Consider the following 45,635-nt stretch of genomic DNA (forward strand, 5'->3'; position numbering starts at 1 on the left):
ATGGTCCCTCACTGAAAATAAAGATTTATATGGTAACATCATGCTGAACGTTCGCTGTTTCTTTTCCCGCCTGCCTTCTCAATTTGAATTTGGCGACAAGCAGATACAGCGAAGGCACGACAAACATGGTGAGCAGAGTGGAGTACATTAAACCAAAAATGATAGTAAAAGCCAACGGCCTGAACAGCAGCTCACCAATGGTTGCAATCGGAATCATGCCTACAATGGCCGTTACAGAGGTGAGCAGAATGGGACGGAATCGGGCATGGGTGGCCCCAATCACCGCTTCTTCCAGTCCGGCGCCTTCCTGGCGCGCGTCCTCAATGAACTCCAGCAGCACAATTCCGTTACGCACAACAATGCCCGCAAGTGCCGTCAATCCCAGTATGCCCATGAAGCTGATCGGCATGTCCAAAATGAACAGTCCCAGGAATCCGCCGGCCGCCGCCATATAAACCGTCGTCATGATGATGACTGGAGCGGAGAAAGAATAGAACTGCAGGAAGATCAGCAGGAAAATCAGGAAGATCACGACCACATATAGCTTTGCTATTTCGGACAACACATCATTCTGTCCATCCACCTCACCGCCAATGTCCCAGCTGTATCCGGGCGGGAATGTAGTATTTTGCAAATTGTTGCGTATTTCCCGCATCACTTCGTTGGCAGTGCGGCCGTATAAATCAGCATCGACGGTAACTGTTCGCTTTAGATTATAATGATTTATTTGCTGGGTTTCAAAAGACGGCTTCATCTCTGCCAGCTGTGTGAGCGGAATTTGTGTTCCAGCCGCATTGGTCACATGTAGCTGCTGAAACAGAACCTCAGGGTCTTCATCAGGCTTGCCAAGCGTCATCTTCATTTGAATGAGATCGCTGCCTGTATCAAATTCGCTGAACTGCAGTCCGTTGCCCAGCAGCAGCAGGGTATTGCTCAGGCTGTTGTAGCTGACTTTATAATGATCCATAGCCTGTTTATCCACCTGAAAATCCAGGGTATAGCTTTCATTCTCCATAGTGTGGTGTACGTTCTGAGCACCGGGCGTGCCCATCACTTCCTGTTTGACGGAATCTGCCAGGCTCTGCAGCTGAGGCAGAGCATTGCCGGAGATCCGGATGGAGACCGGCTTGCCGAGCGGAAGCCCCATCTCGGGAATTTTGAGTGTGATGGACTGACCCGGAAAACGATCCTCCAGCTCGGCCGACCATTCCGCTACGGCTTCAACTGCCTTAAACTTTCCTTCGACACCGACCACTGCAACCTGTCCGACTGTAGGACCGGTCCGGTCATCGGCGGTCATGTCCTGAAACAGCATGGGAGCGCTGCCGCCTGCCGCATAAGTCACGGTCCGGATATTCGGCTGCTGCTGTATCCAACCGGCGATGTCGGCTGTAATGTCCCGGGTCTCTGCAATGGAAGTGCCCACAGGTGTCCGCACATTGATGCTTATCTGCGGATCCTCCGTTTCCGGGAAAAGATCCAGCGGAATCAAAGCAAGCAGGCCATATAACAGGGTGCTGATCAGCAGTCCGCCTGCCGCATAGATGGCAGGACGTTGAATCACCTTCGGAATAAGCTTGCCGGAATAGAAGTTGCGCAGGCCATCAATTTGTCTGCCCAGCAGTCCCGATGGACGGGGAGCTTGCTCTGTTTTCGTATTGTGCTGGCGCTTTGTTCCGTACCATTCCCTGAAAATGGGGATGATGGTCAGCGACATCAGCATGGAAGCCAACAGGGTAAAGATAACCGCGTAAGGCAGCGGTTTGGCAAACGAACCGGCATCCCCTGTTAAAAAGAGCAGCGGGCCAAAAGAGGCTGCAGTAGCCAGTGTAGCTGTTAAAATAGAGATGGCAACTTCCTTGGTCCCGCGCAGAGCTGCTTCTGCAGGAGATTCTCCAAGCGTCTGCAGTCTTCGTTCAATATTGTCATTGACAACCACCGCGTCATCCACCAGAATGCCCATGACAATAATTAAGCCGATGACAGTAACCTGATTGAGCGTAACACCAAGCAGCGGCAAAATAATGAGCCCGATGGCGATGGAAATGGGGATGGCCAGCGCCACAAACGAAGAAGTCACAAGGTTCAGTCCCAGCGTACATATGAGAATCACGGAAGCTATAGCAAACATCATTTCCCGTGACAGATGATGGAAAATATCCGCTACGCGATCCGTCTGTGAAAATAGGGTTTGCAGCTGAACATGCTGAGGCAGGGTTTCTTTTAAAATGATCACCTCTTCATTGACCTTTTCAAAAATCTTCTCCACATCAGCCCCTGTATTCCCCATAATCGTCAGAATGACCGCAGGCTTGCCGTTATAATAAGCCAGATAATCGGATTGGCTGTGGGAGAGTAATACAGTGCCGACATCCTCCAGATATACCGGGGTCCCATCAGCGGTTTGCTTGATCATAATTCGGTTCAAGTCTTCCGCACTTTGCGACTGGTCCACATTCAATTGATAGGTCAGTTCATTGTAATCCAGGTCTCCAAGCGGACTGCGTTCATTTTCATTTTGCACCGCCTGCATGAATTGTTCCCAGCTAATCTGATACTGCTGCAGCCTGGCCGCGTCAATTTGGATTCGCACTTCCTGATCCGGAAGCCCCTGAACGATAATTTGGGAGACACCGTCAACCGTACTGAGCTGGTCTTTCCATTTCTGCACCAGATCATGCAGCTTATACAGCTGCTCAGCTGAACCGGCTGTGATGGCGTACGAATGAATGAATGTTTTATTCAGGTTTTCATGGATGACCGGCTTCTGTGCATCTTCGGGGAGTGCAGAGTCGATATCATTGATTTTTTGCCTGATTTCCTCCCAGACAGCTTTGGCATCCGCCGTGCCTTCCGTTTCAATACGGATGGTGGACATCCCATATGCGGAGGTGGATTCCAGCGTCTTAATGTTTTCCGCTTCTCTGAATTCCTGTTCCAGCGGAGTGGTAATCTCCCGCTCAACCTTTTCCGGGGACGCTCCTGGATACATTGTTGTGACCACGGCCGTTTTTTGGATAATATTAGGCATTTCCTGTCTGGAAAGCTGAGTAAGCTCGAAGATCCCAAAACCGATAGCCATAACAAAGATGAAGACAGTCAGCTTCCGCTTGCGGATAAAATATTCAATCATGGGCTTGTTCCTCCACAGGCTGAACGGTTAAACCGTCATAAATGGAGCTGGCGCCTGTCGTGACAATAACGTCTCCAACGGAAAGGCCGTCCGTAACTTCCAGCTTATTGCCGGTCAACTCGCCGATTTTCACTACCGTTTTTACAGCCTTATTGTTTACAACTTTAAATACATAAGTCTCATTACCGCTGTTAAGGACAGCTTTGGCAGGGATCAGGAGCTTCTCGCTTTGCTGAGTGCCGAGACCCGCTTGAACCACCTGGCCCGGCGCCCAGTCATGCTTGGGATTCGAAACTATAACCTCCACATTGATGGAGCCTGTATCGGAATTGGTAGCCGGGTATATTCTGCCGACCGTTCCTTCCCGTTCCTGACCGTACAGGGTCAGGCTCACTTTATCCCCTTTTTTCCATTGATTAATCTCATGATCCGGCACGGGCAGCAGCACCTTTAATTTGTCGATTTGTCCGATCCGGTAAGCGGTTTGTCCAGAAGGGGCCAGTTCACCGACAGTCACGTTTTTTTCCAAAATCACCCCTGATATTGGAGACTTCAAAGAGGTTTTGGACAGGGAAAGCTCAGCTTCCTTTTTAGCCACGATTGCTTGCTCATACTGAGCGGAAGCCTGGTCGTGCGCTGCTTCAGCCTGCTGCAGTGTAGCGGCAGCAGATGCTTTTGCGGCCTGGGCCTGCTGAACTCCGGATTTTGCCGTTTCCAGGTCCTCCTTGGTAGCTCCTTCTTCCAGCAGGGACAGGGCATTTCGCGCATCTTCCACATCCTTGGAAGCATTCGTGAGCGCAAGCTGTGCTCGTTCCTGTTCGTCCTTAGTGGCGACTCCTTGTTCATAGAGCGATTGTACACGGGCTGCATCCGTCCTGGATTTAGTCAGTGCCGCCTGCGCTCGTTCCACCTTGGTACGGGCCTGGTCAAGCTCCTGTTGCCTTGCTCCTTTAACAGTTTTGTTTAATGAAGCACTGGCAGAAGAAATCTGAGCCTCGGCAGAGGATATGGAGGCTTTGGCGCCAGCCATCGCGGCAACGGCATTTTTGATGCCTGACTGGGCCTCGGCAATGGAATTGTTTGCTTGTTCCAGCTGAAGCACATAATTTACGCTGTCCAGTTTGGATAACACCTGATTTTGAGTGATCGCATCTCCAACCTCAAAGGAAGCTTTCTCAACTAAGCCCGATAACTCGAAAGCGACGGATACTTCTTTATAAGCTTCGAGCGTACCGGAAAGATTTTTGACGGCGGATACCGATTGTTTCTGGACCGTTGTGGTTGCAACATTCGCTCCGGTCGCATCATCGGTGCTGGTTTCTGTGGAACCTGACGACGAGCATGCAGAGCTGGTTAGCAGCATTGCGCCAATCACTAAAAGGTGAAGGTTGCGTTTTAACAAAATGATCTTCCTCCCGAAAAATAAACTTATAAGTATAATAATAAACTATACAGTTTAATTAAAGGGATTATAGATTTTTGAAGGCAGGATTGTCAACTGGAGGAGGAGTAACGGGATGATCTAAAATGCCCAAAACGTCTGCGACGCAAAAGTTATCTTATAAAAGAATTCACTTGAAAAAGACCGTCCAGACGGTTTATAATCATAAGGGGGTGATAAATAATGAGCTTAACAAAAAAAGAATTAAAAAGAGAACTAATTCTTAAAACTGTTTCACAGATTGTGCATGAAGAGGGGGTGGAAAAATTAACCTTGGAGGCTGTTGCTAAAAGAGCGGGCATAAGCAAGGGCGGATTATTATATCATTTTCCCAGTAAAGATGCTTTGATTTTAGGTATGATTGAACAGTTGTCCAATCAGTTTGTTGAAGAATTTAACAGGAGAGCTGAAGCTGATCCACATCCCAAAGGAAAATGGACGCGATCTTACATTGAAACATCACTTTTTGGAAATAACGATGAGAACAATCTATACACTGCTCTCTCAGCTGCCCACTTCACGAATCCTGAAATGCTCGAACAGCTGCGGGCAGAATATTCCACAATTCAGAACAAGATTGAAAATGATGAATTTGACCCTGTGCGCGCTACGATGGTCCGTTTAGCAATTGATGGTCTGTGGTTAGCGGAAATGTTTGGTCTGGCACCTCCCAAAGCAGAGCTAAGACAAAAAGTTGTTAAAGCGTTACAGGCAAGTGTAGAGGAGGATGAATAATGGCATATCTTTTCTTGGCAATCTCTATTATTGGTGAATTGATTGGAACATCGATGCTTAAAGCGTCGGAAGGTTTTAGTAAGTTATATCCAACAATATTTACTATCGCTGCGTTCGCTGTCTCTTTCTTTTGTCTTTCTTTAACTCTCAAAACGCTGCCCTTAAATATGACTTATGCTATCTGGTCAGGTGTAGGCGCGGTTGCCACGGTGCTGATTTCGGTACTGATCTGGAAAGAAAAAATCAATACAGGCAGCATTGCAGGCATTGCTTTAATCGTGATTGGGGTTGTCATTTTGAACTTATTCGGTGCAGGCCATGGTGAGGCAAACGATACAAAAAAAGCAACAAGTTCAGTTATTCAAAATAAAGAATAGAAAGATCCTCCAAAGAAGGCTTCTACATGATTATACTTTCCTGCTGTGTCCGCTATAATGGAGGGAGTGATTGAGGAAAGGAATGTCATTATGAAAAAAGTCATCGTCATTGGAGCAGGAATTCTCGGGGCATCGACAGCGTACCAGCTGGCCAAAATGGGGGCGGACGTGCTGATAGTGGACCGTCAAGATATAGGACAGGCTACGGATGCCGCCGCAGGCATCATTTGCCCATGGCTGTCCCAGCGGCGCAATCAGGCATGGTACCGGTTGGCCAAGGCAGGCGCGCGTTTTTACCCCGGGCTGATCCAAGAGCTGCAAAGTGAGGGGGAAACCGAGACTGGTTATGCTCAAGTGGGTGCACTCAGCATTCATGACGATTTGGAGAAAATCAGCAGGATGGTGGAGAGGGCGCAGCTCCGCAAACCGGATGCACCGGAAATCGGTGACATCACCCGGCTTGATGAACAAGCAACTCTTGAATCGTTCCCTCTGCTAGCGGAGGGTTATTCCTCTGTACATATCAGCGGCGCCGCCCGTATCGATGGCCGTGCACTGCGTAACGCGCTGCTGCGGTCTGCCCAAAGAAACGGAGCCGTCCTGCTCCACGGGGATGCCAAGCTTGAATATGAGTCAAACCGTGTCACAGGAGTTGCTGTTGGTGCAGACAGCTTCCCGGCAGACGAAGTCATCGTTTGTGCGGGCGCATGGGCTAATCCATTGCTGCAACCGCTGGGCATTGATTTTAAGGTTCGTTTTCAAAAAGCGCAAATCATGCATCTGCAGGTGCCTGATCGTCCGGACACCGGCAGCTGGCCTGTGGTCATGCCGCCTTCCGATCAATATTTGCTGGCATTTGACCAGCAGAAGATTGTGATCGGGGCAACTCACGAGAACGAAGTGGAAGGCTACGATACAAGAGCAACCGCAGGCGGTATTCAGGAGGTCGTGAATAAAGGGCTGGAAGTGGCGCCTGGCTTGGCAAATTGCACTTTTCAGGAGGTAAGAGTGGGCTTTCGGCCATTTACGCCCGATTTTCTGCCGGTGATCGGCGCTGTTCCAGGTTGGGATGGTCTTATAACAGCAAACGGGCTTGGAGCGTCCGGCTTGACGATGGGTCCCTTTATCGGTAGCCAACTGGCCAAGCTGGCGTTAGGAATGGAGCTGGATATCGACATGGAGGATTATGATCTCCGCAAAGCCATGGATGAAGGCTAAATGGTTTCATCAAGTCTGCAGCTGAAAGGAATGTCTTTTAATGAAAGACCTGATTAACTTCTCGCACATGGATCATCAAGGCGGTAATCCATTGCCATATACCATTGCCAATCATATTTTGAGGAAAATATTCCTTGAGGAGTTAGCCCAAGGTGCTCGCCTGACCGAAAGCGAAATCGCTAAAGAATTGCAGGTAAGCCACATTCCCGTTCGGGAAGCTTTCTATATTTTACAGAATTACGAGATTCTTGAGAGAGCACCCCGGAAGGGCGTGAGAGTTAAAGCAATTTCCCGACAGGAGCTTGCGGATTATGCAAATGCCTTAATTGAACTGTATATGATTGTCTTGCGTCATTCCAAGGAAAAATGGAACTCCGACAAGCATGACAGGCTTCGCAGCTATCTGGAAGAGGCAAATAAGCAGCTTAAAGAGGGCAACCTTATTGATTATCTCGTCAAGTGTGATCAACTTTGCCGGTATTTGTTTGTAGTGGGGGAGAATAAGGCGTTTCTTCGTTTTTATTCGGAAATTACATATATCACTACTGCCTTTTGTCAGTCACGGTGGAGAAGCCTGGAGACGGCTGAAAAATGCCAGCATCATCTGCAAGCGGCGGTCGACGCCTTGATTGAGGGCAATATGGATCTGGCAGCAGCAGAATTGGAGAACGTCACAAGATACTCGATAAATACTTGAAATGTCTGGAGAGTGCAAAAAAGCGCAGGGACCAGGTTTTACCTGGTTTGGCTGCGCTTTTTTGCGTTCACGGGTTATCTGTCGATTTTGGCGGTGGAGCCGCTGGCTTGCACATTGAAGCCGCCGTCAATCAGCTGGGAGGTTCCTGTGGTGAAATAGGCCTCATCGCTGGCCAAATAAACCACCAGGTATGCGACATCAACAGGTCTTCCCATTCGGCCCAGCGGTTGGGAGGCCACGGCTGCATCCATGGATTCCTGATCAGGGAATGCATCCTCAACCATGGAAGTATAGATAGTGCCAGGCAGTACTGAATTAACCCGAATATTGAAGGGAGCCAATTCAATGGCTGCTGCTCTCGAGAAAGCATCTACTGCACCCTTACTGGCTGTATATGCCGTAAATGCGCCGCTTGAATTGACAACAGCCATCGAAGCGATGTTGATGATCGAGCCGATGCCCGCCTTTTTCATATAAGGAATAACGGTTTGCATGCCGACGAACTGGCTCCATGCGTTGACATCCATTACTTTGGTCCAATGTTCATGGGTTAGTTTGTCATACGTTGTCGGGGCCAGGATGCCAGCGTTGTTAACCAGAACAGTAATAGGCCCGAATGCTTTAACACCTTCTTCAACGACTTGAATCCAATCCTCTTTGGAGGAGACATCATGCTTAAATGCGAGAGCGCTTCCAAGGTTCCCGGCATTAATTTCCTCAACGACTTTTGTGACATTTTCAAAATTGATATCTGTTGCGATGACCTTGGCTCCTTCTTTCGCCATCAGCTTTGCTTCGGCTGCCCCTTGACCATTGCCGGCTCCGGTTACAAGCGCCACTTTTCCTGTTAATCTTCCCATAATAAAGCCTCCAGTTTATAGAGAGATATAAGTTACAGTTCAAATTATATATAATATATAATATATAATTCAAGATGAAATTTTTTGAATGATCTCTAATTGAGCAAGCCGTTGCGGGACACTCTTGATAATAGGATGGAACTGCAGTAAGGTGCAGACTTGTTTGAAAATGCTTACATCTGGTTATTGGATTATGTATACTGAGAAAAGGGAGGTGGGAATGTTTGTCAGAAAAATACATACCAATGGATTTCTGATGTACTACATTTCAGTACAAGGAGGGAATTTATTTGGACAACAAGCGAATGACATACAGCGAAGCTGCCAGAACAGAAATTTTCCGAAACTTGATGGCGAAGAAAAAAAGGTTCATTATTCCGCTTTCCGTGTTTTTTCTGGCGTTTTACTTTACTCTTCCAATTTTGACGTCCTACTCCGATGTATTGAATCAACCCGCTTTCGGCTCGGTTACCTGGGCATGGGTTTTTGCATTCGCCCAGTTTATTATGACTTGGGTACTGTGTTATCTGTATTCCAGGCAGTCGGTCAAGTTCGACGCTATGTGCAATAAGCTTAGAGCGCAGGCAACTCCAGAGGAAAGGGGGGCGGGGCCGTCATGAATACGGCATTTATCCTGTTCCTCGTTATCGTTCTCGGCACCCTCGTGATCACCTACTATGCCTCCAAAAAAACAAAAACGGCCAGCGAGTTTTATACCGCTGGGGGCGGATTGACCGGCTGGCAGAACGGGCTGGCTATCGCTGGCGATTACATGTCTGCCGCTTCCTTCCTGGGCATTGCCGGTATGATTGCGCTGTTTGGATTTGACGGATTTTTCTACAGCATCGGTTTTCTCGTCGCATATCTGGTCGTCCTGTATATTATCGCGGAGCCCTTGCGCAATCTGGGCAAATATACGATGGCTGACATGATTGCCGCCCGCTTCAACACGAAGAAGATCCGCGGTGTCGCCGCCCTGAACTCCATTGTCATCTCTATTTTCTACATGATCGCCCAGTTGGTCGGTGCAGGCGCACTGATCCAGCTTTTGATCCCTGGCCTGGATTATACGATGTCAGTGTTCATTGTTGGTGTGCTGATGACCATTTATGTTGTCTTTGGCGGCATGACGGCAACAAGCTGGGTGCAAATCATCAAATGTGTGCTCCTCATGGCAGGTACCTTTATCATTTCGCTGATTGTCTTCGCCAAATTTGATTTTAATATCGGGCAAATGTTTCATGAGATGCGGACATCCACGCCGCTGAAGGAAGCCTTCTTGCATCCTGGCAATAAATTTGCCAACGGACTGGACACCCTATCGCTGAATCTGGCGCTGGTGCTGGGAACCGCAGGATTGCCGCATATTCTGATCCGCTTTTTTACCGTTAAAGATGCGCCTACTGCGAGGAAATCCGTCGTTGTCGCCACATGGATCATAGGGGCATTTTACGTGCTAACCCTGTTCCTCGGGTTCGGAGCTGCTGCCTTCGTAGGGGAAAGTGCCATCGTGGAAGCCAACGCCGCAGGCAATATGGCTGCACCGCTTCTGGCCAAAGCCCTCGGCGGGGAATTCCTGTTCGCTTTTGTATCTGCCGTTGCCTTCGCCACCATTTTGGCTGTCGTCGCCGGATTGGTATTATCCGGGGCGTCTGCCTTTGCTCATGATTTTTACGCTCATATTATACGGAAGGGCGCAGCAGAGGAAAAGGAGCAGGTGAAAGCTGCCAAGCTGGCTTCTGTTGGAGTTGCCGTAATCTCCATTCTATTGGCGCTGTTTGCGCAAAAGCTCAACGTTGCCTTTCTGGTTTCGCTTGCTTTTGCCGTCGCTGCCAGCGCGAACCTGCCTGTGCTTGTTTTCACCGTGTTCTGGAGACGATTCAACACCGCTGGAGCGGTTACAGGTATGCTGGTCGGTTTATTAAGCGCAATTGTCCTGGTCATGATCAGTCCCAACGTATGGGACCCGGTTGTGGGCAAAGCGATTCTAGTAGGCACGCCCCTGATCACGCTTACCAATCCGGGCATTATTTCGATCCCGCTGGGATTTTTGGGCGCATTCCTGGGAACGTATTTCTCCTCTGCGCGTGATGACGTGAAATTCGATGAGATTCTCGTAAAAGCGAACACCGGGATTCAGGATCTGCAATCATAAGCTTGGTGGATCAAAAAAACGGATTCGTCACTGAAAGCGTCGCCAAGATGGCGTCGCTTTCTCTTTTTTGGTGATTGGGAAGAAACTAATCCTAGATGTAAAACGTAGTACAAGAAATGATGCAAGCTTCTTTAGATAATCTTTAGATTCAATTTACACAATATTAAGAGTGAGGCCTTATACTATGCCCCGTAGGCTGACCAGCTCAAAAAGAAAGTGGGAAATTATGAAGTATCGTATCCTGATCGCCGATGATGAGCCGGAGATTGCAGAGCTGCTGCAATTGTATCTTGAAAAGGATTATGAGGTTACCTGCGCAGTGCATGGGCAAATGGCATGGGATATTATTCAGCGCGAGCGTATTGATTTAGCCATCCTTGACATCATGATGCCGGGTATTGACGGCCTGCAGCTGCTGAAGAAAATACGCAAGACCCACCTGATGCCGGTGCTTTTTTTATCAGCCAGAAACCAGGCGACTGACAAAATTCTCGGCCTTAATCTGGGCGCTGACGATTACATTGCCAAGCCCTTTAATCCTCTGGAAATTGTGGCGCGTGTGGAGGCATTGCTTCGGCGGGCTTACAGTTTTGAAACGGTATCCAATCCTGCAGGAGAAAATAGGCAGCTGGTACTGGGCGAGCTTGCCCTGGATCAAAACCAGTGCATTCTCTTTCAGCGGGGAGAACCTGTAGTTCTTACATATACAGAGTATAAAATAATGGAGCTGCTAATGTCTGCGCCTGGCCGTGTTTTCACCCGGAAACGTATATATGAAACCGTATGGGGAGACTATTATGCTTACGAAGATAGTACCATCATGGTACATATCAGCAATATCCGCGAGAAAATTGAACAGGATTCAAGAAAGCCGCAATATTTAAAAACAATCAGAGGTTTGGGGTATAAAATTGAAGCGCCTATGGAAATTTAGAAATAATCGGAAGCTGCAGTCCTCTCTGGTCATTGATTTTTTGTTGTTTATTCTGTTCTTTATAATGCTGATTATTGTTCTACGCTTCACAGTCCCCCTCGGCATTAATTACATGGTCTCGAAAGAGGGGGATACGGATCTCGGGCTTGATGTTGTTACTGCACATGACTATATAGCAGACTGGAAACAAGGGGGAGGCATCGAGTTGGACAGGCTTCAACAAAGCGGGGGCTGGCTTGAGCTTCTTGATGCGAACAGACAGGTAGAGCAAGTAGTGGGGGACAAAAAAGATTCCTTGTATACGTATTCGGAAGCTGAACTCTATGATCTGCTGGCAAATGATGCTGATCAGACCTACTACTATTCTATAACTGCCGTCGATGATCCTGCGGATACGGTCAAATATTTAATCGTTAAGATACCACGTGAACTGATTAGCATCTCCGTTGTGGATGACCCGTCTATAAGCCGGATCGTATCACTTCTCCTTTTTATTGCCATCAGTTCAATCTTGCTCCTGGTCTTCGTATACAGCTACTGGATTGCGCGCCGAATCAAGAAACCGTTGGCTCTGATTCTGGACGGACTTCATGAAATGATTGCCGGCAACTATAACACAAGGCTGTCGATTTCCGCTGAAAAAGAATTTAATCTTATCGGAGAAACGTTCAATTATATGGCGGATGTCATCGAGAGAGCCACTTATGAGAAGCGTATTGCCCAGGAGAGCAAGCAGCGGTTGATGATGGACTTGTCCCATGATCTCAAAACCCCGATTACAAGCATTCACGGATACGCCCAGGCTCTTGTTGAAGGCAGAGTGGAAGACAAGCTGCGGCAAAATAAATATTTGTTCTACATTTATAACAAGTCCACCCAGATGACACGACTGATACAGAATATGCTGGAGTTATTCAAGGTGGATGCGACTGATTTCACGCCTCATGTGGAGCGAACAGAAATCGGTGAGTTTTTGCGGGAACGTATTGCCGATGTCTATGATGATGTGGAGCGAAATGGTTTGCTGCTGAATTTTTCCGTTCCTGACCATGATGTGTATGCCCAATACGACCCGGAGCTGCTGGGTCGGGTGATCCAAAATCTGATCGCCAATGCTTTGCTGTATAATCCGGCAGGCACTCATTTGCGGGTTGAACTGGTTGATGATGATCAGGAAGTACGAATCGAAATTGCGGATACCGGTATCGGCATTCCGAAAGAACTGTGGGCCACGATTTTTGATCCGTTCGTTCGTGGTGACCAAGCCCGCACTCACACAGGCGGGACCGGATTAGGGCTGGCGATTGCACTCAAAAATACAGAGAAGATGGGCGGCACACTCACCTTGCGATCCGGAGATGAAGAATCATCCATCTTTACGATACATCTGAAGAAATAAGAAAAACATCTATCGATAACCATAAGAATGGGTTTATTGGAGGGAAGCCATTGTATATAAAGAACAAGGTTTTGCGTTTTGCCACTTTTATCATATTGGTGCTGCTGATCATCTATTTAGGCTCGAAGGTAAGCTTTGTTTATCAGCCGTTGCTTTCATTGATTCAGGTTGTAGCTATTCCATTGCTGCTCTCTATATTCTTCTACTACCTGATCAGGCCACTCGTCAGATATATGACAAAGTACAGGATCAACCGGACCGCTTCGATTTTGCTAATTTATTTGCTCTTTGTTCTTGCACTGGTTTGGTTCAGTGCCAGTCAGTGGCCGCGGCTTCAGGAGCAACTGGTCAGCTTTCTGAATAATATCCCGAACCTGTTCTATGAATTGGGGGAAAGAATCAACGAACTGGAGCAGAGCGGGTTTCTCTCTTCGCTGTTTCCGGCAGGTGCCAGCCCGCTGTCTTCGGTGACGGATTACTTGAACCAGGGTCTCGCTCTTTTGACGAACTCTGTAGGAGGAATGGTCTCGTTTGTATCCGACTTCACGGTTGTGCTGTTCACGTTCCCGATCCTGCTTTTCTTCATGCTTAAGGAAGAAGGAAAGTTAGGCAAGCGGATTGCAGGTGCGGCGCCAATCCGTTTCCAGGACGAAACCCGTTCCATCATTACAGAAATTGATCAAGTGCTGAGCGGGTTTATTATCGGGCGAGTGCTGATCAACCTGGCGTTAGGGGTGTTGATGTACTTTGGTTTTATTCTTATTGGTCTGCCGTATGCCTTTTTACTGACAGCGGTAGCCGTGATCGCGAATTTTGTGCCTTTTATAGGAGCCATTCTGTCCGCGATCCCGATCGTTATTGTCGGTCTGACGCAGTCGCCATCAACGGCTATATGGTCCCTTGTTATCATACTGGTCGCTCAACAGATTCAGGATAACCTGGTGGCTCCTTATGTGTTCGGCAAAAGCCTGGACATTCACCCGCTCACGACCATCATTCTGGTGCTGGCCGCAGGCGATATTTGGGGCATTATCGGTATGATCATTGTGATCCCCCTGTATATGATTGTGAAAATCATTGCGGTGCGTGTCTTTAACTTGTTCTTCAAGGACAAGTGGATGCAGCTATGAATCCAAATAAAAAAGAAGGACCAAAGCAAGCGGATTTATTGGTCTTTAAAGAACAGTTTTTTGATTTTTTTCTTTACGATTTACTTGAAAAGTCCTCGACCAAAGGTGAAGAATGGAGTGACATCAGCTCCACAGAAGTTGAAGAAAAGAAAAACGTGTAGGAAGCCGCATATTGCGGCTTATTTTCATTTGTACACAAATCAAAATACCTTCTACAAAGGTATTAAATGGAAAATTGTCTTTAGCCAACCTTTAGATCGAATTTAAGTAATTTTAAGAGTGATTTCCTATAATACGAATGGTTAGAAACCAAATCTATACATATAAAAATTACTGGGGAGTGAGTAGATGTCACAGTTTTCAATACGCCGTCCCGTAACCGTCTTTATGCTGGTTATGGCTTTATTGATCGGGGGCGGCTTCTTTGCGTTAAGGATTCCAGTTGAGCAGATGCCTGAAATGCAATCTCCTGTTGTAACTGTTGTAACCAGTGTGCCGGGAGCTACACCATCGGAGGTTGAGGAACTGGTATCCAAACCGATTGAAAGCAGCCTTGCTTCGGTAGAGAACGTGGATACGATCAGTTCTCAATCGCAGGAAGGATCATCCATGGTTACTGTTCTGTTCAATTGGGGGGTTGATCTGGATCAGGCAACGATAGATATCAGGGATAGCCTGGACAGCGTCAGGGACACTTTACCAGATTCGGCCAAGTCTCCAAGGATCATGAAGCTCAACGTAAATACAGAGCCCATCATTAACCTGTCTTTAACCGGGGATATCGATGTTAATACCTTAAAGCCTATTGCTGAGGATGTTGTCCAGCCGGGTCTTGAGAGAATAGCTGGCGTCGCCTCAGTAAGTGTAACAGGGGGGCAAGACCGTTTAATTCGTATCACGCTGGATCCATTGAAACTTGAAAGCTACGGAATCACACTGGACCAGGTGACCCAGGCGCTTTCAGATCATAACCTGTCGGGCTCCGCCGGGGCTGTGGCAAAGGGGAGCACTGAAGTACAGATTCGTATTCAGGGAGAATACAAGGCCGTGTCAGAAATGGGGGAAACTCCGATTCCCGTTGGCTCGGGAGCAATCAAATTGAAAGAAATTGCTACGATCGTAGATGATTTCACCGATGCCACTACCATTTCTACTTACAACGGACAATCGAGTATCAACATCGGGGTCACAAAAGCGTCTGGAGGCAATACGCTGCAGATTGCCAAGGCTGTAAAGGAAAACCTGGATTCCATCCGGCAGAAGCTGCCGGAAGGTACCGAGCTTGAGTTGGTTACAGATTCCTCTGAGTCGATTAACGATTCTATGTACCTGTTAATAGAGCATACATTCTTGGGAATTGTGATCGCAGCCATTGTCTTATTGTTGTTTCTGAACAGTGTGCATTCGACGATCATCGCGACCATTGTTATTCCGATTTCATTCGTGGCTACATTCATCATGATGTATTTCACAGGTCAGACGATTAATATCATTTCTCTTGCCGGTTTGCTGCTCGGGTTGGGTTCCTTTGTAGACTTTGCGGTCGTGATCATTGAGAATATCTTCAGACAGCGGCATGAGGGGAAAAGCATGCTGCAGGCAGCTCTCGAAGGTTCAAAGCAGGTCGGCAATGCCGTCATGGCGTCTGCTCTCGCACAGATTGTGGTTTTCCTCCCGGTTCTGTTTGTAGAGGGTCTTGCAGGGCAATTGTTCATACCATTAGCCTTGACGGTCATCTTCTCCCACATCGCGGCATTGGTAGTTTCCTTAATGCTTGTTCCGATGATGAGCTCCCGCTTCCTGCCCAAAGTTCCGGATGAGTCGCTATATACGTCAGGCACTTACCGCGGTGTGAACCCGATCATTTGGTTTAATATTGGATTCGAGAAGTTCAAACAAGGCTACAGCAAAGCGCTGAATTGGAGCATGAATCGCAGAAAAACCGTAATCGTGGCTACCCTTCTGATGTTTATAGGTGCTGGAGCACTGACAACTTTGGTCAAGATGGAATTTATCCCAAGTGGCGATCTAGGACAATTCAGCATATCCGTTAAAATGCCAAATGGAACAAAGCTGGAGGAAACCCAGAGGATCGTGCAGCAAATCGAAAATGAAATATTGAATATCCCTGAATTAGATAAGATGACGGCAAACGTAGGTTCAGCTGGCGGGTACAGTACCGTAAATCCAACGAATGCAGCTACACTCAGTGTAACTCTGGTCGAGGGGCACACTCGTTCTACAGACCAGGTTGTGTCGGAACTGCGTGGCAAGATTACCAGCATACCGGATGCAGAGGTTACCATCAGTGCGTCTGAAAGCTTCTCTTCCGGTGCTGCTGTGCAAGTCAACTTAAAAGGCGACGATATGGACGTATTAAGGGAGCTTTCCGATCAGCTCGTCGCGCAAGTTAAAAATATTGAAGGAACAGTAAACGTTGCCAGCACATTGGATTCTGTAAGGGAAGAGTATGAAGTAACCATTAACCGCCAGCTTGCAGCCCGGTACGGACTGTCGGCAGCGCAAATTTTGTCGGCTGTGCGTACTTCCTTCGATGGCTCTGTCGCTACAACGTACCGTACCGGAGATGACCAGATTGATGTTCGGATTTCACTGCCTGAACAATACAAGAAGGACTTCTCTTACCTGGAAAGGCTGCGGATTACAACAGCCCAAGGTCTTGATGTTCCGCTGTCTGCGGTTGCAGCTTTAAGCCAAGTGCAAGTACCGGACACGATTACACGTGCAGACCAGGTACGTCAGGTTAAAATTACGGGCGATATTGACGGCAGAGACATAACTGCTGTTAATCGGGATGTGGCCAGCCTGTTAAGCGATGTGCAGCTGCCTGAAGGCTACTCTACCGACACCAGCGGTGGCGAAGAGGAGCAGATGATCGAATCATTTATAAACCTCGGTATTGCGATGCTGCTGTCTATTGTACTGATTTATATGGTTATGGCCGGTCAGTTCGAATCTCTCTTTACACCATTTGTGATTATGTTCTCCATCCCGCCAACCTTTATAGGTGTTGTACTGGGATTGGTGTTGACAGGAACAACTCTGAGTGTATTGGCTATTATCGGATATATCATGCTCGTAGGACTTGTTGTTAACAATGCGATTGTCATGATTGATTTTATTATTCAGCTCCGCAAGGAGGGAATGGAGAGGGAAAAAGCGATCATGCTGGCGGCAACCGAAAGGCTGCGGCCGATTCTGATGACGATGCTTGCGACGGTTCTTGCCTTGTTGCCAGTGGCATTTTCCCAAGAACCAAGCAACCAGGAAATAGCGCCTATGGCAATGATCGTTGTATTTGGACTTTCTTTCTCATCGATCATTACATTAATACTGATACCTGTCGTCTATATTTTGCTGGATAACATGACGGTCAGATATAACAACCGCAAAATAAAACGCCAGCAGAACACAAGCAGAACATTGTGAGGTGGGAGAAAATGAATAAAACAAGCATGACCATGATATCGGCGTTTGCTTTAGCCGCAGCGTTGGCCGGATGCTCCGGGGGAGAATCCCCTGCAGCCGCACCCGCAGAACAAGCATCCTTGTCTGTCGAGGTTGGGCAGGTAACAAGAGGAAGCATTGAAGCAGAGGCAGGTATAGTCGGCTCGCTGACGCCGAATAAAACGGTTCAGGTTGCTCCAGAGATCAGCGGCATGATCGAAAGCATTCATCTGAAAATCGGCCAGACGGTAAACAAGGGAGATGTCCTGTTTACACTGGACCAGAAGAACATCCAGGATAGCATTACCCAGGCTCAAGAATCATATAACGTGGCGCTAGCCAGTCTGAAAGAGGCACAGAGCAGCGCAGAGCAATCTGTACAGCAGGCAGAATCCGGCGTAGATCAGGCGCAAAGCGCCCTCGTTCAGCAGCAAAGCTCTATTGAACAGGCGAACAGCTCCGTCGCTGATGCCGAGAGCTCGCTGCGTGACGCACAAAATACGCTGAATCGCAGTCAGCAGCTGTTTGCCGCCGGAGCCGTATCACAAACGGAGCTCGAACAGGCGCAGACTACGGTCAGACAGGCGCAAAGTACTCTGGATAATGCCAAACTTACGCTTAGAAATGCGCATTCTTCCCTGGAAAGCGCACAGACGACCTACAACAATGCTGTGAAGTCCCTCCAGCTTGCCCGTAACGGATCCGGGGTTGATGTATCTCGTGCGAGCGTCAATCAAGCCCGCTCCAATCTGGAGACCGCACGCAGCCAGCTGGCGGACGCGACAGTGAAAGCACCCATGTCAGGGACCATCTCGGCTGTTAACGGAACAGTAGGCCAGCTTGTCAGTTCACAGGCATCTGTGGTCACGATTGCCAATACGAATCCAGTCCTGGTGAAAGTGAATTTAGCTGAATCTGAAATGATGAATGTGAAACCGGGTTCCTCGGTAGCGGTAGAAATTCCTTCACTGGAGAAAAGAATCAATGCCAAGGTCACAGCGATCAGCTCTGTCATGGATGAAGAACTTCGTGCTTATCCTGTTGAAATTTCCGTAGCTAACCCGTCTAATACGCTTAAAGCAGGCATGGTAGCCAATGTATATACCCAATCCGGAGATGCGGAAGGGCTGCTTATTCCTCAGGCGGCTGTAACGGAAAAGGCGGGGACCAAATACGTCTATATTGTAGAAGCAAATGTGGCCAAACAGGCGGAAATCACAACAGGAGAAGAGAGTGCCAATCAGGTGGAAGTGACGGAAGGCCTCTCGGAAGGGCAGCAAATCGTTGTTAAAGGCGCCACTATGCTTACTGACGGTGCTCAGGTATCTATCGTGAATCAATGAAGACGCCCGAATTCTGGAGATGAATGAGCTATTGCCCGAACGTACACAAGAACTGCCCTTGTGTACGTTTTTTTTATGGCTGTTTTCCCGTATTATATAATAATGCTTGTATAGAAATGCCCATTTTTGTTGGCATAGGCATATAGAGGTGAAGGATGAATAATAAAAGAGCTGCCACTCCTAATGAAACGGAGAGAATCTTGACTTCCAGAGTTCCGGTTCTGATTTGGGTGGCTATCATATATAGCGAGGTTATGATATTTCAGCTTCTCAGTGAACCGATGCTTCTGAGGAGTATTCTGTTTACCGTGGCAATGGCAGTGCATTGCTGTTTATATTGGTTTGCGGACAGACTTGTAGGGTACGGGCCCTGGCTATATTGGTCTGCACACAGGCTTGTAAGGTATGGGCCCTGGTTATATTTTGTTCTGCAAGGAGCTATCATCTTTTTGAGCTCATATCTTCTGCCCGTCGGCTTTCCGATTGTCCTGGTTTGCCTGATTCCCGTTCTGATCGGCCAAGGAGTGGGTGTTTATTATCAACCGTTGAAAGTAACGATGCTGTTTCTGGCTCTCTATCTTGTGTTTTGTGCTGTGGTGATCTGGTTTCACAATGGTGAACAAATCGGCATTCTTATGCCTGTCCTTATTATGCTGATTGTCGTGGTTGTTGCGTATGCGCTGCTTTTTTATCAGCAGGTTCATGCCAGAGTACGGACCCAGACCTTTCTCCGTGAGCTGGAGACTGCCCATCAGAAGGTGGAGGAGCTTACGCTGGCCAATGAGCGGCAGCGTATGGCGCGTGACCTGCATGATACCCTTGCCCAGGGATTGGCGGGGCTTATTATGCAGTTGGAAGCCATTGATGCACACTTGACCAAGGGCGGGACGACAAGAGCGCATGAAATCGTGCAGCAGTCCATGTCTCAGGCCAGGCGGTCTCTGTCCGAAGCGAGAAGAGCCATTGATGACCTCAGATCCCAATCCGCTGTTGAAGTTGACTTTGCGGAGGCTGTTCGGGAAGAGGCACAGCGGTTCACCATGGCTACAGGCATCCCCGTTGACCTGGAGCTCGATGTGAATGCTTCATTATCTACACTCGTTACAGAGCATGCGAAGCACATCGTAAGAGAATGCTTAACTAACGTAGCCAAGCATGCCCATGCCAAGATTGTATACATTCGTATGATGAATATGGAACAGATGCTGCGTATGCAAGTAAGAGACAACGGAAAAGGATTCAACATCCAAACCATTGGAAGAAAAGCCGGGCATTACGGATTGATCGGGATCCAGGAGCGCGTGCGATTGCTTGGTGGAAGCATGAACATTCAAAGCTCTGCACGGGAAGGGACAGCTATCGAAATTGAGATGCCATTGGCAAAGGAGGCCCGTCATGAAATGTAAAGTGTTCATTGTTGATGATCATTGGGTCGTCAGGGAAGGATTAAAGCTTATTCTTGAAACCAACAGCCAATACGAAGTAGCCGGAGAAGCGGAAGAGGGACGCACAGCCCTCAGCCTGATCGAGGAGCTGGCTCCGGATGTCATCTTGATGGATTTGAACATGCCCGGAATGAGCGGACTGGAAACGATGGAGGCACTTAGAGACAGAAATAACAAGACACCTGTCATTATTCTCACGACATATAACGAAGATGATTTAATGATTAAAGGGCTGTCGCTGGGAGCAAAAGGATATTTACTCAAGGATACGAGCCGGGAAAATTTATTTCGGACCCTTGAATCCGCACTGCGTGGAGAAACGCTCCTTCAACCGGACATTACGGCAAAAGTGTTTGCGGACAGAATGAAAAAAGAGAAGCCCTCAGTTCCAGTCCGTGAACAAACCTTAATTAGCGAGAAAGAAATGTTCATACTGCAATCCATCGCCCGCGGCTGTAGAAGCAAGGAAATAGCCTTTGATCTGGGAATTTCCGAAAGGACCGTAAAGGCTCATCTTACAAATATCTACAATAAATTGGGTGTCGATTCCCGCTCGGAAGCCGTAGCTGTTTCCGTGGAACGGGGAATTCTCCATTTGTAATAGGCTGATATATTTTGCCCGGTCGTACATAAGGGTCCTGCCCCTTTGTACGATTTTTTTATTTGCTCTTTAATATAACATCTGAATAAGGAGATGTGTGAGCTCTCAAAGGGGGAGAGGAATGAATTTAAAGCAAAAGGAGAAACTAATGTACCCGCTTTTTAATGATCAATTCTTCGAAAAGTTTATTCAGTATTTGCCCGAGCTGACTGAGATAGCGGCACAAAGACGGACGAATGGGCTAGTAAAACCCAAGGAAGCTGCCGGAACAAAGAAATAGCAACGTTAAAAGGAAGGGAAGCCATGAATTCGATTCATAAAGAAGAAGTGGGGCATCTAGGCCTCAAAGGGCCGTTTTTTGATTTTTTTCTTTATTATTTACCTGAGTTTTCACAAAAGGAAGAAGATAGAAAAGAGAGCAAAAATTCCTCAAGAAAGAGGGAGAAGCAGGCTAATGACACTCCCATTCCGGAGAAAATTCAATAAATCACAACCTTGGCTGGTCGCAGCCTGATACGACCGCCAACGCTTTAAACCGGTGCCTGTTTGGGGCTCCGGTTTTTTGAATTTGTTTGTTATATGCCGGAAGCGTGGGGAAAGTGGTTTACAAATCGTAATTTTTACTATAACATGTTCTATTGTTAATGTGTAATAATTACGAATAAAGAAAGGGTTTATGAAAATGAAATTTTGGAATCATGGTTTAACTGCTTTATCTCTGTCCGTAATGCTGGTGGCAGCCGGATGCGGCTCGAGTACAGGTTCGGAGGGCAATAATAACGCTGGTTACAGCAGTTCATCCTCAACAGGAGCATCGGCAAACACAGAGGCAACGGAAAAGCTGGAGATCAAGACGAGCTTTTATCCCATGTACGAGTTTACGCGCCATGTAGCAGGCGATTTGGCTAATGTGGAAAATCTGGTTCCCGCAGGCATGGAGCCGCATGATTGGGAACCGACGGCACAGGATATGGCCGCCATTACGGATGCCGATGTACTCATATACAGCGGTGCGGGCATGGAAGGCTGGGCAGAACAGGTTCTAGACAGCGCCACTGGCTCCGGGCTTAAGGCCATTGAAGCCAGCCATGGGATCGAGCTGATGAAAGACGCAGAAGAAGGGCATGAACATGGTGAAGAGGCTCATGGAGAGGAGCATGAGCATGAAGACGGAGAACACGCCCATGAAGAACAAGCACATGAAGGCGAGGGGCACACTCATGATGAAGGTGGGCATGAAGCTGAGGGCCATGAAGAAAGCGGTCATCACCACGACCATGGGGGCTTGGACCCGCACGTATGGCTGTCGCCGGCACTGGCTGTTCAGGAGGTGCGCAATATCGAAAAGGGCCTGTCCGAAGCGGCTCCGCAATATAAAGACCAGTTCAAAACCAATGCTGATGCTTATGTAGCCGCGCTCGAAGCACTTGACAAGGATTTTACCGCAGCCTTGAAGGACAGCAAACGCAAGGATTTCATAACACAGCATGCCGCCTTTGGTTATCTTGCCAAACAGTACGGACTGACTCAAGTTCCGATCGCCGGGCTGTCGCCTGATCAGGAGCCGTCACCTTCCCGGATGGCTGACATCGTCAAGTTTGCGAAGGAGCATAACGTGAAGACGATTTTTTTCGAGACACTGGTTTCTTCCAAGGTGGCCGATACGATAGCTAACGAGATCGGAGCCCAATCTGCGGTTCTGAACCCGATTGAAGGTTTGACAGAAGAAGAGCTGGCTGACGGGCTTGATTATATTAAAGTCATGCGTCAGAATCTTGAAGCTTTAAAGGCGGCGTTAAACGAATAACGCTATGGGAAATTAAAGTATATGGCTATTACAGACAATATTTCTTAGATTAAAGGAGGACAAAGGCATGGCCAAGAAATCGAAGATTGTTAAAGAATTGAAAAGACAGACATTAGTTGCAAAGCATGCTGACAAGCGGAGGGAACTGAAAGAAAAAGGGGATTATGCGGCTTTGCAAAAGCTGCCCCGCGATTCATCACCTACTCGTCTGCATAACCGCTGTGCGGTTACGGGACGGCCGAGGGGATATATCAGTAAATTCAAGGTATCGCGAATCGTATTTCGCGAGCTGGCTCACAGCGGGCAGATCCCTGGCGTGAAAAAGGCAAGCTGGTAATTTTTTATCCCTTCTTATTGGCGATTTTGAGCAGGAAGGGCAACGCAGCTTTTTACAAAGTATAATCATTTTGGCCTGACGACTCGCTATGATCCATTGGCGATTAAGTCAAGGCCTTTTTGCGTACCTCTCATTTATGCTATAGGAGAGGGTTGAAGGCATCATTTGTCATGGTATACTATGGGCGTCGCCAAGGAATCCAAGTCAAGGCGTTCCTTTAAAGCTGACGAGGGAGTGACCCGTATGCTGTATTCGCTTAAAAGCCGCCTGATCACGGCGTTCGTGCTGCTGTTTGTGCTGTCTTTCTACGTCATGACACTGCTGTTGTTCAATGAATCGCGCTCTATTATCCGCTCCTATCTTGAGTCTTCGGCACTGGAGAAGATGGACGAATACGGCTCATTCATCGATATGGCCCAGGCGCAAATGTATGATTTCTCCTCGCTCGTCTTCAACAGCGAGCTGACGCACCAGTGGGAGCTGGCCATGGCCGATCCGACGTTGTTGGCAGGCGAGAAAAGTCTCGCGAACCTCAACTTCAGCCGCTTTTTGACACAGACGACAAACAATTATTCGATCATCTCCTCCGTATTTCTTTACCGGGATGATGGACTGCGAATCGGCATGAACAACGAGGTGATCAACGATTCCTCCTTCAAGGAGGAGGCGTGGTACCGGGATTTCAAGGAGCGCAGCATTCGCTGGGTGCCTGCCCATCTCGACCGGTATTCGCAGCAGTACAATAACAAGCCTGTCATCAGCCTGCTGATGCCGATCGGGCACTTCGAGCCGTCTCTTGCCAAAACCGTAATGAAGGTGAATATTAGCTCCTCCTATTTGCTGGACCCGCTGAACCGGATTCATCTGGGAGAGAACGGCACGATCTTTCTGGTGAATGAGCTTCTGCAGCCGATGCTGTCCCAGAAGCAATACAGCAAACATGCAGACATGCTGGACAAGGTGAGGGAGCTGCGCGCCGGAACGAACAAACAAGGCGTTGAATATACCCCAGGCCAGGAGGAGGGAGACGAGATTCTGGTATACAAAAAACTCGTGCGTACCGACTGGATGCTGGTAGGCTTTGTCTCGGAAGCGGATCTGTACGGCCAGCTCTTCAAGCTGCGGGACAGCATGATGACGTTCGCGGTTATTCTGCTGCTTGTGTCCGTCCTCATCGCTATCTGGCTGTCGCATGGGATTACGAGGCCACTGTCGCGCCTTGTGTCGGCTATGCACCACGTCCAGCACGGTGATTTCGCGGGCGCCGAAGCCAAGCTCCCCGCCCACAGCAGTGTGCGCAATGAGGTTGGTTTTGTCACCTCAACGTTCCGTAACATGGTCGGCCAGCTTCGTACCCACATCAAAACCGAGTTCGAGCTGAAGCTGCTGCGCCAGCAAGCGGAATACAAGACACTGCTGATGCAGATTAATCCGCATTTTCTGTTTAATACGCTGGAGCTGATGAGTTCCCTTGCCATGCAGAAGCGGACGGATGATACGGTGCAGGTGATCGAATCGCTTGGCAAAATGCTGCGCTTCTCACTGCGCATTAACGACGATGTAATCCGGCTCACAGAGGAGCTGAAATATGTGAGGGATTATATGTCCATCCTCGAAGTCCGCTTTGGGGATAAGCTGCACCTGACCATGGAGGTGGATGAAGGATTGGAAGATGCTATGATCATCAAATGTATTCTTCAACCTTTAATTGAAAACGCTGTCAAGTACAGCTTCCGGCAATCGCCTGAAGCCTATGTGAATATCCGGGTGCGGAGAGAGAATGACTGCGTCCGGCTGTCGGTCGCTGATCATGGACCGGGCATGCCTGCAGAGCTGCTGCGCAAGCTGACGGACCAGGCTGGCTACGCCCAGCTTGACCAAATCCTTGCCAGCCGCAGCCGGGAAATCGGACTTGGCAACGTGCTTGCCCGCTGCAGATTGTATTATGGAAAGCTGTTCGGATTGCGGATTGAATCGGTTGCCGGAGAAGGGACCGTCATTGAACTTATTTTGCCATTCCGGGAGGAGATTGTACATGTATCGAGTGTTGATCGTGGATGATGAACCGGAAATCCGCCAGGGCCTAAGGCTGAAAATAGATTGGGAGCAGCTTGGCCTGACGATCGCCGGAGAAGCGGGGAATGGTGTCGAAGCGATGGAGAAGCTTGCCGATGAAGGATTTGATATCGCCATCACGGATATGAATATGCCGCTCATGAACGGCGTTTCCCTGCTGAAGGCGTGCCATGAGCAGCACCCGGAGCTGCGGCTGCTTATCATTACAGGCTACGAGGATATTCATTATGCAAAGGCTGCCGTCCGGCACCAGGCCAAAGACTATTTACTCAAGCCCGTAGCCAGAACCGAGCTGACCGAGGCGTTGACTCGGCTGCGCCAAGAGCTTGACACCGAACGGGTTGAGCGGGGCCAGGCATCCATCATGCAATGGAGAATGTCACAATATTACATGGAGATGAAAGAGCATCTCATCGTGCATCTCGTTAAGGAGAAGTCCGTCCAGGAGCGCGATATGCTGGAGCAGGCCAGGCTGTTCCAGTTGCATGACTGGGATGCTTGCGCCGTCCGTTTCATGACTATCGGGCTGCGGGAGCGGTCATCCGATCTGGATGGACAAGAATCCGTGCGCACGCCGGAAAAGCTCCGTTTGCCGTTCGAGCTCGTCTGCCGCGAAAACGTGCATCCCTATGCCGAAGCGGCGTGCATATTCCATGATCCGAACTATCCGGGATTGATGCACATCGTATCAACGCTGGACGATAAACGACTCGCTCCCCTGACCGATACACTGAAAAGCAATGTGTTCGCTTACATCGGAATGGAGCCCTTTGTGGGCATCGGTCATTCCGTCACCGGATTTAAGCAGTGGGGTGAAGGCTATCTGTCTGCGCTGCTCACGTGGAAGGGCAAACCATCACTTATGGATGCGGTACAGCAATACATAGACGATAATTACATGTTCGATCTGAATTTAACGATGATCGCCGAACGGTTTAACTACAATCCGTCGTACTTTTCCGAGATGTTCAAAGCCAAAGCTGGCAAGACGTTCATTCAATACTTGACCGACATCCGTATGGTGCATGCTGCCCGCCTGCTGGAGGAGACGAAGCTGGGATTGTGGGAAATTGCGGAGCTGACAGGCTTCTCCAATGCGAGTTATTTCAGTACCAAGTTCAAGCGCATGTATGGCATGAGCCCATCGGAATACCGCCAGCGGCAACCCGAAAAATTTAAGAGCGAAGAGCCGAAGAAATAGAATTCCGGCGCATGCGTATCGCGGGTATGCTAAACCTATACCAACTATTATTCGCCCATAAGGAGGGTGTACACCGCATGCGCAAACTGCCAAGAGCACGGGACAATCTGACCGCGTATACGTTTTTGCTGCCATGGCTGATCGGCTTTTTCTGCCTGACACTTGGTCCCATGCTCGCTTCCTTGTACCTGTCGATGACCCGGTTCAATCTGTTCAGCCCGCCTGTCTGGATCGGGATGGATAACTATGTCACGATTTTCACCGAAGACAGCACGTTCGCTGCCTCACTTGCCGTCACCTTCAAATACGTATTCCTGTCGGTTCCACTGCGGCTGATCTTCGCGCTGCTTGTAGCGATGGCGCTGAACAAAGGGATCAGGGCGCTTGGCTTTTACCGTACGGTTTATTATCTGCCATCCCTGCTCGGAGGAAGCGTCGCCATTGCGATCGTATGGCGGCAATTGTTTGAAGGAACCGGGGTCGTCAACCGGCTGCTGGCCGGACTGGGCATCGAAGGGCCGTCCTGGATCTCCCATCCCGATTACGTCGTCTACACAATCGTGACACTGTCTGTCTGGCAGTTCGGCTCGGCGATGGTCATTTTCCTGGCTGGCTTAAAGCAAATCCCGGCCGATCTGTACGAGGCGTCACAGGTGGACGGGGCGGGCAAAATGCGGCAGTTTTTCCGGATTACGCTCCCGCTGCTGTCACCGGTCATTTTCTTCAATCTCATTATGAGCATTATCAACTCGTTTCAGGCGTTTACGCCTGCTTTCATGATCGGGGACGGACGCGGCGGCCCGCTGGATGCAACGATGTTTTACACGCTTTACCTGTATTTGAAGGGCTTCTCCTTCTTCGACATGGGTTACGCTTCCGCACTGGCCTGGATTATGCTCATTATTATCGGAATATTCACCGCTATCGTGTTCAGTACCTCGAAATATTGGGTGTTTTACGGCGATGGTAGAGAAGGGAGGTAACGTGTCATGACGAGCAGGCAAAATCTGACCCGGTTGGGCAGACATGTCGTGATCATCCTGATCGGCATCGGCATGCTGTATCCGGTCCTCTGGCTCATCGCCAGCTCCTTCAAGCCCAATACGATGATTTTCACAAATACAGGACTTTGGCCAGCACAGTTCACGCTCGACAATTACATCAATGGTTGGCGGGGACTTAATGGTGTGTCCTTCGGGCGTTTCTTCATGAACTCGGCACTGATCTCAGTTATGAGTGTGCTCGGCAATGTCATCACCTGTTCATTCGCGGCTTTCGCCTTCGGACGGCTCGAATTCCGGCTCAAGAAGCTGTGGTTCGCGCTCATGCTGGTAACGATTATGCTTCCGTACCACGTTACACTTGTACCGCAATACATGATCTACAATGAGCTTCAATGGATCAACACCTATTATCCGCTGATCCTGCCCAAATGGCTGGCGCATGATTCCTTTTTCATCCTGCTGATGGTACAGTTCATTCGCGGCATTCCACGCGAGCTGGATGAGAGCGCGACGATCGACGGCTGCAGCCAGCGGCAAATATATTTGCGGATTATGCTGCCGCTGCTTGTACCCGCGCTTATTACGACGGCGATTTTCACATTCATTTGGTCATGGGACGATTTCTTCAGTCAAATGATCTACCTTAGCGACATCCGGCTCTTCACTGTACAGCTTGGCATCCGCTCCTTGTTCGACCCTTCCGGCCAGTCCGACTGGGGCGCTCTGCTGGCGATGTCCGCGCTGTCACTGCTGCCGATCACGGCGGTCTTCCTCCTGTTCCAAAAGTACTTTCTGGAAGGGATTGCGACGACAGGCTTGAAATGAAAGTTGCTCAAAATGAGAAGTAAACGGTCTGGTAAAACGTAATTGTAAGCGCTTTATACCAATGCAAAAAACAGAGGTGAGCAGTTGTGTCAACAACTCATGACTCAAGTCACGAGCTTGTCTCTGCCTACTTTGTAGACAGTGCTTGCGCTTCGCACAAGCCTTTTAGACTTATTCCTAACCGGTAGTGCAAACGCACCTTATCGTGCTCCTACCTTAGCGTGTTGGAACATCAGGACGGCTGACTTCGCCCTTACAACAAGAGGTATACTCCTGTTGCACTGTACCCCATGTACTTGATTCCTTGGCGGTACAGGTATCGTGATTGTTAAAGCAATAGGGATAGATAGGGTTTGTTTCAACGAGTGCCTTGGTTACTTGGGGATGAACATCCAGCAACTAACGGTTTTCTCTTGAACTATCTTTTCACTTGAATTCAGTATAGCATGGATCAAGTGATCCATGGTTAAATTTTCATGACGGAGGGGAGGAAGCATGGAGATTTTGGCTTGCGAGCTACCGAGGGTAGCCCTTATGCCGAGCGCAATTCTAAAGCCGCGTGTCTCCATGCGCGTTTGATGAAAAAAACAATACTGGCATTCACATTGGCTCTTCTGATGACAGTACTGGCGGCATGCTCGGGAGGAACGAGCGGTGGCCCGCCCGGAGGAGCCGACGCTGACAGCGGAACGGCGAATACCGGATCAGCTCCCGCAGGTGATGGCGCAGCAGCCGGGCAGGTTGAACTGCGTGTGATGTGGTGGGGCGATCAAGCCCGTGCTGACCGCACGAATGAGGCACTCAAGCTGTTTATGGAGAAAAATCCCGACATTCAGGTAGTCGGCGAATTCGCGCCGAACTCCGGTTATTTCGATAAGCTGAATACGCAGCTTGCATCAGGTACGGCACCGGACGTTTTCTTTCTCGGCGGCAATGTTGTCGATTATGCGAAGAAGGGCGTGCTGCTGGATCTCGGCCCTTACGTCGGCAAGGAGCTCGACCTGAAGGATATGGATAAAGCCATGGTGGAATACGGCACATTTGACGGCAAGCTGCAGCATATCTCGGCAGGCGCGAACGCCAGAGGCATCATCATCAATACGTCGATGTTCGAGAAAGCAGGCATTCCCGTTCCGCAGGATGGCTGGACATGGGACGACTATGCTGCGGTCAGTAAGCAAATTTCCGATAAGCTTGGCAAAGGTTATTATGGCACATATAACTTCACCTTCGACGGCATGGATATTTACTTGAAGCAGCACGGAAAGCAGTTGTACGATATGCCGAATAACCAGCTCGGCTACACGGAAGCGGATATTCGTCCATGGTTTGATTTCTGGCAAAAGACTGCCGAAGCTGGCGGCGTTGCCACACCGGAGCTGCAGGTATCCAATCCGCCGACCGATACGGGCAAATCGCTGATCATTACAGGTAAGGTCGCGATGACGCTGGCCGCCTCCAACCAGCTTGCCGCGATGCAGGGCATGACACAGGATAAGCTGACGCTTGTGCAGGTGCCGCGGGGCCAGAAGGGAACCGGCGTTGTGTTCGAATCCAGCCAGGGCATGTCCGGTTATGCCAAAACCGGACATCCGGCTGAGGTCGCCCGGCTGATGAGCTTCTGGGTCAACGATCCGGATGCGGCGAAGATCCTAGGCAACGACCGCGGCGTGCCGGTAACGGCGGCCAACCGCAAGCTGCTTGAAAGCGATGCGAACGAGGTGGACAGCATCATTTACGACTATACGAGCAGAGTTTCCAAGCAGGCCGAGAGCGAACCGTTTGCGGTCAGTTACAATCTGCCGGGATTCTCCGAATTTTCCAAGCTGGCAGAGACGACTGTTCAGGAAATTGGCTTTGGCAAGAAAACGGTCGAGCAGGCAGTCGTTGATTTTTATAGCGGGACGGTCAAAATTTTCGAAAGCAATAAATAACAGGTGTTCTTGCGCCGGTGAACCGGTAACAAACAAGGAGGAAGCCGGATGAGAGAGAAGTTGCTGAAACGGCTGCGCAGTATAGACATGGCCCACAAGGTTGGCCAGTTGAAGAAGGAGTCAGATGCCGCCGTTCTGGCTGAATGGGAGCGGTCCGGCGGACGGTTTGCATCGACAGGACAGTTGGAGACGGTGTATTACCACGCGCTCGGAAAACTGCTGGATTGCATCGTTCCGACCGGCGGCCGGAAGCCGATACTGCATGAAGGCGGCGTTTACCTTGGCTGCTGGCTGGAAAGCACGGGCACAATTAACGCTGAACTGCTGGCGCGATTCATACCTTCGGTGTCGGAGTCAACATACCGCGCTTTTGCGGCTCACCAGCGTGGGGACGGGCTACTGCCCTACAAGGTGACGGCGGACGGCCCGGTGTTCCGCCAAATTCAGATGGTCACACCACTGGCCCGCAGTGTCTGGAATTATGATGCGCTGCATGGCCGGAATGACGATTTCCTGCGCACGATGTATTCCGCGATGAGCAGGCATGACCAGTGGCTGGCCGAATACCGCAATACCCGCAGAACAGGTGGTGTTGAGGCGTTCTGTACGTTCGATACCGGCCATGATCTGTCCCCACGCTTCTGGCATGTGCCGGATACGCCGCATCTCGGCGACCCGGCACGCTGTTACCCTGACTCGCCGCTTCTTCCGTTCATCGCGCCGGATTTAACGGCCAATGTGCACTGCCAGCGTACCTATTTGGCCCGGATCGCCGAAGCGCTTGGCGAGAACGGTGAAGAATGGCGAGTTAAAGCGGAGAAGAGCCTGCAAAGCTTGTTTACCCAGTGCTTCGACACTGAGGACTACTTCTTCTACGACCGGGATCGGCATGACCGGTTTGTCCGCGTACAGTCCGATGTACTGTTGCGTGTAATGGCATGTGAGGTCGGTGACCGGGCGTTTTTCGATACAATGCTGCAGCAGCATTTGCTGAACACACGCAAATTTTTTGCCAAATATCCGTTCACCTCGCTGGCAATGGACGACCCTCGCTTCGACCCGTTCTCCAGTTATAACAGTTGGAGCGGTCCGTCCAATTTTTTGAGCCTGATCCGTGCCCCGCACGCCTTCGAGCATCATGGCAGGCATGTGGAGCTGACGTGGGTCATGCTCCCGATTTTGGCTGCGATGGCCAGGATGAAGCGTTTTGCACAGTGCTTAAGCCCTTGGACCGGGGAGGAGGGCTTTACGGAAGTCTACTCGCCGGCGATCCTCTGTGTGCTGGACTACGTTGAACGGCTGTGCGGCATTATGCTGACACCTGACGGCGAGCTGTGGTTTACCGGCCTGGTGCCGTACGATTTCGATCACGGTGAAGAGGTTGCGCCGAATACGGCATATGGCCGCAGTGTGGACGGAACGATGTATGAGCTGATCAACCTGGCGGAGGGCAGCGAAATTGTGCGTGACGGGGAAAGTTATGTGCGGTTTCCGGCTGGAGTGCGGATCATTACCGACCGTAGCGGCAGATTGAAGGGAATTCTCGGCATGAGCACAAGAACGGTAGAGGGGAGCATTTGGTACCAGGGCGCAGAGCTTGAGTTCTCCGTCAATGGGAACGAATTGCTCGTGCTGCAGGGTAGAGCTCTTCAACGAAAACGTGATATCGGTCTGATTTATCCAACATACTGATCGGCAGGCAGACCGTATCGCATACGACATTTGTAAAATGGATACCTGCGGATAACGTGGGCTTTTCACTTGACGTTCAAATTGTATTTTCAAACTGCACTGATGACAGGTTCAGTCACCGTAATGGAATGATTGATCGAATTGAGATTCACCATTGCGCCAATCGGCAAAGCCGCTTTGTACACACCATGCCCTGTTGCGAGATTCGTGATCAGCGGCTTGCCGAGGGGGACAATGAATTGGTTAATCAAATCCTCATAGGATGTGCCGTATGCCGCCTGACAGCCTGTGCACTCCCCCATAATAATGCCAATACAATCATCAAATTTTCCGGCCAGCTTCAAATCATTCAGAAACCTGTAGATGGTATTGGTTGATTCATGGGTTTCTTCAATCACCAGAATTTTATCCCGTGTATCGATTTCGAAAGGTGTACCCAACGTATCGACAAAAGATGTCAGATTGCCTCCTACAAGCTGCCCCGTTGCGTTGCCCGGAACTCTGCTCATCAGTGGAATGCCGGGTGGATTCAGAATCCGCCGGGTCAATGAAAGTAAGGATGTCGCGGAAAAAAACTGCTCGAAATTATAAGCAGGCGTTTCGTTTTTAAAGTCTATAAGCAGCAGACTATGAAATGTGATTAAATCCGCATATTGACTGAGTACGTTTAACAGAACAGTTATATCGCTGTAGCCTGTAACGATTTTCGGATTATTCCGGATCACATGATAATCAAGGTACGGCAGAATGCCGGCCACTCCCGTACCGCCTCGTGTGGGCAGGATCATTTTCACCTGCGGATTTTGAAACATCATCATCAAATCGGATGCGCGCTGCTCGTCTGTGCCTGCCAGGAATCCGTTGTGTGCATATACGTGTTGTCCCAATACGACATTGAACTCCATGGCTCTCAACACTTCGATCCTTGCATTAATGGTGCTTGCATCCAAAGGGCTGCCCAAGGTCACAATTCCAATGGTATCGCCTCTCTGCAATATTGGTGGACGTACCGGCATTTCCTGATCCTCCTTCCCTGAATATAAGAAGAAGCTGTCGTGATTTCAAGTCATTAGATTATATTTATAAAGTCGGCTGCACAGTACAAAAACGGATCTCACTGGAGCTTAAAAACATGGGAAGTCGGGTTCCGTTCCATGACAGGAATAAAAAGAGGGGTCGCCCGAAGCCAGCGTTAGTGACTTTGGGACAACCCCATGGTTAAATGGTTCTTCTATATTCAGCTGCTTTTATAAACGCGCACGTAGTCGACCAGCATTTGTGACGGGAATGGAGTCGAGTTATTGGGAGGTCCCGGCCAGTTTCCGCCGACCGCCATGTTCAGGAGAACAAAGAACGGCCGCTGAAATTCTTCGGTATTTCCGGTTGCGTTCTCAATATAAAATTCATTAAATTGCTGTCCATCGACAAACCAGCGGATATACTTGGAGTCCCATTCGATGCTGTACACATGGTATTGGGAAAAATCCAGATTGCCCGACACCCGCCCGTACTGAGCGTAGCCTCCCGCATCCCAATGCACAGTGCCGTTTACATAAGGATTATTATTTACACGTTCCATAATGTCGATTTCTCCGCAATACGGCCAACCGACCGAGCTGATGTTGCTGCCAAGCATCCAGAAGGCAGGCCATAACCCTTGACCGGATGGCAGCTTGATCCGCGCTTCCACTTTTCCATAAGTAAAGGTTTGCAGGTTTTGGGTTTTGATCCGGGCTGAGGTGTAGTTCATTCCGCCGTAAGCCTCTTTTTGTGCCGTAATGACCAGATTGCCGCCGGTTACCTGCAAATTTTGCGAACGGTCGGTATAGTACTGCAGCTCATTGTTTCCCCAGCCGCCGCTTCCGGTGCCGATTTCAGGGGTCCAATAGGACCGGTTTAACGAATTACCATTAAATTCGTCGCTCCAAATCAGAGTCCAGTTCGCTGCGTTTGCTTGTTTTGCGGGAAACAGAGCGACCAGGAGACTGAGCAGCACAACCGCACATATTCCTTTTCTTAACATGTTGTTCCCTCCCTCAAATAATATGAAACCCAGATCTTGGACACTCCCGGACAGCATCCGCCTTATTGACCACTGAAAAGGGGATCACCTCTCTTTGGACTTTTCTCTTTCTGGACAGCACGTAAAGAAGAAGGTAGATAGGTTTATACCAATAAAGCGCTTACAATCATAGTATAATGGGAATATAATCCATATACAAGCTGTATTTTACAGAAAATTTGCAGGTAAGATACCATGCCTCTAAGGACATATGTGAAAAAAATGGTTTTCTTCCTCCATTCTCAGATTATATTGATGATAGTTTAAGTTTCGGAGTATTGAATTCAGATTTTTATAGATACGACACCGGGGGGAAGGAGGAATTAATGCAATCTTCGAGGGGTACAGCAAACAATATTAGGCGCTATAGAATAGCAAATGCCGTTTCAAGGAGGAACACTATTTAATAGTATAGAGCAGGCTTTGCGATTTTGGTCTTAAGAATGCAAAGCTGAATTTAAGATTAAGAGAGTGGTGAGACATCCTTGGCAATTTCTAATCGTATTGTAAATGGTGGTTTTGAGACGGGGCTTTTAACTCCTTGGGTCGCGTCCGGAACCGTTGCAATAACCGGTTCATTCAGTCATTCAGGAACTTTTAGTGCACAGTTAACCGGTGTTGCCTCCATCACACAGACGCAGTCGGCCACACCTGGGGAAAACTTTGAATTTTTCGTATCGTTAGCCGTACCTACCGTAGGTGGAAGTCCGGCTGTCGATTTAGTTGTCGATTATTTGAACTCGGGTGTACTTGTGCTCAATGGTTTGACAGCAAATATACCTGCGGGTCGGGTGCCATTAATTGATACGAATAATGCCTGGCTGGAAGTTTATTTGACAACTGCAGCAGCAGTACCGCTTGGAGCGAATGAAGTGCGGGTAACGATCTCTGTTCCTGTAGCCGCCGTTTCGGATCTGCTTGTTGATGATGTTGCCCTTCTGATAGACAGCGGCGTTACAGGTGCCACAGGTGCGACAGGAGCGACAGGTGACACCGGGGCAACAGGAGCAACCGGAGCGACAGGAGCAACCGGAGCGACGGGAGATACTGGAGCGACAGGAGCCACGGGAGGTACTGGAGCAACGGGAGATACTGGAGCAACCGGAGCCACGGGAGATACCGGGGCAACCGGAGCGACGGGTGATACCGGGGCAACAGGAGCGACGGGAGATACTGGAGCAACCGGAGCCACAGGTGCAACCGGAGCGACAGGAGAAACCGGAGTAGCAGGAGCCACAGGTGCAACCGGAGCGACGGGCGCGACAGGAGATACTGGAGCCACGGGAGCAACAGGGGATACTGGAGCCACGGGAGCAACAGGGGATACTGGAGCCACGGGAGCAACGGGAGATACTGGAGCGACGGGAGCAACGGGAGATACTGGAGCCACAGGAGCGACGGGAGATACTGGAGCAACCGGAGCAACAGGGGATACTGGAGCCACGGGAGCGACGGGGGATACTGGAGCAACGGGAGCAACGGGAGATACTGGAGCGACGGGAGCAACGGGAGATACTGGAGCGACAGGAGCGACGGGAGACACCGGGGCAGCAGGAGCCACGGGTGCAACTGGAGCGACGGGAGCGACGGGAGACACCGGGGCAGCAGGAGCCACGGGTGCAACTGGAGCGACGGGAGCGACGGGAGAGACCGGGGCAGCAGGAGCCACAGGTGCAACTGGAGCAACGGGAGACACTGGGGCAGCAGGAGCCACAGGTGCAACTGGAGCAACGGGAGGCACCGGAGCGACAGGAGCAACGGGAGGCACCGGAGCAGCAGGAGCCACAGGTGCAACAGGAGGCACCGGAGCAGCAGGAGCGACTGGAGCCACAGGAGCCGGAGCAACGGGCGCAACCGGAGCTACAGGAGCTACGGGTGCAACAGGAGCCGGAGCTACAGGAGCCACAGGTGCAACCGGAGCGACCGGATCAGTTGGACCGCAATCAGCCTTCAGAGCAACAAGCACTACAAATCAAATCATTACCTCGGTTGGTGCGCCAGTTCTTTTCCAGAACGAACTCTTTGATCTAACCAATGAGTATAATCCTGCGATTTCGGTATTTACTGCGAATCAAAGCGGAGTATATTCGTTCACTGCAAGCCTCCTTATGGTTGTCGGTGCAGGCACCACAAACATTATTGCTGCGATCTCCGGACCGCAACAAATAGCGAAGTATATTAATGTTACACCGGGAGATGTTATTACAGTCGAACTTGTCGGAATTCAGCAGCTCAATGCGGGAGATCAGTCAGGTGTTGTTCTGTTACCGAATGCGGGTGCGGTTACCGTGATTGGAAATTCGGTATTTACTCACTTTGAGGCAGCACGCTTCCCATCCCCTTAAGGATGCAACCATTCTAGAGATAGATCCCTTCCTGGAAAGAGCTGTCCCATAAGCATTCCAGTTGGCTTGAAATTCCTTCAAACATTGTGTTAAGCTATAGCTAACTTAAACGACAGGAGCTGAAACGGATGGATATTTCTTGCTAAGGATATAAAACAATAATGCGAGCTTGTTCGCATGTTTTATTCTTTATGCAAGAAAGTTACTTCATCCTTTCATCTCTGCGGTATATGCTTATCTGACACCACACGTGGGTCGGTAGGGCTTGCTGTATATTGAGGCTGCAGGAAAGTAGTAACTTTCTTGCAGCCTTTATTTTTTTGCAGGAGGTTACCACTCATGTCATTAATCAATGTAAGCAACCTGACGTTCGCTTATGATGGCAGCTATGACAACATTTTCGAGAATGTCAGCTTTCAAATTGATACCTCATGGAAGCTGGGCTTTACGGGCAGAAACGGGAGGGGGAAAACGACCTTTCTGAACCTGTTGCTCGGCAAATACGAATACAGCGGCCATATTTCCGCAGATATCAGCTTTGAATATTTCCCTTTTCAAGTGCAAAACAAGGAAAATCAAACCCTCGATGTTGTGGGGGAAATTTACCCGGATTACGTCCTCTGGGAATTGATGCGGGAGCTTTCGCTGCTGAAGGTTTCCGACGACGTATTATACCGTCCGTTCGATTCCTTATCGAATGGAGAGCAAACGAAGGTCATGCTGGCGGCTCTGTTTCTCAAGGAAAACAGCTTCCTGTTAATCGATGAGCCAACCAACCATCTCGACATGGAGGCAAGAAGGCTCGTCAGCGACTATTTGAACGGCAAAAGCGGATTTATCCTGGTGTCCCATGACCGGGCCTTCCTGGATCACTGCGTGGATCATATCCTGTCCATCAACAAGACCAATATTGAGATTCAAAAAGGCAGCTTCTCCGACTGGTGGGAGAATAAACAGCGTCAGGACAACTTCGAGCTTGGGGAAAACGATAGACTTCGCAAGGACATCAAGCGCTTGACGGAGGCTGCCAAACGGACGGAGGGCTGGTCTCATCAGGTAGAGAAAACGAAGAATGGGACAAGAAACTCCGGCTCCAAGGTGGATAAAGGCTACGTCGGCCACAAGGCCGCAAAAATGATGAAACGCTCCAAATCCATGGAACAAAGGCAGCAGTCCTCAATTGAAGAAAAGTCCAAGCTTTTGAAAAACATTGAAACCTCGGAAAGCTTGAAAATTTCCCAATTGAGCTACCATAAACCGCAGCTCGCTGAGCTTGAGCAAATCTCGATTTATTATGGGGAGAGAGAGGTTTGCCGGGATGTCAGTTTTACGATTGAGCGGGGCGACCGGATCGCGTTATCCGGGAAAAACGGCTCCGGCAAATCCAGCATCATCAAACTGCTATGCGGTGAGGATATCAGCTATACGGGCACGTTTCGCAGAGGGAGCCAACTGCAAATTTCCTATGTGTCACAGGATACCTCGCATTTGCAGGGCAATTTATCGGATTATGCGCGGGAGCACGGCATTGACGAAAGTCTGTTTAAAGCCATTTTGCGAAAGCTGGATTTTTCGCGGGTACAATTCGAAAAGGATGTGGCGGATTTCAGTGGCGGCCAAAAGAAAAAGGTGCTTATCGCCAAAAGCCTCTGCGAGCAGGCCCATCTGCTCATCTGGGACGAACCGCTGAATTTCATCGATGTCATTTCCCGTATGCAGATCGAAGAGCTACTGCTGGAATATGAGCCGACCATTTTGTTTGTGGAGCATGACCGGGAGTTTTGCGGCAATATTGCCACCAAGGTAGTGGAACTTTAACAAAGCACACCAACAGGAGGCCCTGTCCGGTAATGTACCGGACGGGGCCTTGCTGACAAAAAACAAAAATATTACAAGAAAATCACAATTCATCCCCCTGTTCAGCATATTTGCAATCGCTTACAATTGGCGAAGACTTAACCATGCAAAGGAGGGCAGGACATTGCACCAAATTCTGCAAAGCTTGAAAACAGCCGCTTTAGGCATAGATCGGGCCATTGAGACGTTTGCGGTGAGCGCAGTCGCGCTCATGACGCTGATCGTAACCGTGCAGGTCATCACGCGCAAGCTGTTCGGGTTTGTATTTTTCTGGTCCGAGGAGCTGACGCTGCTGCTGCTGATCTGGTTTTCGTTTCTCGGCATCGCGATCGGCTTCCGGGAGAAGCTTCATTTGGCCATGGACGTAATATCAGGCAGGTTATCCCGTGGTACCAACCGGGTGCTGGATATTGTGATCGGGCTCTCTACGTTTGCCTTCGGCTTGTATTTGATCAAATATGGCTGGGATTTCACAAAATTAATGCACCCCAACCGCATGTCTGCCACAGAATGGCCCAGTAGCGTGATGTATGTCGTCATGCCAATCACGGGTGTACTCGTATGCATCTATGCGCTGCTGCAGATGCTGGGCATGGATACAATCCGGCTTAAGGAGCTTGACGAGGAGTTGATGGAATAATGACGACAGCGATTATCGTACTGACGGTCAGTTTTGTGGTGCTGATTTGCTTCCGCTTTCCCATTGCCATGGTGCTGGCGCTATCCTCCCTGCTGACAGCCATAACGCTGAACATTCCTCTGGCAGTGATCGGCCAGCGCATGATTCAGGGCATGAACTCTTATTCGTTGCTCGCCATTCCGTTCTTTATTCTGGCAGGACAAATCATGAGTGAAGGCGGCCTTGCACTTCGCCTTATCAATCTGGCGCAGCTTACGGTTGGGGCTATTCGCGGAGGGCTCGCCATGGTGAACTGTGTCGCCTGCATGCTCTTCGGCAACATTAGCGGATCGGCGGCGGCCGACGTATCTTCGGTCGGTTCGGTGATGATTCCGATGATGAAGAAGAAAAATTACGATGCCGACTACTCGGTCGCCGTCACCTCAGCTGCGGCCATTCAAGGGGTCGTGATGCCGCCCAGCCATAACATGATTTTGTATGCGCTCGCGGCAGGCGGCGTGTCTATCTCCAGCCTTTTTATGGCCGGAATTGTGCCTTGTCTCGTGCTGCTCGCTGCCCTGATGACGACATCCTACTTCATTGCACGCAAGAGAGGTTACGCCAAAGGCGAGCCTGTGCAGCTAAAAGAAGTTCCGAAAATCCTCAGGGACGGTTTTTTGTCAATGATGACCGGCGTCATCATCCTGGGAGGTATCTTCACCGGCTGGTTCACCGCTACGGAAGCAGGGGCGATCGCCTGCGTGTATGCTTTTATATTGACATTTTTCATATACAGAGATATTCCGTTCTCCCGGATCAAAATCATTTTCTTACGTACCTTTCGCACGGTGGCCATGGTGCTGTTTCTCATTTCCGCCTCCAACGCCTTTGCCTGGGTTCTGACCTATCTCAAAATTCCGACGATGCTGACCGATTTACTGCTGGGCATTTCAGATGAACCATTCATCATTCTGCTGATCATTAACATTCTGCTGCTTATTCTGGGTGCGCCGCTGGATATGGCCCCGCTGATTCTGATTATGACACCCATCCTGTTCCCGGTCGTGACGGCGCTTGGCATGGATCCGGTTCATTTCGGGATCGTTCTGATCCTGAATTTAGGCATCGGGCTGATTACCCCGCCTGTCGGTACAGTACTATTCGTAGGCTGTGCGATAGGCAAGGTTACGATTGAACAGGGCACGAAAGCGCTGATCCCGTTTTTCATCGTGATGGTGGCGGTTCTGATGCTTATTACCTATGTACCGTCCATTTCCATGTGGCTGCCGAATTTGGTAAACGGCTCTTAGCCTGTCAAGACAAAGTGTGTGTACCCGAACCCATGATAAATGAAAGGAAGGTTCTTTGATGATGAAAAGACAAAAAGGAAAAGGTTTGCTATGCGTCCTTCTTGCCGGGATTGTAACTTTCACAGGCTGCTCTGCAGGGGGAGCTGAGAACCCTGGTACGGGGAATGAAGAACAGGGAAGCGGTTCGACATACAATTTCCGGCTGGCCGAGACTCATCCGGCCGATTATCCGACGACGAAGGGTGATATGAAATTTGCCGAGCTGGTGAAGGAAAAGTCAGGCGGACGCATTACGATTGATGTATTTCCGTCAGCTCAGCTTGGGGAAGAAAAATCGGCTATTGAGCAGGTTCAACTGGGTGCCATCGAATTCACAAGGGTCAGCACCGGACCGATGGCTGAATTCAACAAGGATTTCGGGGTGTTCAGCCTGCCGTATATTTTCAACGATGACAATCATGTATGGAAATTCCTGCAGAGCGATGGGGGAACGAAGCTGCTGGATAGTCTGGAGTCTTCAGGCTTAAAGGGTCTTACCTACTACAGCTCCGGTTCCCGAAGTTTTTACTCTACGAAACCTCTGACCAAGCTGGAGGATTTGAAAGGAATGAAAATAAGGGTGATCGAAAACAAGCTGAATATCGAAATCATGAAAGCGCTTGGAGCAAACGCGACGCCGATGGCCTACGGGGAAGTGTACAGTGCGCTGCAGACCGGCATTATTGATGCGGCGGAAAACAACTATCCGAGCTATTATTCAAGCAAGCATTTTGAGATCGCCAAAAACTATATCCTGGACGGCCACCAGAGAGTACCGGAAGTGCTGCTGGTCTCCAAGCAGGTGTGGGATACGCTGTCTCCGGAGGACCAGGCCATTGTAAAAGAAGCTGCCGTCGAATCAACGGCATTTCAGCGGGAAGAATGGGCCAAATATGAGAAGGAGTCGGAAGAGCAGGTGCGTGCGGGTGGTGCCGTCATTACGGAAATCAGTGATGCGGATGCCTGGAAAAATGCGGTCAAACCGGTCATCGAAAAATACCGTAGTGAGTATGGCGAAATATTGGATGCCATCGAACAGGCCAAAGCCGAATAAATAGAGGATATAACACACAGCATGCAGAATCGTTCTACAATCCGGAAGGAATTGTAGGGGAGTGCTTGAATCAGATGCCATTCAAACGCCTTTTGCGAACCATTCTGCTCCGTGACCGGTCGCTGATGACGAAACTGACCGTATATTCGGCCATCCTTGTGCTCGTGCCCATGCTGTTAATCGGTTATATGTCCTTCCGCCAGTCTTCGCTGACACTGGAAAGTGAAGCAAGACGCTACAGCTGGCAGATTATCGATCAGGTGCAGCATTATGTGGAGGATTACTTTCGCGACTTTGAGATCAGCACGCTGAAAATCATTAACCATCCCGACACTACAGCATTTCTGCGAGCTTATACGAGCGGTAAACCGACAGATGCGGACCATGAAAGCAGAGTTCGGAATGTGCTGCAAAATTCTGCGTTTTCCCGGTCAGATGTGGCGAACATCTCCCTGATTCTGGACCATGAACGCATCATTGATTCGAATGATCAGCCGGGTGCAGTGTCTGTACAGGATGCCGAGCGGGAGGCATGGTTTGACACGGTCCCGGTCACGGGCAAGCCGAAGGTGCTGGCACGGGTTATTCATTGGAAAGGCGAGGCAGAGCCTGTCGTGTCCGTCGCCAAGCGCATTGCCAGTCCGCAGGACCTCAAGCCGTTTGGCATGCTTGTCATTGATCTGAATTACAAACGTCTGGAGGATACCGCCCGCAAGGTCCGGCTTGGTCAGTCCGGAAGCGGCTACCTCATGATTCTGGATGAAGAGGGCAGATACGTATATCATCCGGACCAGAAGCTCATTGGAAGCCTGGCGGATTACAGGATCGTACAGCAGTTACAGTATCGCAGCAACGGTTCATTTACGTTCGAGCAGAACGGTAAGCGCCTGCTTACATTCAGCCGCAGCGAGGGGTTAAACTGGCATCTTGTGACCTCGATTCCGTACAATGAGCTCATGGAGAGCAGAACGAGGATGGCGCATGCCATTTTCGCCACGACCGCCTGGTTTGTGCTGATTGCGTATGTGCTGAGTCTGGGGCTGGCTGCAAGCCTGATCAGGCCGATCAAGAGGCTGCATCTGCACATGAAACGGGTGGAGATCGGTGATTTCAAAGGCCATATCAAAGTGGAAAACGCAGATGAAATTGGCATGCTGACAGCCGATTATAACCGGATGGTGAAGCGGTTATCCGAGCTGCTTGAAGAAGTGTACGTCTCGAGGGTAAAAGAAGCGGAGGCCCATCTCAGGCATAAAGAAACGGAGCTGCGCATGCTGCAGGCGCAAATCAACCCTCATTTTCTCTATAATGCACTGGAGACGATCCGGGGCATGGCACTTGCGGAGGAACGGGAAGAGATTGCGGATATGTCTGCCGCACTGTCGCGTCTGCTGCGCTACAATGTGAAAGAAGATCAACCTGTCGTCACGGTCCGGCAGGAGCTGGCTGTTGTGGAAATGTATCTGCGTATTCAGAAGTACCGCTTTGATGAGCGACTGGAATACAGCTTCCATCTGCCCGACTGGGTGCTCGAGCAGCAGCTTCCCAAATTCACGCTGCAGCCCTTGGCGGAAAATTGCATCGTGCACGGTCTGGAAGCGAGCACTGAAGGAATAAACCTCACCATATCCGCACATCGCATCGGGAATACCTTCGTGCTTGCCGTTGGCGATGACGGGCCGGGCATGCCCCCTGAGCGGCTGGAGAGCGTTCGCCAAAGTCTGCAGCATTCGAACGCCCGTTCCTCAGGTCATATTGGAATCGATAACGTGAACCGCCGTATTCGCTACTTGTTTGGAGAACAGTTCGGGCTGGTGATCGAAAGCAAGCTGTCAGAAGGGACCACCGTTCAAATGGTCCTGCCTTACGAGGAAACGAAGCCGTTCCATGAAAAGGGATGGGGGGAGGTATGGAATGACCTATCAGATTCTGCTGGTTGAGGACGAGAAATGGGTCAGGACCGCGCTTCGCAAGGTGATCGAAAAAATCAAGCTGCCGTTCACTGTCGTTCATGAATCCACCAACGGGATGGAGGCGTGGAAGTGGCTGGAACACAGTCGTGCAGATATTGTACTGACAGATATCCGCATGCCGGTCATGGACGGTTTGACACTGCTTAAGCAAATCCGGAATGAGGGGAAAGCGACGGACATTATCATCGTCAGCGGTCACGATGAATTTGCTTATGCACAGCAGGCGGTTCGGCTTGGTGCCTTTGACTATTTTCTCAAGCCTGTCGATACGGAAGACATGACGGAATGCTTCCGTAACTGGCTTCAGCGTCAGGAGCCCGGTACTGCCGCGACTAAAGTACAGCAAGAGGGCGATCAGCATATCCGACCACCGGTTGACCAGATCATTCATTATATCGAAAGCCAGCAACGTTATGATCTGATGCTTGCCGAAGCAGCAGCACTTGTGCATTTGAATCCCAGCTATTTCTGCAAGCTGTTCAAGCAGCACAAAGGCGTGACATTTACCGACTACATGACATCAGTCCGCATGCGGGAAGCGGTCAGACTGCTGGAGCATACAACCCTTCGCATCACGGAAATTGCCGACAGACTTGGATTCACGGATGCGGCTTATTTCAGCAATACATTCAAAAGAGAGGCGGGGACATCGCCCAGCGAATACCGGAAAAGGCTGCATCCTGCCTAGGAGAGGAGACATGAGATGAGAACGTTCGAAGAGTGGGAACAGGCCGAGCCGGGCGTGAAACGCAAAATTTTCGCACCTGGTACTGGGCTGATGATGATGGAGGTCCACTTTGAAGCCGGAGCTGCAGGTTATCAGCATAGCCATCCTCATGAACAGATGAGTTACTGTATTCGGGGGGAACTGGAGTTTACGATCGACGGAACGACCCTCCTTGTGCGGGAGGGTCGTTCCGTCGTCATTCCCGGAGGAGCCAGACACGGGGTGGTCGCCAAAGAAGCCTCGGTACTGCTTGACTGCTTCACACCGCTTCGTGAGGATCTGTTGAACAGGGATTAGTGCCGTGCTTACAAATAATACCTGTATAGGGTTTTGTGATCTTCCTTTAAATCCACTGGATTCTTCGGTGGATTTTTTTTATCCATTTTACGAGTCAGATGCCTCTTGATCTGTTCAAGGAAGAAGAGCTCCTGATAACTTGGACTTTGCCCTCTCGGTTCGTTGTGCCCAATTTTAAGTCTATTAGCCCTTCAATGGTAAAATAGGAGTTCAACCTAGTACGGTTTCAGGCAAATCCCATAATTATATAGAGTAAAATCTAATTCTATTAGGGAGGTGCCCTTTTGTCACAAGCGAATATACCTAATATAACCCCGCTCATTTCGGTAACCCGAGATGACGCCATCAACTTATTGTTAACATCCATTGCAATGGAAGAACTCGGTTTAAGCCATATTCTCAACGCTGAAGGGGAAAAGATTCAATTTGTGCTCGGGACATTGCCAGGAGTGAGTTCGCCGCCGGCTACGTTAAGTGATATTTTTTCGGTTAATACGAGTGTACAAAATACCATTAGTAATTTGACTAAAAAAGAACTGCTACTTCAATCCAAGCTTGAGACTGTATTAGGAGCAGCTACATCTACGGGAGTTACAGGAACAACAGGAGCTACCGGAACAACAGGAGCGACAGGGGCAACGGGGACCACTGGAATCACTGGAGCCACAGGAGCGACAGGGGCAACCGGTACTACCGGAACAACAGGAACCACTGGGGCAACGGGGGCAACCGGAGCGACCGGGCCAACGGGAGACCCAGGGCCGACAGGTGCAACCGGAGCCACGGGTACAGCAGGAGCCACCGGGGCAACGGGAGCCACCGGGGCCACAGGAACAACAGGGGCAACGGGAGTAACAGGTCCACCAGGAGGAGCCACAGGTGCAACGGGAGCTACGGGTACAGCGGGAGCCACCGGGGCCACAGGTGATACAGGAGCCACAGGTGCAACGGGAGCCATGGGTACAGCAGGAGCCACCGGGGCAACAGGAGCTACGGGTACAGCGGGAGCCACCGGGGCCACAGGTGATACAGGAGCCACAGGTGCAACGGGAGCCACGGGTACAGCAGGAGCCACCGGAGCCACAGGTGATACAGGAGCCACGGGTACAGCAGGAGCCACTGGAGCCACTGGAGCCACCGGAGCCACAGGTGATACAGGAGCTACCGGAGCCACGGGTACAGCAGGAGCAACAGGAGCAACGGGAGCCACCGGTGCCACAGGTGATACAGGAGCTACCGGAGCCACGGGTACAGCAGGGGCAACAGGAGCAACGGGATCCACGGGTACAGCAGGGGCAACAGGAGCAACGGGATCCACGGGTACAGCAGGGGCAACAGGAGCAACGGGATCCACAGGTGATACAGGGGCTACCGGGGCAACAGGGGCAACAGGAGCAACGGGTACAGCGGGAGCAACGGGAGCAACGGGAGCCACAGGAGCAACCGGGGTCACAGGTGATACAGGGGCAACAGGGGCAACAGGAGCAACGGGTACAGCGGGAGCAACGGGAGCAACGGGAGCCACAGGAGCAACCGGGGT

Annotated in this window: 38 protein-coding genes and 1 pseudogene (1 of these 39 cut by a window edge); 33 read left to right on the top strand and 6 right to left on the bottom strand. The window is 49.9% G+C overall.

Annotated elements, in window-relative coordinates; translation table 11 throughout:
• The 3 genes in view from ACE5LO_RS10090 to ACE5LO_RS10100 are tightly spaced (at most 23 nt apart) and all read right to left on the bottom strand, a layout consistent with a single transcriptional unit that may run on beyond the window.
• A protein-coding gene (locus tag ACE5LO_RS10090; RefSeq protein WP_375519891.1) for a TetR/AcrR family transcriptional regulator crosses the window boundary here: on the bottom strand, positions 1-2 show a 2-nt sliver of it. It extends 871 nt beyond the left edge of the window; just 2 of its 873 coding nucleotides fall inside the window; its start codon straddles the left edge of the window (only 2 of its three bases are visible, at positions 1-2); its stop codon lies off the left edge, out of view.
• 23 nt (positions 3-25) lie between these two features.
• On the bottom strand, positions 26-3,133 hold the full coding sequence (locus tag ACE5LO_RS10095; protein WP_375519892.1) for an efflux RND transporter permease subunit: 3,108 nt from the start codon (positions 3,131-3,133) through the stop codon (positions 26-28).
• Positions 3,126-4,535, bottom strand: coding sequence for an efflux RND transporter periplasmic adaptor subunit (locus ACE5LO_RS10100; protein ID WP_375519893.1), 1,410 nt, complete (start codon positions 4,533-4,535; stop codon positions 3,126-3,128). The genes ACE5LO_RS10095 and ACE5LO_RS10100 overlap by 8 nt, the downstream gene beginning before the upstream one ends.
• A gap of 222 nt (positions 4,536-4,757) precedes the next feature.
• Here ACE5LO_RS10100 and ACE5LO_RS10105 point away from each other — a divergent pair, with 222 nt between their 5' ends.
• The 4 genes from ACE5LO_RS10105 (at position 4,758) to ACE5LO_RS10120 (ending at position 7,601) form a co-directional block, all read left to right on the top strand.
• A complete protein-coding gene (locus ACE5LO_RS10105) occupies positions 4,758-5,309 on the top strand; it encodes a TetR/AcrR family transcriptional regulator (RefSeq protein WP_375519894.1) in 552 nt (183 codons plus the stop codon).
• On the top strand, positions 5,309-5,686 hold the full coding sequence (locus tag ACE5LO_RS10110) for a DMT family transporter (RefSeq protein WP_375519895.1): 378 nt from the start codon (positions 5,309-5,311) through the stop codon (positions 5,684-5,686). The genes ACE5LO_RS10105 and ACE5LO_RS10110 overlap by 1 nt, the downstream gene beginning before the upstream one ends.
• A 90-nt stretch (positions 5,687-5,776) precedes the next feature.
• On the top strand, positions 5,777-6,904 hold the full coding sequence (locus tag ACE5LO_RS10115; RefSeq protein WP_375519896.1) for an NAD(P)/FAD-dependent oxidoreductase: 1,128 nt from the start codon (positions 5,777-5,779) through the stop codon (positions 6,902-6,904).
• A gap of 40 nt (positions 6,905-6,944) precedes the next feature.
• Positions 6,945-7,601, top strand: a complete 657-nt coding sequence (locus ACE5LO_RS10120) for a GntR family transcriptional regulator (RefSeq protein WP_375519897.1) — start codon at positions 6,945-6,947, stop codon at positions 7,599-7,601.
• Between the two features lie 74 nt (positions 7,602-7,675).
• Here ACE5LO_RS10120 and ACE5LO_RS10125 read toward each other — a convergent pair whose 3' ends face one another.
• Entirely contained in the window at positions 7,676-8,461 is a 786-nt protein-coding gene (locus ACE5LO_RS10125; RefSeq protein ID WP_375519898.1) for an SDR family NAD(P)-dependent oxidoreductase, read from the bottom strand.
• A gap of 305 nt (positions 8,462-8,766) precedes the next feature.
• On the opposite strand from ACE5LO_RS10125, the gene ACE5LO_RS10130 reads away from it, so the two are divergent.
• The 20 genes from ACE5LO_RS10130 to ACE5LO_RS10225 all read left to right on the top strand — a co-directional run bounded on the left by ACE5LO_RS10130 (position 8,767) and on the right by ACE5LO_RS10225 (position 31,812).
• Positions 8,767-9,081, top strand: a complete 315-nt coding sequence (locus ACE5LO_RS10130) for a DUF485 domain-containing protein (protein ID WP_375519937.1) — start codon at positions 8,767-8,769, stop codon at positions 9,079-9,081.
• Complete coding sequence (locus tag ACE5LO_RS10135) at positions 9,078-10,616, top strand: solute symporter family protein (protein ID WP_375519899.1); 1,539 nt, start codon at positions 9,078-9,080, stop codon at positions 10,614-10,616. The genes ACE5LO_RS10130 and ACE5LO_RS10135 overlap by 4 nt, the downstream gene beginning before the upstream one ends.
• A gap of 226 nt (positions 10,617-10,842) precedes the next feature.
• On the top strand, positions 10,843-11,550 hold the full coding sequence (locus ACE5LO_RS10140) for a response regulator transcription factor (RefSeq protein ID WP_375519900.1): 708 nt from the start codon (positions 10,843-10,845) through the stop codon (positions 11,548-11,550).
• Positions 11,528-12,949, top strand: a complete 1,422-nt coding sequence (locus ACE5LO_RS10145) for a sensor histidine kinase (RefSeq protein WP_375519901.1) — start codon at positions 11,528-11,530, stop codon at positions 12,947-12,949. Before ACE5LO_RS10140 ends, ACE5LO_RS10145 begins: the two co-directional genes overlap by 23 nt.
• A 50-nt stretch (positions 12,950-12,999) precedes the next feature.
• Entirely contained in the window at positions 13,000-14,079 is a 1,080-nt protein-coding gene (locus tag ACE5LO_RS10150) for an AI-2E family transporter (protein ID WP_375519902.1), read from the top strand.
• Positions 14,076-14,240: a hypothetical protein gene (locus tag ACE5LO_RS10155; RefSeq protein ID WP_375519903.1), complete on the top strand. Its 165-nt coding sequence runs from the start codon at positions 14,076-14,078 to the stop codon at positions 14,238-14,240. The genes ACE5LO_RS10150 and ACE5LO_RS10155 overlap by 4 nt, the downstream gene beginning before the upstream one ends.
• A 187-nt stretch (positions 14,241-14,427) precedes the next feature.
• Positions 14,428-17,529: an efflux RND transporter permease subunit gene (locus ACE5LO_RS10160; protein ID WP_375519904.1), complete on the top strand. Its 3,102-nt coding sequence runs from the start codon at positions 14,428-14,430 to the stop codon at positions 17,527-17,529.
• Between the two features lie 11 nt (positions 17,530-17,540).
• Positions 17,541-18,890: an efflux RND transporter periplasmic adaptor subunit gene (locus tag ACE5LO_RS10165; RefSeq protein WP_375519905.1), complete on the top strand. Its 1,350-nt coding sequence runs from the start codon at positions 17,541-17,543 to the stop codon at positions 18,888-18,890.
• A 449-nt stretch (positions 18,891-19,339) separates the two neighbouring features.
• Positions 19,340-20,296 (top strand): sensor histidine kinase, encoded by a 957-nt coding sequence (locus ACE5LO_RS10170; RefSeq protein WP_375519906.1) that lies wholly within the window; start codon positions 19,340-19,342, stop codon positions 20,294-20,296.
• Positions 20,286-20,936 (top strand): response regulator, encoded by a 651-nt coding sequence (locus ACE5LO_RS10175; protein ID WP_375519907.1) that lies wholly within the window; start codon positions 20,286-20,288, stop codon positions 20,934-20,936. Before ACE5LO_RS10170 ends, ACE5LO_RS10175 begins: the two co-directional genes overlap by 11 nt.
• A gap of 121 nt (positions 20,937-21,057) precedes the next feature.
• The gene (locus tag ACE5LO_RS10180) at positions 21,058-21,216 is read left to right on the top strand and encodes a hypothetical protein (protein WP_375519908.1); all 159 of its coding nucleotides are present in this window, start codon (positions 21,058-21,060) and stop codon (positions 21,214-21,216) included.
• A gap of 23 nt (positions 21,217-21,239) precedes the next feature.
• Positions 21,240-21,422 carry a hypothetical protein gene (locus tag ACE5LO_RS10185; RefSeq protein ID WP_375519909.1) on the top strand — a complete coding sequence of 61 codons (183 nt, stop codon included), beginning with the start codon at positions 21,240-21,242 and terminating at the stop codon, positions 21,420-21,422.
• A gap of 196 nt (positions 21,423-21,618) precedes the next feature.
• Complete coding sequence (locus ACE5LO_RS10190) at positions 21,619-22,743, top strand: metal ABC transporter substrate-binding protein (RefSeq protein WP_375519910.1); 1,125 nt, start codon at positions 21,619-21,621, stop codon at positions 22,741-22,743.
• A 67-nt stretch (positions 22,744-22,810) separates the two neighbouring features.
• Positions 22,811-23,080: a 30S ribosomal protein S14 gene (gene rpsN, locus ACE5LO_RS10195; protein ID WP_375519911.1), complete on the top strand. Its 270-nt coding sequence runs from the start codon at positions 22,811-22,813 to the stop codon at positions 23,078-23,080.
• 165 nt (positions 23,081-23,245) lie between these two features.
• Positions 23,246-25,141, top strand: a complete 1,896-nt coding sequence (locus ACE5LO_RS10200; protein ID WP_375519912.1) for a sensor histidine kinase — start codon at positions 23,246-23,248, stop codon at positions 25,139-25,141.
• Positions 25,116-26,357 carry a response regulator transcription factor gene (locus ACE5LO_RS10205; protein ID WP_375519913.1) on the top strand — a complete coding sequence of 414 codons (1,242 nt, stop codon included), beginning with the start codon at positions 25,116-25,118 and terminating at the stop codon, positions 26,355-26,357. Before ACE5LO_RS10200 ends, ACE5LO_RS10205 begins: the two co-directional genes overlap by 26 nt.
• A gap of 77 nt (positions 26,358-26,434) precedes the next feature.
• Positions 26,435-27,340: a carbohydrate ABC transporter permease gene (locus ACE5LO_RS10210; RefSeq protein WP_375519914.1), complete on the top strand. Its 906-nt coding sequence runs from the start codon at positions 26,435-26,437 to the stop codon at positions 27,338-27,340.
• A 6-nt stretch (positions 27,341-27,346) separates the two neighbouring features.
• Positions 27,347-28,186 carry a carbohydrate ABC transporter permease gene (locus tag ACE5LO_RS10215; protein ID WP_375519915.1) on the top strand — a complete coding sequence of 280 codons (840 nt, stop codon included), beginning with the start codon at positions 27,347-27,349 and terminating at the stop codon, positions 28,184-28,186.
• A 578-nt stretch (positions 28,187-28,764) separates the two neighbouring features.
• The gene (locus ACE5LO_RS10220; protein ID WP_375519938.1) at positions 28,765-30,120 is read left to right on the top strand and encodes an ABC transporter substrate-binding protein; all 1,356 of its coding nucleotides are present in this window, start codon (positions 28,765-28,767) and stop codon (positions 30,118-30,120) included.
• A 48-nt stretch (positions 30,121-30,168) separates the two neighbouring features.
• Positions 30,169-31,812 (top strand): MGH1-like glycoside hydrolase domain-containing protein, encoded by a 1,644-nt coding sequence (locus ACE5LO_RS10225; RefSeq protein ID WP_375519916.1) that lies wholly within the window; start codon positions 30,169-30,171, stop codon positions 31,810-31,812.
• A gap of 89 nt (positions 31,813-31,901) precedes the next feature.
• Here the strand turns inward: ACE5LO_RS10225 and ACE5LO_RS10230 are convergent, their stop codons facing one another.
• Both ACE5LO_RS10230 and ACE5LO_RS10235 read right to left on the bottom strand, forming a co-directional pair.
• Positions 31,902-32,828: a S66 peptidase family protein gene (locus tag ACE5LO_RS10230; RefSeq protein ID WP_375519917.1), complete on the bottom strand. Its 927-nt coding sequence runs from the start codon at positions 32,826-32,828 to the stop codon at positions 31,902-31,904.
• Between the two features lie 224 nt (positions 32,829-33,052).
• A pseudogene (locus tag ACE5LO_RS10235) lies at positions 33,053-33,835 on the bottom strand (glycoside hydrolase family 16 protein); the annotation flags it as partial.
• Positions 33,836-34,359: 524 nt separating this feature from the next.
• Between ACE5LO_RS10235 and ACE5LO_RS10240 the strand changes: the two are divergent.
• The 9 genes from ACE5LO_RS10240 to ACE5LO_RS10280 form a co-directional block, all read left to right on the top strand.
• Positions 34,360-36,219: an NTTRR-F1 domain gene (locus tag ACE5LO_RS10240; RefSeq protein WP_375519918.1), complete on the top strand. Its 1,860-nt coding sequence runs from the start codon at positions 34,360-34,362 to the stop codon at positions 36,217-36,219.
• A gap of 339 nt (positions 36,220-36,558) precedes the next feature.
• Positions 36,559-38,037: an Lsa family ABC-F type ribosomal protection protein gene (locus ACE5LO_RS10245; protein WP_375519919.1), complete on the top strand. Its 1,479-nt coding sequence runs from the start codon at positions 36,559-36,561 to the stop codon at positions 38,035-38,037.
• Positions 38,038-38,200: 163 nt separating this feature from the next.
• The gene (locus ACE5LO_RS10250; RefSeq protein ID WP_375519920.1) at positions 38,201-38,716 is read left to right on the top strand and encodes a TRAP transporter small permease; all 516 of its coding nucleotides are present in this window, start codon (positions 38,201-38,203) and stop codon (positions 38,714-38,716) included.
• Positions 38,716-40,005: a TRAP transporter large permease gene (locus tag ACE5LO_RS10255; protein ID WP_375519921.1), complete on the top strand. Its 1,290-nt coding sequence runs from the start codon at positions 38,716-38,718 to the stop codon at positions 40,003-40,005. The genes ACE5LO_RS10250 and ACE5LO_RS10255 overlap by 1 nt, the downstream gene beginning before the upstream one ends.
• Before the next feature lie 58 nt (positions 40,006-40,063).
• The gene (locus ACE5LO_RS10260) at positions 40,064-41,098 is read left to right on the top strand and encodes a TRAP transporter substrate-binding protein (RefSeq protein WP_375519922.1); all 1,035 of its coding nucleotides are present in this window, start codon (positions 40,064-40,066) and stop codon (positions 41,096-41,098) included.
• Between the two features lie 74 nt (positions 41,099-41,172).
• Entirely contained in the window at positions 41,173-43,038 is a 1,866-nt protein-coding gene (locus tag ACE5LO_RS10265; RefSeq protein ID WP_375519923.1) for a cache domain-containing sensor histidine kinase, read from the top strand.
• The gene (locus ACE5LO_RS10270) at positions 43,013-43,759 is read left to right on the top strand and encodes a response regulator transcription factor (RefSeq protein WP_375519924.1); all 747 of its coding nucleotides are present in this window, start codon (positions 43,013-43,015) and stop codon (positions 43,757-43,759) included. Before ACE5LO_RS10265 ends, ACE5LO_RS10270 begins: the two co-directional genes overlap by 26 nt.
• A 15-nt stretch (positions 43,760-43,774) precedes the next feature.
• Positions 43,775-44,095, top strand: a complete 321-nt coding sequence (locus ACE5LO_RS10275) for a cupin domain-containing protein (RefSeq protein WP_375519925.1) — start codon at positions 43,775-43,777, stop codon at positions 44,093-44,095.
• Positions 44,096-44,379: 284 nt separating this feature from the next.
• Positions 44,380-45,635 (top strand): alpha-helical endospore appendage domain-containing protein (locus tag ACE5LO_RS10280; protein ID WP_511227993.1); only part of this gene is annotated, 1,256 nt, incomplete at its 3' end.

Source organism: Paenibacillus medicaginis (genome assembly GCF_042138635.1).
Lineage (GTDB): Bacteria > Bacillota > Bacilli > Paenibacillales > Paenibacillaceae > Paenibacillus > Paenibacillus medicaginis.

Excerpts from the sequence above, each read along its gene's own strand:
- ACE5LO_RS10095 (WP_375519892.1), bottom strand. The coding sequence starts at position 3,133 with ATGATTGAATATTTTATCCGCAAGCGGAAGCTGACTGTCTTCATCTTT.
- ACE5LO_RS10105 (WP_375519894.1), top strand. The coding sequence starts at position 4,758 with ATGAGCTTAACAAAAAAAGAATTAAAAAGAGAACTAATTCTTAAAACT.
- ACE5LO_RS10110 (WP_375519895.1), top strand. The coding sequence starts at position 5,309 with ATGGCATATCTTTTCTTGGCAATCTCTATTATTGGTGAATTGATTGGA.
- ACE5LO_RS10115 (WP_375519896.1), top strand. The coding sequence starts at position 5,777 with ATGAAAAAAGTCATCGTCATTGGAGCAGGAATTCTCGGGGCATCGACA.
- ACE5LO_RS10120 (WP_375519897.1), top strand. The coding sequence starts at position 6,945 with ATGAAAGACCTGATTAACTTCTCGCACATGGATCATCAAGGCGGTAAT.
- ACE5LO_RS10125 (WP_375519898.1), bottom strand. The coding sequence starts at position 8,461 with ATGGGAAGATTAACAGGAAAAGTGGCGCTTGTAACCGGAGCCGGCAAT.
- ACE5LO_RS10130 (WP_375519937.1), top strand. The coding sequence starts at position 8,767 with ATGACATACAGCGAAGCTGCCAGAACAGAAATTTTCCGAAACTTGATG.
- ACE5LO_RS10135 (WP_375519899.1), top strand. The coding sequence starts at position 9,078 with ATGAATACGGCATTTATCCTGTTCCTCGTTATCGTTCTCGGCACCCTC.
- ACE5LO_RS10140 (WP_375519900.1), top strand. The coding sequence starts at position 10,843 with ATGAAGTATCGTATCCTGATCGCCGATGATGAGCCGGAGATTGCAGAG.
- ACE5LO_RS10155 (WP_375519903.1), top strand. The coding sequence starts at position 14,076 with ATGAATCCAAATAAAAAAGAAGGACCAAAGCAAGCGGATTTATTGGTC.
- ACE5LO_RS10160 (WP_375519904.1), top strand. The coding sequence starts at position 14,428 with ATGTCACAGTTTTCAATACGCCGTCCCGTAACCGTCTTTATGCTGGTT.
- ACE5LO_RS10165 (WP_375519905.1), top strand. The coding sequence starts at position 17,541 with ATGAATAAAACAAGCATGACCATGATATCGGCGTTTGCTTTAGCCGCA.
- ACE5LO_RS10175 (WP_375519907.1), top strand. The coding sequence starts at position 20,286 with ATGAAATGTAAAGTGTTCATTGTTGATGATCATTGGGTCGTCAGGGAA.
- ACE5LO_RS10180 (WP_375519908.1), top strand. The coding sequence starts at position 21,058 with ATGAATTTAAAGCAAAAGGAGAAACTAATGTACCCGCTTTTTAATGAT.
- ACE5LO_RS10185 (WP_375519909.1), top strand. The coding sequence starts at position 21,240 with ATGAATTCGATTCATAAAGAAGAAGTGGGGCATCTAGGCCTCAAAGGG.
- ACE5LO_RS10190 (WP_375519910.1), top strand. The coding sequence starts at position 21,619 with ATGAAATTTTGGAATCATGGTTTAACTGCTTTATCTCTGTCCGTAATG.
- rpsN (WP_375519911.1), top strand. The coding sequence starts at position 22,811 with ATGGCCAAGAAATCGAAGATTGTTAAAGAATTGAAAAGACAGACATTA.
- ACE5LO_RS10205 (WP_375519913.1), top strand. The coding sequence starts at position 25,116 with ATGTATCGAGTGTTGATCGTGGATGATGAACCGGAAATCCGCCAGGGC.
- ACE5LO_RS10210 (WP_375519914.1), top strand. The coding sequence starts at position 26,435 with ATGCGCAAACTGCCAAGAGCACGGGACAATCTGACCGCGTATACGTTT.
- ACE5LO_RS10215 (WP_375519915.1), top strand. The coding sequence starts at position 27,347 with ATGACGAGCAGGCAAAATCTGACCCGGTTGGGCAGACATGTCGTGATC.
- ACE5LO_RS10220 (WP_375519938.1), top strand. The coding sequence starts at position 28,765 with ATGAAAAAAACAATACTGGCATTCACATTGGCTCTTCTGATGACAGTA.
- ACE5LO_RS10225 (WP_375519916.1), top strand. The coding sequence starts at position 30,169 with ATGAGAGAGAAGTTGCTGAAACGGCTGCGCAGTATAGACATGGCCCAC.
- ACE5LO_RS10230 (WP_375519917.1), bottom strand. The coding sequence starts at position 32,828 with ATGCCGGTACGTCCACCAATATTGCAGAGAGGCGATACCATTGGAATT.
- ACE5LO_RS10245 (WP_375519919.1), top strand. The coding sequence starts at position 36,559 with ATGTCATTAATCAATGTAAGCAACCTGACGTTCGCTTATGATGGCAGC.
- ACE5LO_RS10255 (WP_375519921.1), top strand. The coding sequence starts at position 38,716 with ATGACGACAGCGATTATCGTACTGACGGTCAGTTTTGTGGTGCTGATT.
- ACE5LO_RS10260 (WP_375519922.1), top strand. The coding sequence starts at position 40,064 with ATGATGAAAAGACAAAAAGGAAAAGGTTTGCTATGCGTCCTTCTTGCC.
- ACE5LO_RS10265 (WP_375519923.1), top strand. The coding sequence starts at position 41,173 with ATGCCATTCAAACGCCTTTTGCGAACCATTCTGCTCCGTGACCGGTCG.
- ACE5LO_RS10270 (WP_375519924.1), top strand. The coding sequence starts at position 43,013 with ATGACCTATCAGATTCTGCTGGTTGAGGACGAGAAATGGGTCAGGACC.
- ACE5LO_RS10275 (WP_375519925.1), top strand. The coding sequence starts at position 43,775 with ATGAGAACGTTCGAAGAGTGGGAACAGGCCGAGCCGGGCGTGAAACGC.